The sequence below is a fragment of the Dyadobacter pollutisoli genome (assembly GCF_026625565.1).
Taxonomy (GTDB): domain Bacteria; phylum Bacteroidota; class Bacteroidia; order Cytophagales; family Spirosomataceae; genus Dyadobacter; species Dyadobacter pollutisoli.
This window is the reverse complement of sequence record NZ_CP112998.1, coordinates 2,886,075-2,943,745: the sequence shown is the minus strand read 5'-3', so window position 1 is coordinate 2,943,745 and position 57,671 is coordinate 2,886,075. Positions and strand designations below refer to the sequence as shown.

The 57,671-nt window shown below is 47.2% G+C and carries 41 protein-coding genes and 1 pseudogene (2 of these 42 cut by a window edge); 23 read left to right on the top strand and 19 right to left on the bottom strand.

Features of this window, described 5'->3' with window-relative positions; all coding sequences use genetic code 11:
- A protein-coding gene (locus ON006_RS12165; protein WP_244820059.1) for a Crp/Fnr family transcriptional regulator crosses the window boundary here: on the top strand, positions 1-556 show its 3' portion. Its footprint begins 35 nt before the window's first position; the window shows 556 of its 591 coding nt (coding positions 36-591); its start codon lies off the left edge, out of view; its stop codon occupies positions 554-556.
- A 92-nt stretch (positions 557-648) separates the two neighbouring features.
- Positions 649-1,134 carry a DUF4974 domain-containing protein gene (locus tag ON006_RS12160; RefSeq protein WP_244820058.1) on the top strand — a complete coding sequence of 162 codons (486 nt, stop codon included), beginning with the start codon at positions 649-651 and terminating at the stop codon, positions 1,132-1,134.
- 404 nt (positions 1,135-1,538) lie between these two features.
- Here the strand turns inward: ON006_RS12160 and ON006_RS12155 are convergent, their stop codons facing one another.
- Positions 1,539-2,264 (bottom strand): NUDIX hydrolase, encoded by a 726-nt coding sequence (locus tag ON006_RS12155; RefSeq protein ID WP_244820057.1) that lies wholly within the window; start codon positions 2,262-2,264, stop codon positions 1,539-1,541.
- Between the two features lie 223 nt (positions 2,265-2,487).
- Between ON006_RS12155 and ON006_RS12150 the strand changes: the two genes are divergently transcribed.
- From ON006_RS12150 to ON006_RS12135, 4 genes are all read left to right on the top strand, one after another.
- A complete protein-coding gene (locus ON006_RS12150; protein WP_244820056.1) occupies positions 2,488-5,940 on the top strand; it encodes a ThuA domain-containing protein in 3,453 nt (1,150 codons plus the stop codon).
- Between the two features lie 25 nt (positions 5,941-5,965).
- Entirely contained in the window at positions 5,966-9,274 is a 3,309-nt protein-coding gene (locus ON006_RS12145) for a glycosyl hydrolase (RefSeq protein ID WP_244820055.1), read from the top strand.
- 85 nt (positions 9,275-9,359) lie between these two features.
- A complete protein-coding gene (locus ON006_RS12140) occupies positions 9,360-9,743 on the top strand; it encodes a hypothetical protein (protein WP_244820054.1) in 384 nt (127 codons plus the stop codon).
- A gap of 224 nt (positions 9,744-9,967) precedes the next feature.
- On the top strand, positions 9,968-10,963 hold the full coding sequence (locus tag ON006_RS12135; RefSeq protein ID WP_244820053.1) for a bestrophin family protein: 996 nt from the start codon (positions 9,968-9,970) through the stop codon (positions 10,961-10,963).
- Here ON006_RS12135 and ON006_RS12130 read toward each other — a convergent pair.
- Positions 10,960-11,460 (bottom strand): DinB family protein, encoded by a 501-nt coding sequence (locus ON006_RS12130; protein WP_244820052.1) that lies wholly within the window; start codon positions 11,458-11,460, stop codon positions 10,960-10,962. The two genes, ON006_RS12135 and ON006_RS12130, sit on opposite strands and share 4 nt — an antisense overlap.
- A 350-nt stretch (positions 11,461-11,810) precedes the next feature.
- Between ON006_RS12130 and ON006_RS12125 the strand changes: the two genes are divergently transcribed.
- The 3 genes from ON006_RS12125 to ON006_RS12115 are packed head-to-tail and all read left to right on the top strand — an operon-like array spanning position 11,811 to position 16,290.
- Complete coding sequence (locus ON006_RS12125) at positions 11,811-15,671, top strand: hybrid sensor histidine kinase/response regulator (RefSeq protein WP_244820051.1); 3,861 nt, start codon at positions 11,811-11,813, stop codon at positions 15,669-15,671.
- A 47-nt stretch (positions 15,672-15,718) separates the two neighbouring features.
- Positions 15,719-15,967 carry an AbrB/MazE/SpoVT family DNA-binding domain-containing protein gene (locus tag ON006_RS12120; RefSeq protein WP_244820050.1) on the top strand — a complete coding sequence of 83 codons (249 nt, stop codon included), beginning with the start codon at positions 15,719-15,721 and terminating at the stop codon, positions 15,965-15,967.
- Positions 15,961-16,290 (top strand): type II toxin-antitoxin system PemK/MazF family toxin, encoded by a 330-nt coding sequence (locus tag ON006_RS12115; protein WP_244820049.1) that lies wholly within the window; start codon positions 15,961-15,963, stop codon positions 16,288-16,290. The genes ON006_RS12120 and ON006_RS12115 overlap by 7 nt, the downstream gene beginning before the upstream one ends.
- Here ON006_RS12115 and ON006_RS12110 read toward each other — a convergent pair.
- The 6 genes from ON006_RS12110 to ON006_RS12085 all read right to left on the bottom strand — a co-directional run bounded on the left by ON006_RS12110 (position 16,287) and on the right by ON006_RS12085 (position 21,467).
- Positions 16,287-17,381: an ATP-grasp domain-containing protein gene (locus ON006_RS12110; RefSeq protein ID WP_244820048.1), complete on the bottom strand. Its 1,095-nt coding sequence runs from the start codon at positions 17,379-17,381 to the stop codon at positions 16,287-16,289. The genes ON006_RS12115 and ON006_RS12110 overlap by 4 nt on opposite strands.
- Complete coding sequence (locus ON006_RS12105) at positions 17,368-18,087, bottom strand: NRDE family protein (RefSeq protein WP_244820047.1); 720 nt, start codon at positions 18,085-18,087, stop codon at positions 17,368-17,370. The genes ON006_RS12110 and ON006_RS12105 overlap by 14 nt, the downstream gene beginning before the upstream one ends.
- 140 nt (positions 18,088-18,227) lie before the next feature.
- Positions 18,228-19,703 carry a sigma-54-dependent transcriptional regulator gene (locus tag ON006_RS12100; RefSeq protein ID WP_244820046.1) on the bottom strand — a complete coding sequence of 492 codons (1,476 nt, stop codon included), beginning with the start codon at positions 19,701-19,703 and terminating at the stop codon, positions 18,228-18,230.
- Between the two features lie 85 nt (positions 19,704-19,788).
- On the bottom strand, positions 19,789-20,220 hold the full coding sequence (locus tag ON006_RS12095; protein ID WP_244820045.1) for a hypothetical protein: 432 nt from the start codon (positions 20,218-20,220) through the stop codon (positions 19,789-19,791).
- An 80-nt stretch (positions 20,221-20,300) separates the two neighbouring features.
- Complete coding sequence (locus ON006_RS12090) at positions 20,301-20,705, bottom strand: VOC family protein (RefSeq protein WP_244820044.1); 405 nt, start codon at positions 20,703-20,705, stop codon at positions 20,301-20,303.
- A 213-nt stretch (positions 20,706-20,918) separates the two neighbouring features.
- Positions 20,919-21,467 carry a hypothetical protein gene (locus ON006_RS12085; RefSeq protein ID WP_244820043.1) on the bottom strand — a complete coding sequence of 183 codons (549 nt, stop codon included), beginning with the start codon at positions 21,465-21,467 and terminating at the stop codon, positions 20,919-20,921.
- A gap of 183 nt (positions 21,468-21,650) precedes the next feature.
- On the opposite strand from ON006_RS12085, the gene ON006_RS12080 reads away from it, so the two are divergent.
- From ON006_RS12080 to ON006_RS12060, 5 genes are all read left to right on the top strand, one after another.
- Positions 21,651-22,346, top strand: coding sequence for a LytR/AlgR family response regulator transcription factor (locus tag ON006_RS12080; RefSeq protein ID WP_244820042.1), 696 nt, complete (start codon positions 21,651-21,653; stop codon positions 22,344-22,346).
- A gap of 131 nt (positions 22,347-22,477) precedes the next feature.
- Entirely contained in the window at positions 22,478-24,667 is a 2,190-nt protein-coding gene (locus ON006_RS12075) for a hybrid sensor histidine kinase/response regulator (RefSeq protein ID WP_244820041.1), read from the top strand.
- An 8-nt stretch (positions 24,668-24,675) separates the two neighbouring features.
- A complete protein-coding gene (locus ON006_RS12070) occupies positions 24,676-27,021 on the top strand; it encodes a phosphatidylglycerol lysyltransferase domain-containing protein (protein ID WP_244820040.1) in 2,346 nt (781 codons plus the stop codon).
- Between the two features lie 24 nt (positions 27,022-27,045).
- On the top strand, positions 27,046-28,476 hold the full coding sequence (locus tag ON006_RS12065) for an AcvB/VirJ family lysyl-phosphatidylglycerol hydrolase (RefSeq protein WP_244820039.1): 1,431 nt from the start codon (positions 27,046-27,048) through the stop codon (positions 28,474-28,476).
- A gap of 105 nt (positions 28,477-28,581) precedes the next feature.
- Entirely contained in the window at positions 28,582-29,160 is a 579-nt protein-coding gene (locus tag ON006_RS12060) for a GNAT family N-acetyltransferase (RefSeq protein WP_244820038.1), read from the top strand.
- 131 nt (positions 29,161-29,291) lie between these two features.
- On the opposite strand, the gene ON006_RS12055 is transcribed toward ON006_RS12060, so the two are convergent.
- The 4 genes from ON006_RS12055 to ON006_RS12040 all read right to left on the bottom strand — a co-directional run bounded on the left by ON006_RS12055 (position 29,292) and on the right by ON006_RS12040 (position 35,959).
- Positions 29,292-30,713 carry an efflux transporter outer membrane subunit gene (locus ON006_RS12055; RefSeq protein ID WP_244820037.1) on the bottom strand — a complete coding sequence of 474 codons (1,422 nt, stop codon included), beginning with the start codon at positions 30,711-30,713 and terminating at the stop codon, positions 29,292-29,294.
- A 56-nt stretch (positions 30,714-30,769) separates the two neighbouring features.
- The gene (locus ON006_RS12050; RefSeq protein ID WP_244820036.1) at positions 30,770-33,925 is read right to left on the bottom strand and encodes an efflux RND transporter permease subunit; all 3,156 of its coding nucleotides are present in this window, start codon (positions 33,923-33,925) and stop codon (positions 30,770-30,772) included.
- Between the two features lie 125 nt (positions 33,926-34,050).
- The gene (locus ON006_RS12045) at positions 34,051-35,232 is read right to left on the bottom strand and encodes an efflux RND transporter periplasmic adaptor subunit (RefSeq protein WP_244820035.1); all 1,182 of its coding nucleotides are present in this window, start codon (positions 35,230-35,232) and stop codon (positions 34,051-34,053) included.
- 94 nt (positions 35,233-35,326) lie between these two features.
- A complete protein-coding gene (locus ON006_RS12040; RefSeq protein WP_244820034.1) occupies positions 35,327-35,959 on the bottom strand; it encodes a TetR/AcrR family transcriptional regulator in 633 nt (210 codons plus the stop codon).
- Between the two features lie 95 nt (positions 35,960-36,054).
- Between ON006_RS12040 and ON006_RS12035 the strand changes: the two genes are divergently transcribed.
- Positions 36,055-36,927 (top strand): sugar phosphate isomerase/epimerase family protein, encoded by an 873-nt coding sequence (locus ON006_RS12035; RefSeq protein WP_244820526.1) that lies wholly within the window; start codon positions 36,055-36,057, stop codon positions 36,925-36,927.
- Here ON006_RS12035 and ON006_RS12030 read toward each other — a convergent pair.
- The 3 genes and pseudogenes from ON006_RS12030 to ON006_RS12025 all read right to left on the bottom strand — a co-directional run bounded on the left by ON006_RS12030 (position 36,924) and on the right by ON006_RS12025 (position 40,025).
- On the bottom strand, positions 36,924-38,210 hold the full coding sequence (locus ON006_RS12030; protein ID WP_244820033.1) for a glucuronyl esterase domain-containing protein: 1,287 nt from the start codon (positions 38,208-38,210) through the stop codon (positions 36,924-36,926). The genes ON006_RS12035 and ON006_RS12030 overlap by 4 nt on opposite strands.
- A 30-nt stretch (positions 38,211-38,240) precedes the next feature.
- Positions 38,241-38,477, bottom strand: a pseudogene (locus ON006_RS32330) (Lrp/AsnC ligand binding domain-containing protein); the annotation flags it as partial.
- A gap of 213 nt (positions 38,478-38,690) precedes the next feature.
- Complete coding sequence (locus tag ON006_RS12025; protein ID WP_244820032.1) at positions 38,691-40,025, bottom strand: ankyrin repeat domain-containing protein; 1,335 nt, start codon at positions 40,023-40,025, stop codon at positions 38,691-38,693.
- 230 nt (positions 40,026-40,255) lie between these two features.
- On the opposite strand from ON006_RS12025, the gene ON006_RS12020 reads away from it, so the two are divergent.
- The 3 genes from ON006_RS12020 to ON006_RS12010 are packed head-to-tail and all read left to right on the top strand — an operon-like array spanning position 40,256 to position 45,954.
- On the top strand, positions 40,256-40,594 hold the full coding sequence (locus tag ON006_RS12020) for a PadR family transcriptional regulator (RefSeq protein ID WP_244820031.1): 339 nt from the start codon (positions 40,256-40,258) through the stop codon (positions 40,592-40,594).
- Entirely contained in the window at positions 40,591-43,311 is a 2,721-nt protein-coding gene (locus tag ON006_RS12015; protein WP_244820030.1) for an ABC transporter permease, read from the top strand. The genes ON006_RS12020 and ON006_RS12015 overlap by 4 nt, the downstream gene beginning before the upstream one ends.
- 3 nt (positions 43,312-43,314) lie before the next feature.
- Positions 43,315-45,954, top strand: coding sequence for an ABC transporter permease (locus ON006_RS12010; protein ID WP_244820029.1), 2,640 nt, complete (start codon positions 43,315-43,317; stop codon positions 45,952-45,954).
- Positions 45,955-46,015: 61 nt separating this feature from the next.
- Here ON006_RS12010 and ON006_RS12005 read toward each other — a convergent pair whose 3' ends face one another.
- The 3 genes from ON006_RS12005 to ON006_RS11995 form a co-directional block, all read right to left on the bottom strand.
- A complete protein-coding gene (locus ON006_RS12005) occupies positions 46,016-46,891 on the bottom strand; it encodes a hypothetical protein (protein ID WP_244820028.1) in 876 nt (291 codons plus the stop codon).
- Positions 46,892-47,121: 230 nt separating this feature from the next.
- Positions 47,122-47,553 (bottom strand): globin domain-containing protein, encoded by a 432-nt coding sequence (locus tag ON006_RS12000; protein WP_244820027.1) that lies wholly within the window; start codon positions 47,551-47,553, stop codon positions 47,122-47,124.
- Positions 47,554-47,713: 160 nt separating this feature from the next.
- Positions 47,714-49,489, bottom strand: coding sequence for a tetratricopeptide repeat protein (locus ON006_RS11995; RefSeq protein WP_244820026.1), 1,776 nt, complete (start codon positions 49,487-49,489; stop codon positions 47,714-47,716).
- Positions 49,490-49,661: 172 nt separating this feature from the next.
- Here ON006_RS11995 and ON006_RS11990 point away from each other — a divergent pair, with 172 nt between their 5' ends.
- Together ON006_RS11990 and ON006_RS11985 are read left to right on the top strand one after the other, a co-directional pair.
- On the top strand, positions 49,662-49,997 hold the full coding sequence (locus ON006_RS11990) for a hypothetical protein (RefSeq protein ID WP_244820025.1): 336 nt from the start codon (positions 49,662-49,664) through the stop codon (positions 49,995-49,997).
- Positions 49,998-50,128: 131 nt separating this feature from the next.
- Positions 50,129-50,746: a DUF4468 domain-containing protein gene (locus ON006_RS11985; RefSeq protein ID WP_244820024.1), complete on the top strand. Its 618-nt coding sequence runs from the start codon at positions 50,129-50,131 to the stop codon at positions 50,744-50,746.
- 2 nt (positions 50,747-50,748) lie between these two features.
- On the opposite strand, the gene ON006_RS11980 is transcribed toward ON006_RS11985, so the two are convergent.
- The gene (locus ON006_RS11980) at positions 50,749-52,890 is read right to left on the bottom strand and encodes a molybdopterin cofactor-binding domain-containing protein (RefSeq protein WP_244820023.1); all 2,142 of its coding nucleotides are present in this window, start codon (positions 52,888-52,890) and stop codon (positions 50,749-50,751) included.
- Positions 52,891-53,082: 192 nt separating this feature from the next.
- On the opposite strand from ON006_RS11980, the gene ON006_RS11975 reads away from it, so the two are divergent.
- The 3 genes from ON006_RS11975 to ON006_RS11965 all read left to right on the top strand — a co-directional run.
- Positions 53,083-55,014: an LTA synthase family protein gene (locus tag ON006_RS11975; RefSeq protein WP_244820022.1), complete on the top strand. Its 1,932-nt coding sequence runs from the start codon at positions 53,083-53,085 to the stop codon at positions 55,012-55,014.
- Between the two features lie 25 nt (positions 55,015-55,039).
- Positions 55,040-56,674, top strand: a complete 1,635-nt coding sequence (locus ON006_RS11970) for a tannase/feruloyl esterase family alpha/beta hydrolase (RefSeq protein ID WP_244820021.1) — start codon at positions 55,040-55,042, stop codon at positions 56,672-56,674.
- Between the two features lie 107 nt (positions 56,675-56,781).
- Positions 56,782-57,671, top strand: partial view of a sensor histidine kinase gene (locus ON006_RS11965; RefSeq protein WP_244820020.1) — the 5' portion only. The gene runs 202 nt beyond the window's last position; 890 of the gene's 1,092 nt are visible here — the first part of the coding sequence; its start codon is at positions 56,782-56,784; the stop codon falls past the right edge of the window.

The window sequence follows — 57,671 nt, the reverse complement described above, 5'->3', positions numbered from 1 at the left end:
ACAATCTCCGCTGTTCGATGCTTTTGAGCGTAAAGCTGTTTCGTTGGACCTACGCGAAGGCGCCCCCGTTTTCTACCCTGATCAGATGCAGGATAGTCTGTATTTTGTAAAAAAAGGGGTTATGAGAAGCTACATTCGTCATAATGATATCGAAGTAACCAGATGGTTCTATTCGGCTGGTGATCTTGCTTACTCCGCGCTGAGCGTATTCCATGGCCTTCCTTCTGATATTTGCCTGGTGGCAGCATGTCCCTCGATCGTTATGCAAATCTATAAAGAAGATTACTGCAAATTATGCGATGGATTTCCTGAATTTAGGCAGACTATCAACGACTTACAAGGCAGCTTTTTATACAGATACGCTCATTATAACGATTCGGCCAGAACGCTTTTGCGTATAGAAAGGTACCGGAAGTTTCTGGATGAATTTCCGCTTGTAGGAGGACAAGTGCAAATAAGGCACCAGGCTAGTTTTCTTGGCATGACACCTGACACGCTTTCTAAAATCAGAAAGCAATTTCAAAACAAAGCTTCCCAGAGAATGACCTTAACATAAACAAGGGAGATAATGATTTTCCAGGTTCCGGACCGAAACCTGCTAGGATAGCCCGTATTAAAAGTCCAAATTTGCCCTCATACAGCCATTTGATGAGGTCGCAAGCATGGAGTTTTTTATTGGTATTGACATTGGGAGCATCATTTTTCCTTGCGCCGGGATGTCATGCGCAAAAATTACTGGATAAGAACGTTTCCGTGTCTGCTAAAAACCAATCCGTTTCTGCAATACTGAAATTGATTGAAAAGCAGGGTGGCTTTGCATTCGGTTACAACAGCGACATTATTTCCAGCGACAGCCTTGTTGCCAGTTTTGTGAAATCCGGCTCCGTTACCCAGGTTTTGGATGCATTGCTGACGGGGAGGTTTCATTATAAGGAAAAAGGAGATTATGTCATTATTCAAAGAGCGCAGAAAGAGAAGTATTACCAGATTTATGGTCGGGTATTGGATGGGGAAACGGGCAAGGAGGTGGATTATGCCAGCGTGTATTCCATGGAACAGCTGGTTTCCGCGTTGACGGACGATGGAGGTGTTTTTAAGCTTCGCCTGCGCGGCGCAGTTAGCCTTTGCAGGTAATGTCAGTCTTAGGAATATGAGCGGTTTACAGCTGGGCGGTGGAACACCGAGGCGACGTTTCAGAAAATTTACCTCGGTGCATGGAAAACCCGACCGATTCTTTATCGTTTTCAAGCCGGATTGGATCTTCAACTCAGTAAACGATTTACATTGAATGCAGGCCCGTCATTTTCCTTGTTTTCTTCCAAACAAAAAGAATATAAAACGGATTATCAGTCTTTTTCTGACAAAGGATTTTTTCGTTTTAATGTAAATAAGAACACAAATGCCTGGGTCGGCTATCACTTTGGCCTGAGTTGGAACTACAAAAGTTTTTCGCTGAGATAGGGGAGTAATGAGCCCTACCTGAATTTCTCCGTTTCTTTTCTTCTGTTCTGGAAGGGATTTAAGTTGTAACAAAGCATTTATTTCCGAAACCGGTACAGATACGGGGCCTTGTTGGCTGCGCCGGTGAACTTCTTTTCGAGACGTTCCAGCACATTCAGGTCCAGGATCATCTTTTGGAAATTATTACGTGCGAATGGTTTGTCAAAAATAGTTTCATAGAGTTCCTGGACTTCGCGCATGGTGAATGTCTCGGGAAGGAGGTTGAATGCGATCAGTTTTTCGTCCAGATTCTGACGAAGCGTTTCCAGGGCCTTGGCCACGATAGCGTTATGGTCGATAATCATTTCCGGCAGGTCATTGATATTGTACCATTCGATCGACTCATCCAGATCTGTTTTTTGAGGGACTACTTTGTTAATGTCCACCAGTGCATAATAACCGATCGAAACAAACCGTCTTGTAAACCAGTCATACTCTCTTCTATGATGTCCTTCGGAGGTCAATTTATCGGAATTAAGGTCAATAAGCCGATTGATAAATTCAAGGCTGTTTCTGGTCGCATTACCAAACGTGAAAAATTGTTCCAGGTATATTTCACTGATCCCGGTCCGCTGCTGAAGAATCCGGTGAGCAGCTATGTCAATGTCCTCTTCCTGATAAATAAAACCACCCGGCAACGCACAGAAATCCCCTTTGAAAACGAGCTTGGGTACCAGTACTTTAAGCTGTTTGTCATGATATCCGAAAATAACACAGTCAATGGAAAGCTGCTGAATGTAATTCTCTTCACTGGGACTACGCATAAAGAAGGGTTCTAGGGATGATGGTAATATACTTTCTCATGATACTGACAAAACTACAAAGGCGTCCGGTGGATTGTTAATACTCCCCTGAACCCCTCAAAACCGCTATCAGAGTAACTAGTACTATACAAATGTATAATAGAAAAATATTTATTGTCTAATTTTTAGACAATAAATAAAATAAGTATAGCTTTGTCCGACTGAATTAAACGTACTTATTCCGATGAAAGTAAAATCTTTGCTCATCAGTGTGCTGTCTTTGGGTTTGTGGCTGGTGTTCCATTCCTCTGAGGCTCAAACTCCTGCATTCAATGTGCTGGTATTTAGTAAAACGGCTGCTTTCAGGCACGCCTCGATCAAAGCAGGTAATGAAGCATTGCTCAAATTGTCAAAGGAGAAAGGCTTTGGTGTCAGTTTTACCGAAGACGCTGCGCAGTTCACTGAAAAGAACCTGAAAAAATTCAACACCGTCATTTTTCTGAATACGACGGGCGATATCCTTAATAATGAGCAGCAGACGGCTTTCGAGCGTTACATCCAGGCGGGTGGGGGATATGTAGGGATACACGCGGCTACGGATACGGAATACGACTGGCCGTGGTATGGAAAACTGGCCGGTGCGTATTTTCTCGACCATCCGATGACGCCTAGCAATGTGCAGAAAGGCAAGTTCATCGTTACTGAGAAAAACCATTGGGCTACAAAGGGAATGCCGGACGAATTTGAACGGACGGATGAGTTTTATAGCTTTAAAGACATTTCTCCCAAAATAAAGGTTGTCCTGAAAATTGATGAAAAGAGCTACATAGGCGGAAAAAACCCCGATTTTCATCCGATGGGCTGGTACCAGGAGTTCGAAGGTGGCCGCTCGTTTTATACAGCCATGGGCCATACCGACGAGACGTTCTCGGAACCGCTTTTCCTGAACCATCTGTTTGCGGGAATTAAATACACAGCAGGGGGTGATGCTCCGAAACCAGTTGATTTTACCAAAGCGAGACCGGAAGAAAATCGTTTTACAAAAGTCGTTTTAGAGGAAAAACTGGACGAGCCAATGGAACTGAGCGTTTTGAATGACGGCCGCATCCTTTTTATTCAGCGAAAAGGGCAGGTCAGGCTTTATAATACCAAAACAAAAGAACTGAAAACCATTGCTACCATTCCAGTAAGCACAAAGTACAAAAATAAAGAAGGAAAAGAATCGACTGGTGAGGATGGACTTTTGGGATTAAATAAAGATCCTAATTTCGCCCAAAATCACTGGATCTATCTTTACTATTCAATCCCTGAGGAGCCGAAAAATGTATTGGCTAGGTTTGAATTGAAGGGTGACGAACTCGATCTTCAATCCAAAAAGACAATTCTTGAAATACCAACCCAGCGTGAGGAATGCTGTCACACGGGCGGCTCCATCGCCTGGGACAAAGCGGGAAACCTGTATTTGTCAACCGGTGATAATACCAATCCGCATGGTTCCAACGGTTATAGCCCAAGCGATGAGCAGGAAGGCAGAATGGCCTGGGACGCACAAAAATCATCGGCTAACACCAATGACCTGCGCGGTAAGATCATCCGCATCACACCACAAGCTGATGGGTCGTACACGATTCCTGATGGAAACTTGTTTCCGAAAGGCACTCCATTGACCCGTCCGGAAATTTACACAATGGGCCATCGCAACCCGTTCCGCATTTCGGTTGACCAAAAAACGAGCTACGTATATTGGGGAGAGGTGGGTCCTGATGCAGCCAAACCGGATTCGAGCAGAGGGCCTGCAGGTCACGATGAAGTAGGGCAGGCGCGTAAGGCCGGGAACTTCGGCTGGCCGCATTTTGTAGGCGACAATAAGGCTTACAATAAGTACGATTTTGCCAATAAAAAATCACTGGAAAAGTGGGACGCGAATGCGCCCAGCAATACTTCTCCAAATAACACGGGGTTAAAAGTGCTTCCAGCGGCTCAGAAAGCCTTTATCTGGTATCCTTATGGGGCTTCACCAGAATTTCCGCTAACAGGTACCGGCGGCAGAAATGCAATGGCAGGGCCTGTTTTCTATACTGATGCATTTAAGAATGCGCCGCATGCTTTTCCAAATTACTACAATGGCAAAATCCTTACCTATGACTGGATGCGCGGCTGGATTATGTCGGTCACGATGGATCATGAGGGTAATTACGTTTCAATGGAGCGGTTTATGCCGAGCTACAAATTCTCTAATCCAATGGATATGGAATTTGCTGAAAATGGTGATCTGTACATGCTTGAATATGGTACTGGCTGGTTTTCGGCCAACGATGACGCCCGGCTGATCCGCATTGAATATAATGGGGGAAACCGCAAGCCACAGTTACAAATGGTCGCCAATAAAATGGGTGGGGCCGCACCAATGGCTCTCAGACTGAGTGCGAAAGGGACTGCTGACGCCGATAATGATGCGCTCAGCTATGCCTGGAAAATTACTTCCAAGAATGGTTTTACCAAATTGATCAATACCCAGGATGCCAATATTACACTTACCAAAGTGGGTATTTATAAGGCAACACTGACAGTCAACGATGGCAAAGGTGGTGTAAGTACGCAGGCAATGGAAATCACCGTAGGTAACGAGCCGCCGGTACTCAGCCTGGAAATGCCTGCTAGCAACAAATCGTTTTATTCGGCGAACAAATCTTTTAACTACGATATCAAAGTATCGGACAAGGAGGATGGTTCATTAGGTAAAGGGATTGATCCAGAGCGAGTTGCTGTCAATATTGACTACCTGGCCGAAGGTTATGACAAAGTGGCCATCGCTCAGGGACACCGGTCAGCTGATGCTAGTGCGGCATTTAACACAGGAAAAAAACTGATTGAGGCCAGTGATTGCAAAGCTTGCCACGCAATTGACAAAAAATCGATCGGGCCGGCATATAAGGAGGTATCGATGAAATATAAGGGAGATAATTCGGCGGTAGAAAAGCTGACGAAGAAGGTGATCTCTGGCGGAGGCGGCGTATGGGGTGAAACGGCTATGGCCGCGCACCCGCAATTATCAGCCGCCGATGCATCAGAAATGGTGAAATACATCCTGAACATTGCCAACGAAAAACCGAAGGAAAAATCACTGCCGGTGAAAGGCAGCTACACTGCAAAAGTGCCTTCGGGAGACAAGGGCAAAGGTATATTTATTGTGAGGGCAGCTTATGAAGACGGAGGAGCAGGCGTACTTCCTTCTTTAAAATCGGAGCAGTCATTTGTACTGAGAAATGCCAAGGTCGATGTGCATAATTATGATGCTTATGAAAACATCATGAAGGTTTCCAATAGCGGGATGAATTTGGCTATTGCCTCTAAATCAGGTGCTTATATGTTACTCAAACAGGTCGACTTGAATGCGATCAGCGCACTGAAATTGCAGGCAATGGCACCGAAGCCGCAGCTGAATGCTGCCGGCGGAAAGGTAGAGCTCCACATGGACAGCCCTACCGGCAAGCTGATCGGCGAGTCTGCCCCCCTGGAACCATCTGACAAGCTGGACTTTACACCAACGCTATTGACAGTCCCTTTCAAATTGACTGACAAGGCGGACGGTAAGCTCCATGATGTGTATGTCGTCTTTGTCAACCCAAAAGCCGAGGAACGTTCTCTGATGATCCTGATAGGGTCGGAATTTGTCCTTGGTTCTGATGCGAAGTGAGGGTTAACATTAAAACTGATCTCGAATGAAAAAAATCTTTATCCTGGCCTGGATGATTCCGGCTTTTGCCCTTGCACAACAACCCTCCTCTCTCGAAAGAGGTTTTCAAAGCCCCCCCAATGCCGCCAAACCACGTGTTTGGTGGCATTGGATGAACGGAAACATTACCAAAGAAGGAATTACCAAAGATCTTGAATGGATGGACCGCGTCGGGATCGGCGGGTTTCAGAACTTCGATGCGAGCCTTTTCACGCCGCAGGTCACCCCGAAAAAACTGGTGTTTATGACACCCGAATGGAAGGACGCATTTAAGCACACGACCGATCTTGCCAAAAAATTACAACTCGAAATGACCATCGCCGCGTCTCCCGGGTGGAGCGTAACAGGTGGTCCGTGGGTACCTGCGAGCGACGCGATGAAAAAGTATGTTTGGACAGAAACTAAGGTTGCCGGTGGGCAGGCGTTTTCGGGCAAACTTCCGCAGCCAGCGAATACTACCGGCAGTTTTCAGAATGTACCAATGGGCGGCAGTACGCTCGGCGGGCCGGTGGGGCCACTGCCTACCTACTATGCGGATGCCGCGGTGATTGCATACCGGGTACCAGCTGCGGAAAAGTCATTGGCTACATTGAACCCAAAAATCACATCCAGCGGCGGCACATTCGCCCTCGCCGACCTGACGGACGGTGATCTGGCGAAGACAGCTGCATTGCCACCAATGGAAATCGGGCAGGATATGTGGATCCAGTATGAGTTCGAAAGTCCGCAAACTGTGAAAGCATTTACCATTGTTGGAGCGAGCAGCGGAGGCGCACTGGCCGAGTTCAGAGGTAACCCGGACAACAGGACATTGAAGGTGAGCGATGACGGTGTAACATTCCGTGACGTGGTGATGATCAAAGGCAGTATTGTCCCTCAGAATACGATGAGCATTGTACCGACAACTGCGAAATATTTCCGGTTTGCATTCAAGACATTGGCGCCGCAGGGTAACCCGTTTGCCGAAATGTTTGGAGGCGGTGGAGGCACACCCAAGCCCGAGGGGGTTAATGTCGCTGAAATTGTGTTGTATAACACCGATCGCGTAGATCTTTTTGAAGAAAAAGCAGGTTTTGTGCCCTGGAAAGAAAGTACGCATACTTTGGTCAGGAAAGACGCCGATGCGATTCCGACCACGGATGTGATCGATCTGACTTCCAAAATGGAGGCTGACGGGACATTGAACTGGACAGCCCCCGCCGGGAATTGGGTGGTAATGCGCATGGGTTACTCCATTACGGGAAGGCAAAATCACCCGGCTTCTCCGGAAGCGACCGGGCTGGAAGTAGATAAGCTGGACAAAACAGCTGTCAGCAAATACATTGAAACCTACCTGGACATGTACAAGGATGCGACCGGCGGCCAGATGGGCGCGCAGGGCCTCAGCCACATGGTACTCGATAGTTACGAAGCAGGGCACATGACCTGGACGAAGGGTATGCCCGAAGAATTTAAGAAACGTCGGGGCTACGAGATCACGCCCTGGATTCCGGTGCTGACGGGGCGGGTAGTACAAAGTGCAGAAGCCAGTGAGCAATTCCTATGGGATTTTCGCAAAACGATTGGCGAGCTGATCGTTGAAAACCACTATGAAGTGATCGGTGATGCATTGCACAGACGCGGCATGAAACGCTATACGGAATCGCACGAGAATGGACGGATTTTTCTGGCCGACGGAATGGACGTGAAACGCAAGGCCGATATCCCTATGTCCGCGATGTGGACGCCGGGTAGCCTGGCGGGCGGCGCAGACGAAGAGGTAAGGAGCGAAGCAGACATTCGCGAAGCAGCATCGGTGGCGCATATTTATGGCCAAAATCTGGTGGCCGCCGAATCCATGACTTCTATCAGCAATGCATTCAGCTGGCATCCTGAAAAGCTGAAACGTACAGCGGACCTCGAAATGGCGTCGGGACTGAACCGGTTTGTAGTGCATACTTCTGTACATCAGCCGCTGGATGATAAGAAACCAGGCCTTTCGCTGGGCCCTTTCGGGCAGTATTTCACCCGTCAGGAAACCTGGGCCGAACAAGCCAAAGTATGGACGGACTACCTGGCTCGCAGCTGCTACCTTTTGCAGCAGGGCAAGCCGGTAGTGGACATTCTTTACTACTATGGCGAGAATAACAACATCACGCAGGTATTTGCTCAAAAATTACCCTCGGTACCAGGTTATGAATATGATTTTGCCAATGCGACAGTCATTAAGAACGCGATCAAAATAGAAGGTGGAAAAATAGTAGCAACGAGCGGTCAGCAGTACCGATTGCTGGTACTTGATTCTACGGCTAAAAACATGACATTGCCTGTCCTGACAAAACTGGGTGAGCTAGTGGCTGCGGGAATGAAAGTGACAGGTACAAGGCCCGAAGCGTCGCCCAGTATGAGCGACAATGCGGCGGAATTTACTGCTTTGGTCAACAAGATATGGAGTAATCCGAATGTTTCTACCAAACCGGTGGAAGCGGTACTGAGTGAAATGAACATTCAAAAGGATGTTGATATTTCTGGTGCCAAATCGAAGATCCTGTATGTACACCGCCAAACTGCGGATACTGATCTGTATTGGTTGGATAACCGCAGCGACAGTCCCAATGAGGCTACTGTCAGCTTTCGGATAACCGGTAAAGTGCCTCGGTTATGGCATCCGCAAACTGGTAAAATGGAGAAGGTTTCGTATCAGATCAAAGATGGCCGCACGATCATACCGGTCAAATTCGAGTCGTGGGAAGCATATTTTATCGTTTTTGAAGGTAAAACAACAATTACCTCATATACCAAGCCGACAATTTCCGAATCGGAAGTGGCTATGGTGAAAGGTGACTGGAAACTAACTTTTCAGGAAGGCAGGGGAGCCCCGGCGCAGGCCACATTAAATGCATTAGCGTCGCTTTCCGACAATGCCGATCCTGGAATCAAATATTTCTCAGGTACTGCCACCTATGAAAATACGATCACGCTGCCAGCTGTTGCTAAAAATGCCTCCTATGTCCTTGATCTGGGCGATGTGAAGAACATTGCTGAGGTTACCGTGAATGGAAAAGGTGTGGGTACATTATGGAAGAAGCCTTTCAGAATCGACATTACCAGTGCCGTGAAATCAGGAAGTAATGCCGTTTCGGTTAAAGTGACCAACCTTTGGGTGAACCGCCTGATTGGTGATGCACAGCCTGGGGTAACCAATAAAATTACTTTCACGACCATGCCTTTTTACAAACCGGATTCGCCACTGCTACCATCGGGATTAATCGGGCCGGTACGCGTGCTGGAAGTAAAACCAGCAGCGGCAAAATAAGGGAGTACACGGATGCTGACGTGAATAATGTCTTGTAAATCAAATTCGTAATCAAATAATGTTTCAGTTTATAAATCAAAAAGCAATGAAAAAAGCAGCTATTATTCTCGTCGTTTTTATTTCAGTAATGTCCTTCAAGGGACATGCTCAAACCGCCGCAACAAGCGATTTCTTCGCTGGGAAATGGGAGGTTTCGGTATTAGGGACCCCAAATGGTGACTCCAAGCTGGTGACCGAGCTGGTTAGAAAAGACGGCAAACTGACTGGCGAGTTGAAAGATCCGACGGGTGCAAATCCAGAGGCGCTTCCGATTACGAGCGTAGTAGAAGAAGGGGACAAAATGACATTGTACTTCACAGCGCAGGGAACAGATGTGAGCCTGGACCTGGCGAAAGTAGACGACGACCATTTGAAAGGTTCGGTCATGAGCGGCATGTTCGATGCGACGGCAGTGCGGATCAAGCAGTAGGTTTGTGGTGGTTTAAAAATAAGTGAATGTTGCAATTGAGCAGAAACGTTTTCTGTTTGGTTGCAACATTTCGTTTTCAGGGTTAACGATTATGTCGAGATCGGCAAGTTTAGGAAGAAATTGGTGAGGGGTAAAGTTTACAAGGCGTAGCATTTGTATGTTATCTTTAAATCCTTCATTGAAAATAGTTTCAACTAACAACTCACCAAACCTGAATTGAAATTATGTACGTAAATCGCTATCTATCACCGTTAATTGTCTACTACTATTCGTGGCGAATGGTCTTGTTTTCAATATTTACCGGCTCCGTGGCCATTTTTGTTTATAGTTATCTTGACTGGACGTGGGTTGCTATCCCGTGGTTGCCGGTGTCATTGGTCGGTACCGCTACTGCCTTTTTTGTTGGTTTTAAAAATAATCAGTCTTACGACCGAAGCTGGGAAGCGCGCAAGATCTGGGGCGCGATTACGAACCATAGCAGGTCGTTTGGTGCTGCGTTGCGAGCCTATACCGCCAGTGCGCCAGAGTCCATTGAAGCAAGCAACGATGTTAAAATCATCATCTACCGGCACATTGCCTGGCTTTATGCGCTGAAAAACGCAATGGCCCAGCGTACAGCCTGGGAGCATAAAGACCGCGCCAGCAAGCGGCAGCGCGACGCCCTGCATAAATCCCAGCCTGCCAGCGATGCAGAAATAGGGCGGCATTTGCCTGAACATGAACTCGACAGCCTGAAAGACAGGAAGAATTTGTCCACCCAATTGCTGGACCGGCAATCTCAGCATCTTGCAAAATTGAGAAAGGATGGACGGATCGACGCATTCCAGCACGTTGCTTTACAAAACCTGATTTCTAGTCTGTACGACGAGCAGGGCAAGAGTGAAAGGATCAAAAATACGCCGTTTCCACGTCAGTATGCGACGACTTCAAACCTCTTCATTTTTGTATTCATGACGCTCCTTCCATTCGGGTTGCTGCCGCAATTTGTCGAGCTGGGCGAAAAATACATGTTCCTGCTGATACCCTTCAACCTCATCGTTTCGTGGGTTTTTATGTTCATGGAATATGTTGGCGATATCAGTGAAAACCCATTCGAAGGCCTGTTAAACGACGTTCCGGTTGGTACCATCGTCCGAAACATCGAAATTGATCTCAAAGACATGCTGGAAGATGACGAGCGTCCAGAGAAATTGCAGCCATATCTCGGCGTACTATTCTAGGCTTGCTGGTACTTCACCGTCGAATAAGCGATGCCAAAATTCGGGGCCAGACGGATATGCCTGAAATCGACCTTCACCGCGATCGCCATGATCGCCATGTGGTGCACGGCGTGTTCGACATTGTACAGTAATTCACGGTAAAAAGTGGTCGTGATCTTGACGTCATTTCGTTCGTCGGCAGAGTAGGAGGCTTCTAGTTTCAGTACCATATCATCATTCAGGACGCGCATCAGAACGATGAGTTCTTTCATCTTGGCAACCGCCTGTTTGGGGTCATTTTCCAATGAAAGATCGCGTTCCCGCTTATCGTAGTTGAGTTTTCCGGTGCGATTTGCCCGCATAGCGAGATCGTAAAATTCGAGTATGTGCCGTAAATGACGGCCGACAGAATTGGCAGATAGCAGGTCCAATGGTCTCGTATATTCTTCCTGCGAAAATTGTTCCGTCATTTCAGAGAGTTGGCCCAGAATTTCGATGGAAACATCCTGTAATTTCATAGCTTGTTATTGTTTTGGCTGGCGTTCGTTTGATTTTTTACTTCAAACCCTATGCCAAAAGCGAAGAGTAAGCTTTGAAAGGCGCTTTTACGCTCACCAAAGCATAATCGGAGACTTTTTAATATGCCTGCCAAATACTTCGATTTTCGATATTTCGTAACCTTTCCGATGTGTCGGGATAAGCCTGATAAGCCGCGATATGTATTTAATGGTCAGGAGTATTAAAAAAATATCACAGCAGGCTATATTCAGCGATATTTGTAAACCTATGGCAGAAGCCAATGTCAGGAACGGATATTGAACATGTCACGTGTAGTTATTAGGAGCAACCGACCAGCACATTACCGGTTATGAGAAGGTTTACAAAGTTTTTCCTGGTATTGACTGGTCTCATTGTGAGCCTTAATGCAAGCATATCCGGCCAGGGCGTAGGAACTCCGCTGATCCAGCATTTTAGTCCGAAATCGTACCAGGCACACCCGGAAAACTGGACGATCGTACAGGACAAAAGAGGTATACTCTACATTGGCAACCAGAGTGGCGTGCTGCAATACGACGGCAGCACCTGGAAGCTGATAGAAGTCCCGGGTACCTCGGTGAAGGCGTTGGGCGTGAGCAACGATGGAGTTGTGTATGTTGGCAGCTCCACGGATTTTGGTTATTTGTCGCCCAAGCCCGGCGGACAATTGCAGTACATATCATTGAGCAAATTATTGCCTGCTGTTGAGCGGACTATTTTACCCGTCAATCGATTGTTTTGTGATTCAACAGGCGTTTATTTTCATACTGCGAAAAAGATCTACCGGTACCGAGGCAAGAATGATTTCAAAGTCTGGACAGCCACAGACCGCTTTCTGACGGCACATTATATTCGAAGCAGTTTATTTGTCCAGGATGGTGCAGGCCGGTTGATGCAACTGGTATCGAACGAATTCAAGCCAGTACCGAACGGGGAGCAGTTTATGGGTCTTCAAATACAATCGTTGCTCGAATACTCCGATAACCGCCTGCTGGCCGTAACCCAGAAAAACGGGCTGTTTATTTACTCGCCAAACGCGACTTTTTCAAAATTGCTGCCATTGAAAACCAGTTCCGACGTATGGTTGAAAGATTCCGGTATCAATGGTGCGATATGTTCATTCAACAAAGAGTCGGGTTCGTACCTTTTCTTTATTGCAAGTCAGAGGGGTGGCATACGGATACTGAATGAGCAGGGTGCCGAACAAATGCAGCTCGATGCATCCACCGGCTTTAACCAGAACAGTATTGCCTCGCTTTACCTGGACAAGCAGCTTTCCCTCTGGGCGATGACTGGCAGCGGAATTTGCCAGATCGGGTACAATCTGCCCGTCAGCAGGTTTGAACGAAGCCAGAATATCAATTCCACCGTGTGGAGTATTACCCGTCATGAAGGCAGGCTTTACGTCGGCACCGGCATAGGTCTTTCACGATGGAATCCCCGGTCATGGACATTTGAACCGGTTACCGCCGTGCAATCGGCTACGAGAACATTGCTGTCGGACGGTGCGGATTTGTATGCGGGCACATCGGAAAATATTTTCAGGATCAGGAACAACAATGTGGTGCAAACGTTGTCCACCGACGGAGAGTCTGTTTATGCGTTACTAAGGCCGAAATCGCACCGCGATCTATTATTCGCTGCCCTTTCAAATGGTGTCTTTATATATCAACAAGAAAACAATCAATGGCAGGAAATAGGGAAGGTCAAAGGGCTAAACGCCGATTGCCGCTCGCTGGCCGAGGATGTGGATGGTACAATTTGGGTTGGTACGAACAAAAACGGTTTTTTTAAACTCGATTTAAAAAATGGCGGAAAAGCAGACTTCGCCCACGCACGCATAGGCGCAGGGCTCAATGATTTTTCCTGGAACTATGTTTTTCCGACTTCCGGCACTCCAAAATTTACCTCTAAAAACCATGTTTACGAGTTTAACAGTACGCAAAAGAAATTTGTAGAAATTCCCCGGTTTCAGAATTTACTCAGGGACTCGGTCAATAGCGCACCGTATTTTGTAGAGGATAGCGCCCGTAACTGGTGGTTTGCAAATCCGCTGGGCATCCTCCGGCAAATGCCCGACGGCCATACCGAATGGGATAGCCTGAGCCTGATGCCTATCCAGCAGAAAGGCTATTGCATTTATCCTGAAAAAACAGGCATAGTGTGGGTCGGCAATGATGAAGGCTTGTACCGTTATGATGGGATTCAGATGGCGATGCACCCCTCATATCCTGTCCTGATCCGGGAGGTAAGACTTCTGCTAAATGACTCATTGTTAAATATTTCGGGTCAAAATATCAATCAGGCGAGCGTTCTCAAAACACCATTACCTTATAATTTGCGCGACCTTTCATTTCGGTTTGCAGCGACGAGCTATGTGGGTGAGACGGGTAACGAATTTCGGTACAAACTCATCGGGGACGGTGTCATGCCGACCGACCTTGAATGGTCGCGCTGGTCCAAGGAAAGCTGGAAAGATTATACCAATTTGCCTCCCGGGCATTATGTTTTTCATGTAATGGCCAGAAATCCTTACCGCGAACTGAGCCAGGAAAGCAGCTTCGCATTTGATATTCTTGATCCGTGGTTTCGAACAGTTTGGGCCTATCTATTTTATGTAATAGCCTCGGTTGTACTGGTTTGTCTGCTGATTTGGTTCTACACACGCCGACTGAGCAATGAAAAAGCCAAGCTCGAAAGCATTGTCGATAGTCGTACGGCAGAGGTGGTTATGCAAAAAGAAGAACTGGTGGAACAGGCTGCCCGGTTGCAATTGGCAAAAGACACCGCAGAGAAGGCTAACCATGCGAAAAGTGAATTTCTGGCCAATATGAGCCATGAATTGCGAACTCCTTTGAACGGAATACTTGGTTTTGCACAGGTACTTCAAAGAGAACCTGCATTGACGGCCAGTCAGGATCGGGGACTGAACATTATACGAAAGAGCGGGGAGCATTTGCTGAACCTGATCAACGAAGTACTGGATATTTCGAAAATAGAGGCGCAGCGACTGGAAATCCAGAATAACGCATTCAACCTTTCGTCCTTACTAAACGATACTACCAGCCTTTTTCAGTCCAGAGCTGAGGAAAAAGGGCTGTCTTTTGAAATGATTATATACAAGCCGGTCCCGGTTGTGGTGACTGGTGATGAAAAGCGGATCACTCAGATCCTGAATAATTTAATTGGCAATGCCGTCAAGTTCACGGAAAAAGGAGGGGTAACGTTCCGGGTTAGCGGTGAAAAACTGACCGGTAATTTTTTCAAAATGAAGTTTGAAGTCCAGGATACCGGGATAGGCATTTCGAAAGAGTACCTGAACGAAATATTCCTTCCTTTTCATCAGGTAAGAGACCGGCGGCTGTTTTCAGAAGGTACCGGCCTGGGGCTGGCCATCGCCAATAATCTGGTAAAACTGATGAATGGAACACTGGATGTGAAAAGTGAAGTAGGGAAGGGAAGCGTTTTTACATTGAGCCTGGTACTTAGCCAGGTGGCGGCAGAATCGGGCGCCGCACTGTCGGAACGAGATATTATGGGATACGCAGGGCCAAGGAAAACGGTTTTGATTGTCGACGACCACGCCGAAAACCGTATGGTGGTGCATGAGTTGCTGGCATCGCTGGGTTTCCTGGTGCTGGAAGCGGCCGACGGTCGGGAGGCTGTTGATCTGGCAGCCACTTCCGTCCCGGATCTTGTCATTATGGATTTGGTTATGCCACATTTGAATGGCTTTGAGGCTGTGGCAGAAATGAAGCGGAATGTAGTACTAGTGAATACGAAAATGATAGCGTTCTCGGCGAACGTTTTTGAACCTAATCAAAGGCGAAGTCTCCACGAAGGATTTAATGATTTTGTACCAAAACCAATAGATGTAGCCACATTATTGCGCTCAGTAGGCCGGTTGCTCGACCTGGAATGGACATATGCCAACCAACAGCAGACATCATTATTGCCATTACCTGACCCAGAAACCAATGCTGACCACATTGAGCAGCTCCCACCCGGTCCGGAGTTAGAAATTTTAATGCAAAACGCACTGGCAGGGGATATTCAGGGCATTCTGGATTGCCTTGATAAAATCGAAGCTACTTATCCCGAGACCAGTTCCTTCGTCAAGCAATTACGCAAATGGGCCGGAGAATTTAATACGAGGAAGATTAAGGAGTATTTGACTGAGCTGGTGTTATAACATTTATTGCTACATTTGTTAATAGGTCAAAATGGAGTTATAACATCATGAAAGCAAATATCATTAGTATTGGTAACAGCCAAGGGATAATTCTTCCGGCTAGTATTTTGCGACAGTTGAATTTGTCTTTCAAATCCACTGTCCAGGTCGAAGTCGATAATGGAGCAATAATAATTCGGCCGGAACCTCGCTTAGGCTGGGCGGAGGCAGCACAGCAAATGCAGGCAGAAAAGGACGATCAATTGCTGCTGGACGATTTGCCAAATGATTTCGAAAAAGAAGAGTGGACATGGTAAAAGAGATTCTGCAATACGAAGTTTATTGGATATCCCTCGATCCGACATTGGGTAGCGAAATTGCTAAAAAACGTCCCTGTGTTGTTGTAAGCCCTAATGAGTTAAATCAATTTTTGCGCACAGTAATCATTGTGCCGATCACATCCACAATCAAAACATATCCCTGGCGAGTGGATTGTCTGATCGCAGATCGTAAAGGTGCTATGGCCACCGATCAGATTAAAGTCGTAGATAAGGTTCGGATCGGATCGAAGATAAGTGCGTTGTCGAAAAGAGAAATCGCTGCATTGAAAGAAGTAATGCGAAAAATGCTGGTCGATTAAGATTGCATTTTAATCCGCTTCCAAATACCTCTGGCTTCCTGGAAACGCATATAAGGCACACCGTTTTGGTGATTCCTTGTGCTGATTTTGTAGAGTATGTGCCAATGGTGCAGCAGTACTTTCCATCCTTCCCAGATCGAAAATGAAGGATCGTATATGTGGGCTGGCTCGGCCCCGGCACCGTTCAACTCCATGATCTTAATGTTTTTGCCCTGATAAAAATCGTCCAGATTGGTGCATCTCAGATCATAGCGACCATAGTAAAATCCTTCAATACCCAGGCTGATACGATCAAAAATGGCTGTCAGCTCCGGCGTGATCAGGTGGTTCGCATTGAGAAACTTTGTTCCGAGGCAATGATTACCGATTGCCACGAGCGTCATTTTTTTTCCAAAGGGTAAAACTTTGTGAAGCGAATCGGCGTACTTGATTTTAAGCGATTCCCATTGAAGTATTGCACGGTCATTGGTCAAAATAAGCTCTCCAAGGCTGCTATGGCCGTTTCCCGTCACACTCAGAAACTCCTTTTGAACAATGGACGAGATTGTTCCCTTTTGCTGGTCAGGCATGCGATAGTAAAACACGCCGAATTCCAACGGATAGTCTACGTATTCCTGGACCAGAAAATCAACAGGACTTTTTCGAAGATATGCGAGCAAGGCGGACTCATTTTTTATCTTTTCTACGCCCCAGCCACGTTCTCCTGCGTCGGGTTTGGCAATAACCGGGAAGTCCAGGCCAGCGTTTAAGACGCTCGCAGCTAATGTGTCGGCATGCTCGTGGCGTTTGACGAAGAGCGTTACAGGTTTGAAAGCATCGTCGATCAGGTCCAGGATACCTATTTTTGATTCGCCCAATAATCCGCCAGACTCAATGGACGGATTGGAAGCGGAGAAAAAGAAGAATGACTTGGCCTTGATGGAGAGCCATAACCAGTACATAAAAACAGGGATGTAAACCACTGAAAACGGCCAGTACTCCCAGCTTTTCAGCCGGATCAGCCGGGCACTTTTTATTGGCTTGAATGTAAAAGGCTTGTCGGTATCGCGGATTTTGAACGCTTCGGTTTCGGCTGGGCTAGTTGGATACATAGTGGCGTGACAATGTTTTGTGAATTGTTTCGGAGTGAATGAGATCTTCGTAAATCATTTCCATCTGAGTGCCGGAACGTATGACGCTGGTCAGGCTGACGGTCGCGAATACATCACCGCGCCGCATCCGTATCGCGTTTTCGGGATCGTCTTCTCCTGCTCTTTTGTGAAATTCCCGAATGCCATCCAGTGAAATTTCCTTTAAAGAATCAAGCCACTCGCTGAACCACTTTTCTCGTTTTACGATCATTTCCGGTTCATAAAGTGTCGCCGATGACCAGATATGAGGTACTGCCGGGTCTTTTTCAACCACAAACAGCTGCCGTCCATTCCAGCGCAGCACTACCAGGGTTTCTTTTTCTACCAATAGCAATGTAAATGGTTCGAGACCACCAAAATCGTAATTCGCGATAAAGCTTTGTACCGTAAAATAGTCAAAGGCATTAAGGACCACCAGTCCCCGGCTGTGCCGGTAGGGTGGCGCAGGTGTATGTGCGGTGAAAGCGCCATTGAGCAGGCACACTGTGCGCGCATTTGAGCTCGCGATCCATGTTCCGTTGCCCTGCGGATCGCTCGGAAATGTCACTTCCTGTCCGTGAATGAGGATTGGCTCAGATAGTTTGGCGACCGGACGCGTGAGTTTCTCGTCCCGGCTGGAAGTGAGAATAAAACCGTTTTGGCCCGGTAGATAGCTTACTGTACACATATTGATTACCTTTTTTTAAAGTGTATCAAATGTTGTTCCAAAACTGAATATTGAGATAATGTGCTATTAGTCAATGAAATATGATATTGTCCGACACATTTCTATCGGGTATGAAGTTCCGATATTTCGTAAAGTTCTCTTTAAAGTGTGAAATGCTCCGGTCTTCTGATGCCTAGCTTGCGCATTCTGGAATCCAGGGTAGTGGGTACCATGTTGAGAATCTGGGCAGCGCCGTTTTTGCCGCTAACTTTCCAGTTGGTTTTGTTCAAAACAAACATAATGTGTTCGCGCTCACATTCTTCCATTGTCATTAAGGTTCCTTTTGAAACAGGAGCCGGTGACTTCCTCGGCGACCAGTCTTCCAGCAGCAATGTCCTGCCGGGAGACATAATGATGGACCTTTCGACTACATTTTCAAGTTCACGAATGTTCCCCGGCCAATGATATTCTTGGAGGGTATCGATTACTTTCTGAGGTACCTGATCGATCACCTTGCCCTGATCGGCACCGTGTTTCTGGCAAAAATGTTTGACAAGCAATGGTATATCTTCTTTGCGCTCACGTAGCGGGAGACTGAAAACCGGGAACACATTCAGCCGGTAGTAAAGGTCTTCACGGAAACGGTTCTCTGCGATTTCTTTTTCCAGATCGCGGTTGGTAGCAGCGATGATCCGGACGTTTACCTTTAATGTTTTGGTACTGCCTACACGTTCAAACTCGCCTTCCTGCAACACCCTGAGCAGTTTGGCTTGCAAATCCAGTGGCATTTCCCCGATCTCATCCAGAAACAATGTACCACCGTCCGCCAGTTCGAAACGTCCGTTTTTTTGATTGGTGGCGCCGGTGAACGCTCCTTTTTCGTGCCCAAATAATTCGCTTTCGATCAGGCTGGCAGGTAATGCCGCGCAATTCAGTTTGATAAGCGGACGGCCTTTGCGGTTGCTCAGGTTGTGCACTGCGCGCGCAAGAAGTTCTTTCCCGGTACCCGATTCGCCTGTGATCAGCACGGTGCTGTTGGTAGGTGCTACCTGCCTGATTTTATTAAGTACTTTTTCAAAGGGTTTACTCTGGCTGATGATATCGTCCGGATTTTTGGATTTGTTGATCTCCTCTTTCAGGTATACGTTTTCGGCCTGTAGCTGGTCTTTCAGCCGCTCCACTTCTGCCAGCGCCTTGTTGAGGTCGGCCGTGCGGTCGGTTACCAGTTGTTCCAGTTTCTGTCTCAGGTTGCCAAGTGCGAGGTGCGTAGCGATGCGCGATTGCACTTCGTGGATTTCGAATGGTTTGGTAATGTAATCCACCGCACCCATATTAAAGCCATTCACCTTATTGATCGTCTCAGTCAGCGCGGTCATGAAAATGACCGGGATAGATTGTGTGGAAGCATTATGTTTCAACAAACGGCAAGTTTCAAAGCCGCTCATCCCAGGCATCATCACATCGAGTAGAATAAGGTCGGGCAAAGCGTAACTTGCCTGCTCCAATGCACTTTTTCCGTCGGTGGCGACCAGTACCTTGTAACCCGCCCTGGTCAGCACATCAAACAGGATGCTGATGTTGTTAGGCGTGTCGTCTACGATCAGAATGGTGTTAAGGATCTGGTTGTCAGCAGGCATGGCGCGAGGTTTTTACTGTGAGATATCCGTGTGTTCCGAAATATCGTAAATCCGCGGCCCGCATGCAAGCGGAGCTAACAATAGCCTACTCCCTGACGTATTTGTATTTTGGGAATGTAGTACATGCTCCGACGATCATTTCGTCGCCGCTTTGCGTGATTTCCCAGGTAGGACAGGTCGCACAATCGACAAATGCGCAGCTGGGGTTAGCGGGCAAGTCAGCCTTAGGGACGATCTCGAACGGCACACCATTGATTTTCAAAGAATCGGGACCGCAGCAGTAGGGTAGCCCGTTGTTGTCCAGAATCACGCCGTCAAAACGGAAGGTGATGTAAACCGGCGAGTCATAGTACACAACTGGATACCAGGATGTTTTGCCATTCTCCGTTTTCTCCACTTCCGTCATTCGCCACTTACCAGCGATACTGGCGATTTCGGGCAGCGGATCATCATTGCGGTCCTTTTTGCACGCAGCCAACATCATTGCAATAACAAGTACACATAATATCTGTCTCATAATCCGGTCGTTTTTGAAATGATGCGTTAGCCGTAGAAATGGTTGTAACGCCCGACCAGATTTGATATGTGAACAATGGCTTATTCGGCTGCGCTGCCTTCGTCGGCTTCATCCGCCGGTTCCCAAAGCTCAATAATGTTTCCTTCCGGATCGAGTATATGGACGAATTTGCCATATTCATATTCAGCGATTTCGTCAATAATGGTCACGTTATCTTTTCTTAGTTCATCCACCATTTCTACCAGATTTTCTACCCGGTAATTAATCATAAATGGTTTGGTCGACGGTTTGAAGGATTCGGCATGCTGGGGAAAGGTACACCAGGTAGTGGATCCTTTTTTCGACGGGTCATCGTCCTGCCGCCATTCAAAAGTTGTTCCGTACTGACTGGTGGGTAATCCCAGGTTTTTAGCATACCATTCATTCATACTCTGCGGATTATCGCATTTGAAAAATACACCGCCAAGACCTGTAACTTTTTTCATATCAAATGTGCTGGTTTCTTTATGTATAAGCTTTCGAGAAATTTCTGTCAATTTTTGGACATTAGCAAATCTGCATTTGAATCTTCTTTTCAGCTTCTTCGCAGTTTATAGGGCTTGTTCCTGAGAACTGAAAAGGGTCTTTTTAATACAAAAAAATGGAGCGGCCCAAGTCAGTAATGACCTCGACCGCTCCGGCGCAAAGATGCGCGGGGTTTAGGAAAGCGTTCTGAAAAACGATACGTTTCCGTCTAAACTGATTTTTAATACGTCTTCATGTTTACCTTTTGAGATGGTCACAAAATAATGGTCCTCATCATCGAACTGGGTGCCGTACAGCATCATGTTAGTGTCATTTTTTTCATTATCCTTAAACTCAACGACCGCTCCGATGACATAATCTTTGTACTGTTTTTGAATTTCTTTCAGCGCTTTGGCAGGCAGGTCGGCGATTTTTTTGTTCGAAGTCGTTCCTACCAGTTGGGATTGATAGTCATAATATGCTATTAATGTGGTGCCATCTTTGGTAAAGGTAGCCTCATCAAATTGCGGAGTGGCAACCCATGTTACGTTACCAACATTACCAAAATCGCTCAGAAAGCTGTTTTTTGACTTGACACTTACGTTTTTGGGTGCATTGTGGCGTGCTTCTCTTTTCTCGGCTTTAATTTCTTTTTTAGTATTGCTGGCGACGTTTTGTGCCTGAACTTGTACGGTAGCGATAGCGAAAATGGCTACAAGGGCGGATGCGATTAGATTTTTCATTGGGATCATTTTTGAGTGATAAATAAAAGAATGGGTCAAAGCTAATTGGCGCCGCTAAGTCCCGAAATAGCAAATAGTCAGAAAGGCAAAAGCCATCGGCAAACGAAGGAAAAGTGTCTTTCTAATTTGTTTTCCTTACATTAAGAGTTATTTGTTCAACCCGGATTTTGTGTACCATTGGTTATGAATTGTCTGATCATCGATGATAATGTGGTGGCGCGTGGCGCTATGAAACAGCTCGTCCGGCAGGATAAGGATTTGGTACTGTTGGGTGAATGCGAAAATGCGGTGGAAGCCTATCAAAAAATCATGGCTGAGCCGGTCGATCTGTTGTTGCTGGACATTGAAATGGATGGAATGACAGGAATTGAACTGGCCAAGAGCCTGGGTACCAAAAACCCGATCATTATTTTCGTGACCGGGCACCGCGACTATGCGATCGAGGCATTTGAACTGAATGTGGCCGACTACATGACTAAACCCGTGACGCCGGTACGTTTTTTGCAGGCGATCGAAAAGGCGAAGGACATTTACAAAAGCAAAACGCAGGAGGTTAAATTGGATGACGAAAGTTTCGTTTTTATACGCGATTCCAATGTGGTCCGTCGCATTAAGATCGATGATATCCTGTTTGCCGAAGCGATGGGCGATTATGTGAGGATCTATACGGCGGATCATTCTTATTCCATCCATTCGTCGTTGCGGCAAGTGGAAAGCAAGCTGCCAGTTGCCAGATTTTTGCGTGTGCACCGGTCATTTATCATTCAGGTGGGTAAAATTGATACCATAGAAGGGGGAACACTGATCATTAACCGTAAAACTGTTCCCGTAGCCGATGCCTATCGTGCCGCGCTGAACAAGCGGCTCAACATTCTCTGATACCGTCGATACTTATTCCTTTTACACCGATATAAAAGGCCTTTCTGCCTTATCAGCATTGTATCCCGACACAACCGGGCCTACATTTAACATCAGAATCAAGCATTATTAATACGTTTTCAAGAGTCAGTATGAAAACAAGAGCACGCCTTTATTTTTATAGCATTGCAGGGTTTGTGACCGGTATTTTTGCGCTTATTGGCATTCAGTATACCACCAATGTCAATGTCGAAAACCTGATCAATGGTAACGAGGAGCTGGTAAAGCAATACAAAATGAGCAGCAGCCTGGCCGAGTTGGAGAGTGACCTTTTGTTTATTGAAAACCGGATCAAACTTGCCGTCATTACCGGAGATTCTACGTTGATTACCCGTTTTGGCCCGCGCATCGCCGAGATCAGAAAAGACGAAAACCTGCTGGAAAAATACAGCGACACCGTCAATTTAGCGGATGTAAGAAGGCTAAACCGGCTGGTTAACCAACGCATTGTGTTCAATAACAGACTGATAAACAGTTTTTATCATGCCGACCGGGCCACTACGCAACGATTAATGGCCGACGTTAGCGCAGGGAAGCTCGGAGATTCGATCAGTGCGTTGGTTGAAAAAATAGATACGTCCGGCAAAGTCGTGCTAGCCCAGAAAATCAGGTCTGTGGATAGCAACGGGCAGAAAGTGCAGCGCTGGAACCAGTTCCTCGCCGGACTCGTGATCCTTTTAATGGCCGGTATTTTCGTGTTGATCATTAATAGAATGAAAAAGCAAACGAGCCTGATCGATAAGCTGAATGAGAGCGAAAAGCGACTGAAAGCGGCTGCACTAGTGAAGGAGAATTTCCTGGCTAATATGAGCCACGAGATTCGGACACCGCTGAATGCGATCCTCGGATACACCCAACTCCTGCAAAAAAAGCAGCTCGACGCCGATACTGGTTTTCAGATTAAAACCATCAGGCAGTCAGGAGAAACATTGCTTTCAGTGGTGAATGATATTCTGGACCTTTCCAAAATCGAGTCAGGTATGATCAGGATCGAGGATGCACCATTCAGTTTGAGCGAATTGGTGCATTCCATTACTGCTATGTTCGATCAAAAAGTTGAAGAAAAAGGATTGTTGCTGACCACTACATTGGCCGCCAACATTCCCGATATCCTGGACGGTGACGCGGCCCGGCTTACGCAAATACTGGTCAATCTGATCGGTAATGCTGTTAAATTTACCGACACCGGCGAAATCGTACTGGGTATTACCGGCCAGCAGCTGGATACGAACCATATCAAAGTCAGTTTTCAGGTAACGGATACGGGCATTGGCATCGACGAAGAAAAGCTTGAAACGATATTTGAAAGATTTCGGCAAGCCGAGGATTCTACCACGCGTAAATTCGGCGGTACTGGGTTGGGACTATCCATTGCCCGCGACCTCGTTCATCTGCAGCATGGCAGCATTGCGATCAAAAGTAAATATGATGCGGGGACCACGGTAACGGTCAGCATTCCCTACCGCATTTCCGAAAACCAAAATGATCCCGCCCGGCCGGATACCGCAGGTGAAGTGTCAGATTTTAAATCGCGGCTGCGGGTACTGATCGTAGAGGATAATGTGATCAACCAGGGCCTGATGTCACGATTGATGAACGAACTGGAAGTTGAAAGTAAATTAGCTGGCAATGGAAAAGAGGCCGTCGAAATTTTGCAGCATGAAAATTTCGACCTGGTATTTATGGACATTCAAATGCCGGAAATGGACGGTTACCAGGCTACCCGGGAAATCAGAAATACATTGAAACTGAATGTGCCCATCATTGCCATGACGGCCCACGCAATGGCGGGGCAGCGGGAGAAATGTATCAGTTCCGGAATGAATGAACACCTCGCAAAGCCAGTCATGGAAAGTGACCTGCAAAATGTTTTCGAGACATTTACAGGAAGGAAAGTGTCTTTGAAAACGCAGGTTCTGGAAGCGGAACCAGATGACTATAAGGTGATTGATCTTAAATATGTGCGGGAGATCAGCCATGGTGATCAGGATTATGAGCGAATGGCGGCGGGCCAGTTTCTGGATCTTGTCCCCGACGAACTGGCATCGCTTCAAAAGGCATTTGATGAGCAAAATACAGTACTGCTAAAACGCATTGCCCACAATTTAAAGTCGACAGTGTCCGTCATGGGCCTGGACCCAGTCCTGCGTAAGGACCTGGACACGCTCGTATACGAGGATGCTGACCGGGAGCGACAGCAGGAAATGATCAACCGCGTTACCACCGTTTGCCGGGAGGCGCTCGAAGAAACGCAGGCGTTTTTTGATCACATTCAAGATTGACTTTCACTATGATGTATTTTATTAAAAGATCGCTAGCCTCGTTCAGGCAAATGGGCGGAGCCTACGTTCGCGGGAATAGAAAACTGATTTGGCAGACTGTTTTCGCGGTATTTTTTATTGCGGTGGGCATCTGGTTTGTCAGGCATGAGCAAACTGAGCTGAATCAGGTAAGGCAGATCCTGGTCACTTCCAGCTGGCAGTGGCTAGCGACCGGTGTGCTGCTCACGGCTATTTATATCGCGTTGCAGGGGCTGATGTATGTCGCTTCTTTCGCGGCTGTTGGCAACAGGATTTCCATTGGCGACGCGGTTACGCTTTTTCTGAAAAGGAATTTTATCAGCGTTTTCCTGCCTGCCGGGGGCATTTCTTCACTCGTTTTCTTCACCGGAAACATTGAGGCAAAGGGCATCAGCAAAACGCAGATTCACCTTGCTTCTTCCATTTACGCCTTTGTCGGCATTCTTTCGGCGGTGTTGGTCGCTATTCCTGCGTTCCTTTTTGCCTTGGTCAATGGTGGGGTAGGGTCGGGAGAATGGCTTGCGCTGGCGGGTGTTGCCGGTATCATTGCTGCGGGTTATTTGTGCTATCGATCGGTCGTTTCAAAAGGATATTTTTACCAAAAGATCATTCAGTACCGGCCGTCAGCTGAGGTGTATCTGGACGACCTGAGCACTAACAGGATAGACCGGACAGATTTTGCACTGACGGTGATGTATAGTGTATTTATTGAGCTTGTGGGCATTGCGCATTTGTACATTGCCATGATCGCCCTGCATCTGGAACCGTCACTGGCAGCGGCCATTGTCAGTTACATTGTCGCGATCATTTTTCTGATCATTTCGCCATTTCTGCGCGGTATCGGGGCCATTGAAGTGTCGATGACGTTTATTTTGATGCGTTTCGGATATAATGATGCCGCGGCAATTTCCATTACTTTTTTCTATCGTTTTCTGGAATTCTGGCTGCCACTTTTTGCCGGTGCAATGAGTTTTTTACTCAAAGTCAACAAGCTGTTAATGCGGGTTTTTCCTGCGCTGCTCCTTTTATTGCTTGGAGTGGTCAACATTGTGTCAGTAGTAACGCCGGCGATAGGGGAGCGGCTTCATTTTTTGAAAGAATTTCTGCCCACCGGCGTCATTACGGCCTCTAATATTTTCGTGCTCGTCACCGGATTGTTTCTTTTGGTAACCGCCGCATTTATGCTCAAAGGGCTGCGGGTGGCCTGGTATTTTGCATTGGTGTTGTGCCTGCTGTCCATTGTTGGTCATCTTACCAAAGCCATCGACTATGAAGAATCGTCTTTTGCATTGCTGGTGGCTGTCATTCTTTTTGTTTCAAGAAAAGAATATTATATCAGAAATGGCCGGAAACGTGGATTGAAGAAAATGATGGGCACGAAAGAGGATCTCGAATGGGCCAAAATACAGATCAGTAAATATGGTAATTCGGGTATAGATTATTTCAAAGCATACCCCGATAAAATGATTTTCCGAGCGCCAAATGCTAATGGTTTTGTGGCCTTCCGTGTCTCGGGAGACTTTGCTGTCGCGCTAGGCTCCCCGGTCACCGATAGCGTTTCGCTGAAATCCTGCGCCGAATCCTTTGACAAATACTGTTTTAAAAATGGATTGAGGAGCATTTATTTCAGGGTTCCCGAAGATCACCTGGACGCGTTTCCCGGCAAGAAAAAGCTGTTTCTGGGTCAGGAAGGCATTATGGATTTGACCACATTCAGTCTCGACGGCGGTGCCAGGAAATCCATTCGGAACGCTTTGAAAAAAGTGACGGATAAGGGTTATCACAGCAGAATATACACAGCACCGGTGAGCGACGAACTGCTGGGTAAACTCAAAGCGGTTTCGGACGAATGGCTGGCCGATACCAAAAGGTCGGAAATCGTTTTTTCGCAGGGAATGTTCCTGTGGGATGAACTAAAACAGCAGACCATTATTACCGTAGAAAGTCCCGATGACGATGTCGTCGCATTCCTGAACATCATTCCGGATTTTGCCAAAGGTGAAGGTACCTACGACCTGATCCGAAAAACGAAAGACGCTCCGAATGGTACCATCGATTTCATCACAGTTGAAATGTTTCATTTTTTGAAAAAGGAAGGTTACAGCACCGTTAATTTAGGATTTGCACCATTGTCAGGTATCGCCGATCCGAGAAATTTCCCAGAGCATTCTATGAAATTTGCTTACGAAAAGATCAGGGCGTTTTCACATTATCAAGGACTTAGGGCTTTCAAGGAAAAATTTTCGCCGGTCTGGCACAACAGGTATCTTGTTTACGATCAGGACTATGATCTTTTCAAAGTGCCTGGCGAATTGACGAATGTGATCAAACCTTAATATCCTCCTCAAAATTGGTTGGTTATGAAAAAAACAGCTTTGTGTTTGGTAGTAATGTTATGGATCATTCAAATAGCGCAGGCTGGCACTATTGATTCGGTCAATTATGGCGCATTTGGAAAAATCATGTTGTATCATCCTGCGGGAAAACCAACATCTGTTGCATTGTTTGTGTCGGGTGACGGCGGATGGAACCTGGGCGTGCATGACATGGCAAAAAACATGGTAAGTCAGGGAGCGCTGGTACTGGGTATCGATGCCAAACACTATAAAAAAGAACTCGCAAAACAACCTGGTGAATGTGTTTATCCGGCTGCGGATTTTGAACAGCTGAGTTTGATGATACAGCGAAAATATGCGTTTTCAGCTTATTTGAAGCCTATATTGGTTGGCTACTCTTACGGTGCCTCCCTGGTTTACGGAGTTCTGGCACAGGCTCCTGCCAATACTTTCAAGGGCGCCATTGCCCTTGGATTTTGCCCGGATATCGACATTAATAAGCCACTTTGCAAAGGTACCGCCCTGCTCGTTCACGCCATTAAAGCAAATCATTCCTACTATCTTGATCGTACGCCGGGACTGACAGCACCTTTCGTTGTTTTGAATGGTATCAATGATCAAACATGCCCATACGCAGCCACCAGTGCCTTTTTGAAAGGTTTGCCCAATGCACAACTTGTTGGTTTGAACAAGGTAGGACACGGTTTTTCGGTCAATGCGAACTGGCTGCCACAGTTTAAAGCAGCTTACTCCAAAATATTATCTGCTCCTTCTTTCAATCCGGTCAAAGGAGCTCAGCAGAAAAGTACAAAGGCCGATCTTGCCAAAACAAATTTACCGTTGACATTGCTTCCATCGCCTGCAAAGAATGATCTGCCGCTTGTATTCTTTATTTCCGGTGATGGCGGCTGGACGAGTTTTGACCAGTCGGTTTCCGAATCAATGGTGAAGGAAGGCATGCCCGTGGTTGGTTTAGACGTTCAGAAATACTTTTGGAACAAAAAAACACCGGAGCGAACTGCTGCTGATGTGAGTCGCGCACTGGCTATTTATATGCAGAAATGGCATAAGACAACCTTCGTGTTGGCTGGTTATTCCTTCGGGGCTTCCGTGATTCCGTTTGTAGCCAATCGTTTACCTGCCGATTTGAAGCTGAGAATGGACGGCCTATGCTGCTTTTCACCCGACGAGTGGGCTGACTTTGAAATTCACATTCTCGATATGTTGCATTTAAGCGGTGATCAGGGTGATTATGATGTGGTAGCCGAAATGAACAAGGTAAAAACCGTGAGGCCAGTTTGTATTTTCGGGGGGGATGAGGACAGCGCTGCGCGGAAGAAACTGCAAAAAGACGGTATCAAAGTGGTCACGCTACCTGGTGGTCATCATTATAACAACAACTATACGGTTTTGGCCAAAGACCTTTTGGATAATATTACAGTAAACCACCGGTAGGTTTTGATATGAATTTTGGCTTAAAAGACCCTGATAATGTCTTTTAAGCACCCTTTTTGATCATGTTTTGTTGCTTAATTTTGAGTGTCATTTTAAGCTATTTTCATGATTTCTGTGGAAGTAAAGATCGAAACGCCAAGATTATTGATCAGAGAGTACCAGGCGGGGGATTTGTCGTCGATACATGAGTATGCTAGCCAGCCTTCGGTAGTGCGATATGAAACCTGGGGGCCAAACGCCTACCACGACACAGAGGGGTTTCTGAGGGATGCACAAAATTCAAGAAATGAACAGCCGCGTGTCACTTTTGAATTGGGAATTGAGCGAAAAGAGGATGGCCGTCAGATCGGAGGATGCGAACTGGATATCAGCAGCCTGGATGGTTGCGCCGCGATTATGGGGTACATCATCAATCCATTGTTCTGGAATAATGGGTATGCGACCGAGGTTGCCAAGGCGCTTCTGAACTACGGCTTTGAAGAACATAACCTGGTCGTGATCCGCGGTACCTGCGACAGCAAAAATCTCGCTTCGCAACGGGTATTGGAAAAATCAGGCTTCATCCTTGAAAAAGTAATCCGCCACCATTTCGTGCAAAAAGGAGTTCTGAGAGACACCTGCCAGTATATGATGGTAAGGTCGAGGTATATGCAGTACAAAAAAGAGGGTCAGGGATTGTCATGAAAGTCAGGAATTGTCATGAAGGTCAGGAATTGTCAATCTCTGACAATTCCTGACTATCCTTGACAATGTTCGACAATTCATGACAATGTCTGACTATCCCTGACAACATCTGACAATTCCTGACATTAATTTCACTTCCAACCACCCCCCAAACTCCTGTACAAATCCACCCTTGCTACCAGTGACTGGCTACGGATGAAAGCGAGGTTCAGTTCGGCTTGTAATGCATTGCCCTGGGCTGTGATCACTTCCAGGTAATTGGCCATGTCACTTTTGTAAAGCAGCTGCGCATTGGTAATGGCCTGTTGCAGGATATTTACCTGGTTATTTGCGATCACTTCCTGCTCTTTCAGTTTCTGCGTTTGAACCAATGAATTGGAAACTTCGCCAATCGCATTCAGTACCGACTGGCGGAACTGGATTACCGATTGCTCACGCTGGATTTTGGCAACCTCGTAGTTGGTTTTCAATTGTCTTCTTGCAAAAATCGGGCGCGCAATTGTTCCTGCCGCGATTCCGAACAAAGAACCCGGAATGTTGAACCAATTGCTCGATTTGAAGGATTCGATACCACCGCTCGCGGAAATGACCAGGGACGGGTACATGCTCGCATGAGCCACACCCAGCGCGGCGTTCGCGATCAGCACCGACATTTCTGCCTCGCGGACATCAGGGCGGCGGCTTACCAGCGCAGCCGGTACGCCGGTTGCAAGGCTGTCGTCCGATTCAAAATCAGACAAACTGACTTTTCGTGCGATACTATTGGGCATCTGGCCGGTGAGTATCTGCAATGCATTTTCCTGAATGATAATGTCTTGTTCCAACTGCGGGATTAGTAATGCAATGGATTCACGTTGCGCCTCGGACTGCTGAATGGATAGCGAGGTTGCTTCGCCGGCATCTTTCAGTAACCGCGTAAGCTTCAATGTGTTATTGCTCAATTCGAGATTGCTTTTCGCTATTTCAAGCTGCTTATCCAGCATCAGCAGGTTAAAAAAACCTTTCGCGATATCGGCTACCAGTTTCGTTTTCACGGCTTTACTCGCTTCATAGGTTTGCAGGTACTGGCCCAGTGTTGCCTGCTGCTGCCTGCGGATCTTACCCCAAATATCTGCTTCCCAACTTAGGTTTACACCGGCAATGTAGTTTTCAATGTGTTTGGAACCCAAGAAATTACTGGCGCTGATACCATTCAAACTGTTGCTGGACGGGCGGTTATAAGTTCCGGCTATCTGCAAGTCCAGTCTCGGAAATTGTAAAAATCTCGCCTGCTTTACTTGTTGCTGGGCAATGTCAATGCGTTTTAAAGCCAGTTGCAGGTCGTAGTTGTAAGTCATCCCGGTTTCGATCAACCTTTGCAGCGTCGTGTCCGGGAAGAAATTTTTCCACTCAATGTCAGCCACCGTCGCCGTATCGGCGAAGGTAGCATTGCGGTACTGCGTCGGCAGGCTGAGTTCCGGTCGCTGGTAGTCTTTGGTTACTTTGCAAGATGAAATAACCATTGTCAACAGCAGAAAACCCAGGAAATGTTGAAGATCTATTTTGTTTTTCATGAATATGTTTCTAGAATTTTTGAGTCGTCGTTTTAACTTGGATGAGGTGCCGGTTTTTATTTTGCCACCGCTTCATTAGCCAGTTCCTTAGGCTTTCCGCCGACTTTTTCTTGTAAATATTGAAAAATAACGTAGAGCACAGGGATCACGAAAATCCCGAAGATCACACCCGTCAACATACCGCCGACAGCACCTGTACCGATGGAGCGGTTACCCAATGCTGAACCGCCCGTGGCGCGCATCAAGGGTATCAAGCCTACGATAAATGCAAATGAGGTCATCAGGATTGGTCTCAAACGAAGCCGCGAAGCTTCCAGGGCTGAATCCACAATGCTCATTCCCGCACGGCGACGTTGCACGGCGTATTCAATGATCAGGATCGCGTTTTTGGCCAACAGACCGATCAACATGATAAGACCAACCTGAACGTAAATGTTGTTTTCAATGCCCGAGAGATTGATAAACAGCATCACCCCAAAAACACCCAGTGGGATGGTGAAGATCACCGCGAAAGGCAGGATGTAACTCTCATACTGCGCCGCCAGCAGGAAATACACGAATACAAGGCTCAGTACAAAAATCAACAGGATCTGTGAACCTGCATTGATCTCCTCCCGCGTCATACCGGTCCATTCGGTACGGTAGTTATTGGGAAGTACCTCTGCAGCAGTTTCTTTCACGGCGCGGATCGCGTCTCCCGTACTGTAACCAGGTTTTGGCGTTCCGTTGATCGCCACGGCATTGTACAAGTTGTTTCTCGTAACGGTTTCAGGCCCAAACACGCGTTTCAGTGTTACCAGCAAGTTGGCCGGCACCATTTCGCCCTCTTTGTTTTTAACATATATATTGTTCAGCGACGCCGGATCTGCACGGTAGGAAGCGTCAGCCTGGGCCATTACGCGGTAATATTTACCAAACCGGTTAAAATCGGAAACAAAACTGCTACCATAGTAAATCTGCAACGTTTGCAGCAAGTCATTTACAGGCACATTCAGCTGCTTCGCTTTCGCATTGTCGATTTCAATCAGGTACTGCGGATTCGCGGTGGCAAAGGTGGTAAATGCATACGCGATCTCTTTTTTCTGCATCAGCGCACCCAAAAACTGGTTGGTAGTCGCGCTCAGTTTTTCGAGAGAACCATTACCGCGGTCTTGCAACATAAATTCAAAGCCACTGACATTACCAAAACCATCCACCGTCGGGAATGTGAAAAAGAATGCATTCGCATCATTCACCGCCCGTACTTTTTGGGACATCATGCCCACGATCTGGTCAAAATCCTTCACATCGCCACGTTCTGCCTTGGGTTTCATTCTGATAAAACCTACACCATACGGCGACGCATTAGAATTGGAAATAATGTTCATCCCTTCCACCACATAGCGCTGGTCGGCGATGGGAGAGCTTTTTACAATGCTGTCCACCTGCGCCATCGCCTTACTCGTACGGTCGAGCGAGCTGCCCGGAGGCGTGTTGAGCGCATACAGGAGAAAGCCCTGGTCTTCGGTTGGAATAAAGCCGGTAGGTGTTTTTTGAGTAAGCCAAAGAGTTGAGCCAGTGATGATTACCAGGCCGACAATGGTTACCCATTTGGCACGGATCAAGAATTGCAGGCTTTTAATGTACTTATCAGTCATCGTTTGAAAGCCTGTATTGAACGCGGCAAAGAACCTTGCTCCGAACCCTTTGCGTTGATGTTGACCATTTTCATCCGCGTGCGGGTTTTTTAGGAACAATGCACACAATGCGGGACTGAGCGTCAAGGCGTTCAATGCTGAGATCAGGATCGCGATGGCGAGTGTGAATGCGAACTGCCGGTAAAATACCCCCGCAGGGCCTTGCATAAACCCGACCGGTACGAATACCGCCGCCATTACCAGCGTAATGGAGATAATTGCGCCGGAAATTTCATTCATAGATTCCGTGGTAGCAGGCCGCGCTGCCAGGTGTGTGAGCTCCATTTTGGAGTGCACCGCCTCGACGACGACAATGGCATCATCGACGACAATCCCGATGGCTAGTACCAATGCAAAAAGGGTCAGGAAGTTGATGGTAAAACCAAACAACTGCATGAAGAAAAACGTACCGATAATGGCCACAGGCACTGCAATCGCAGGAATAAGCGTAGATCGGAAATCCTGCAAGAAGATGAACACGACAATGAACACCAATATAAACGCTTCGATCAATGTAGTACGAACCTGACCGATGGACTCATCCAAAAAGTCTTTGGAGTTGTACATAATGGTCGTTTTCACACCTTTTGGCAATGATTTGGAAAAATCGTCGAGCAAAGCCTCAGCCTGGATCAGAATGTCGTTCGCATTGGTTCCGGCAGTCTGGAAAACGGCCACACCGGATGATGGATGGCCATTCAGTTTACCATTGGAAGAGTAAGTGTAGGATCCGAACTCCACCCGCGCCAGGTCTTTCAGGCGGATTACCGAACCGTCGCTGTTGGCTTTAATAATGATATCTTCATATTCTTTATTCTGGGTCAGCTTGCCTTTGTATTTCAACACATATTCGAAAACCTCTTTGCTGCTCTCTCCCAGACGGCCGGGTGCGGCTTCAAGGCTTTGCTCACGAATCGCGTCTGTAACTTCCTGAGGTGATAATCCGTAGGCTGCCAAACGGTCCGGTTTGAGCCAGATACGCATCGAATAATCGCGCGTTCCGAAAGGTTGCGCCTGTCCGACCCCGGGTATACGCTGTAACTGCGGTACGAGGTTGATCTTGATATAGTTTAATAAGAAGGTCTCATCATAAGTGCTGTCTTCGCTCGACAATGCCACGAACATAATGATACTGTTCTGTTGTTTTTGTGTTGAGATCCCAGCTTGTACTACTTCCTGCGGGATCTGGCTTACTGCCTTTGAAACGCGGTTTTGAACGTTTACAGCTGCAATATCAGGATCGGTACCTTGTTTGAAATAAACATTCAGGGCCATTGTACCGTCATTATTGGACGAGGAAGTCATGTAAGTCATGTTTTCCACCCCATTCACAGCTTCTTCGATCGGCGTCGCGACCGCACGGGCCACTACCTCGGCATTAGCACCCGGATATACGGCCGTTACCTGCACGGTAGGAGGCGCGATGTCGGGGAATTTTGTAATCGGCAAAGTTGTCAGCGCGATACCTCCCAGCAGTAATATCAGTATGGAGATAACCGTCGAAAGGACAGGCCTTTCTATAAATTTTTGAAACATAAAAGTTGCGTTTTGCCCCGGCTGGCAGGGCATTGGTGTTGAGTTTTATTGTGAAAACGGATAACAAGCCATAGCATTTTTCAATGCTATGTTGCTTAATCCTAATCAAATAGTTGCGTTCCTTGTCAGATGGGGTTCGCCAACAGCAGGCTATCCATTGACATCTTCTGCGGAGCGATGGCCATGCCGTCTCTCAGCCTGTCCAGGCCATTGTACACGATCTTTTCGCCGGGCTTCAATCCTTTGGAAATCAGGTAGTAGCGGCCACTTCTGTCGGACACCGTTACCGGGCGGCCCTCTACCTTGTTGCTATCCAGAAGCGTGTAAACGAACACTTTGTCCTGCAATTCGAAAGTAGATTCCTGCGGAATGAGCACCGATTTCACCAGCTCACGAGGTATCCTGATCTTACCGGTGTTGCCTGAACGCAACAGTCCGTTCAAATTCGGGAATGTCGCGCGGAAGTTGATGGCGCCCATGGTTTTGTCAAACTGGCCTTCTACAATTTCAACTTTACCTTTTTGCGGGTAAATGCTGTTATCAGCCAACAGAAGCTCGACAGGAGGAATCTGTTTGATCTTTTGCTCAACCGTGTTGCCGGGGAACTGATCTTTAAATTGCAGAAAATCCAGCTCGCTCATCGAGAAATAGACGTGGATCTCTTTCGTTTCGGAAAGAACTGTCAGTGCTTCCATCGTGCCTTTTCCAACCAAGCTGCCGCTTTTGAAAGGGATAGTACCAATGTAACCATCCGCAGGGGCTTTAATGGAAGTATAGCCCATGTTGATCTTGGCAGCATCCACAGCGGCTTGTGCCTGGGATACATTGGCCTTGGCAGCATCTTGAGCGGCTTTTGCAGATTTCAGCTGCACATCTGAAACTACATTGTTGGCTACCAGCGGCGTAAGCTTATCGATATTGATAGAAGCACTTTCCAATGCAGCTTTCGCTGACTGTAGGACGGCCGTAGCGTTATTGAGTTGTTCAAGATAGGGACGCGCGTCGATATGGAACAAAACCTGTCCCTTATGTACGTAAGCGCCCTCGTCTACGGAAATCCTGTCCAGGTAACCGTCTACCTGCGGCCGGATTTCGATATCGCGGCTGCCTTCAATGGAGGCGGTGAACTCTCTGTGAGCCGTTACCTGGTGATCGCTCACGGTCAGGACGGGTAAAGATTGTGCTGGCATTTCGGCAGCAGGCGCATTGGCAGTGGATGAGCCGCAGCTGTAAATGACAGCGGGCACTGAGGCAAGTAAAAGAAATACAAGAAGCCTTTGGACTGAGGTTAAATGAGTGTTTTTCATGGATGTTGAAGGTCCTTTTGCGGTGATAAATAGATAATTAAGAGTAGATAGCGTGGTTATTATTACTAACAGTGTTAGCTTATATTTAAAAAAATTATAAATTTTTGATGAATGCCTCTACGGTATCATCCATTACCTTTTTGTTCATAGTGGAGTCATCAATATCGGAGCAGCGCATCATTACGATGGAAATCAAACCGTGCAGTACCGACCAGAACGCGTAAATCTTAAAGCAGGTTTCATCGTCGGTCGATTTTTTATTTTTAACTATTCCTTCAATAGCTTCTCCGATAAAATCACGGAAACAGTTGAATTCCGGTTTGATCTTTCCGGCTCCTGAACAAGGCATTCCGAGGCCATACATGAGCTGGTAATATTCGGGATTTTTGAAGGCAAAATTCCAATACGCCTCCGCATGGGCCTTTAATCGCTCCGCTGGGTCAGGGTATTTTTTCTTGTTTTTTTCCAGCGTTCTTTCGAGTAACCTGAAACCGTCCAAAGAAAGTTCAAAAAGAATGGCTTCTTTATTTTCAAAATGATCATAAATAACCGGAACGCTGTACTCAATAGCATCCGCTATTTTGCGGATCGACAGGGATTGCCAGCCTTCATCCTTCACCAGCTGCAATGCAACTGACAGAATGTTAGTCCGCATATTTTCTTTCTGCCTGATTCTTCGTTCCAGAATGCCCATATCAAATCCAAGTTTACCTAACGGTGTTAGCAAAGGTACGGGTGTATTTTTGTTTTGTCAAGAAATTGTCCGGTGATATTTCAGCGGATGTCGTCTTTCCATTAATATTGATCATTAAACCGGAAATAATCATGCTCATAGATAGAAAAACGTTTTTAAAAGAAATATCCCTGATGGCAGGCGTTGCGGCCGTTCCTGCTGATCTACTGGCAGCTTCATTTGCGAAAAAGCCGCAAATGAAGCTGGGTTTTGTGACTTATTTGTGGGGTAAAGATTGGGACGTGCCGACGATCATTAAAAATTGTACTGATACCAGAATTCACGGCGTTGAACTACGTGTGGAGCATGCACATAAGGTAATGCCTGAACTCACAGCCTCAGAAAGGACGGAAGTGAAAAAGAAATTTGCGGATAGTCCGGTGAAAATTGTCGGGTTGGGGACTAACCAGCAATTCGATTATCCTGATCAGGCGAAACTGGCTGCTTCCATTGATCGGGCAAAGGAATTTATCCGGCTGAGCGCGGATGTGGGTGGCTCGGGGGTGAAAGTTAAGCCGAACGCATTGCACAAGGATGTGCCTGTTGAACAGACACTTGAACAAATAGGCAAGTCGCTGCATACACTGGCTGCCTATGCCGCTGATTTTGGCCAGCAGTTGCGGCTTGAAGTACACGGGGCGGAGACACAGGAGTTGCCGAACATTAAGAAGATCATGGAATACGCCGATCACAAGAATGCCAAAATCTGCTGGAACTGTAATCCCCAGGACTTAAATGGCGCGGGTTTTCAGTCCAATTTTGATCTGGTAAGACAGTATTTCGGTGATACGATTCACGTCCGGGAACTTAACAGGACTGATTATCCTTATCCCGAACTGATCGCCAATCTGATCAAAATGAATTACAAAGGCTGGGTACTGCTGGAATGCCACACCAATCCAGACGATAAAGTGAAAGCAATGGCAGAGCAGCGTGCGGTTTTTGATAGAATGGTGGTTTAGAGATACTTTTTCATATAAGAAATGATATGCGTCCAGTCGGTGGGCAGTACGGTATGCCCACCTTCATGCATATAATAACCCAGCTCATTCATCAAAAGCGATGTATCTCCGGCCGCCGGCATGTCGGTTGTCTCCGGGCCTTTTTCATTGAAAAGCTTGTAAACGGGAGCCGCTGCAACTGCTGACAAAAACTCACCTTTTGGGTCGGACCAATAATCTGTGCTGCCAGTTTGTAGCAGTAGCGGTCTGGGGGCCATTAATGCTACCAGCATATGCGCGTCCACAGGCATGCTAGCCACATTATCCGCGTAGGAATGGTAGTTGGGTGCAAACTGGTACAAATAGCGCGAAGGATCGCTGATGTGACGGATCGTTTCACCATAATTACGCCTGCTCAATGCTGCGCCGCCTTCGCCGGAAATACTGGCGATGACCATTTTATACCTCGTATCTTTCACGCCCGCCCAAAGTGCTGTCTTGCCTAGCCGCGAAGCTCCCTGCAATGCAACACGTTTGCTATCAATCTGTTTGTCGGTTTCAAAGTAGTCCATTGCCCGTGCCAGTCCCCACGACCAGGCTGCAATGGCTCCCCATTCATTGGCTGCTGTTTCGGTTTGCCCCGGTTTCAGGTAATGTTGTCTGATTCCGTATTTGATACCGTCTTTAAAATCCGGTTCAATGTCCCCATAGTACACCGTCGCAAATCCGATACCCGCATCCAGGAACTGCTCTACATTCATTTTTCCAAACACCGTCGGCTGGTCCGCTTTGATCCTCTTGCCGTCTTTCCAGATATAGTTTACCAGCAACCCGGTGTCCTCGATGGTTTGATTATAGGCCGCAAACGAAATGTTCATTAGCAACGGAACAGGTTTCTTTGCTGATGCCGGAATGTAAATGAGCAAGTTCATTTTATGGTCCGAGGTGTCTTTGGTAAAATAAACGGTGACCTGTTTACGGATCGCCTTGCCGTTGAATGCGGAAGTACCTTTGTCGAACACCTTAAAAGTCATTTCCTGCGGCCGGGAAGGCATTTTGCCAAATTGATTTTCTTCAAACAGCTTCACTAACTCCGGTCTTCTTTGCTGTGTCCATTGTTTTGCGGTGGATATCGTCTTGCCATCAAGGGACTTGAGTAATTCGGGAAGTGTATAGGTACCCACCGAATCTTCCTGGTAATTGACAGGAAAGCCTGCCACTACGGTGGGGCGGTTCGCCGCTGGTTGTGCCAGGCCTGCAAAGCTTAGAGCAACAAAAAGGCCAAGTAATAATGTTCTGGTCATGGTTCAGGAATGTTTCTATCATCCAAAAGATCAGCGCCTGCCAGACTTACTACCTGTTTGCAGGATCTTGTTTAATGCCCCACAACCTGCAAATACTGGTTTGACTTTTCCAAAGGTTATTACAATGCGACGCCATAACTCACTTTTACTTTGTCCATCACTATGTGAGTGTAAGTGTTTGAGATTGGGGTTGTCCATGAGGTGTTTTTTGAAGAAATCTTCAAAATGGGGCATATCCCTGGCGTGGGCGATTACTACAAAATCATAGGTGCCGGTAACATATTAGCATTGCAACACTTGCTTGCATTGCTGCATCGCTTCCATTTATTTTGATGAAAAAAGTGTGAAATGCGCGATCCGGCGTCACCGCACTATAATACTTTGGATGAGGTAGAGGCATTCATTGAAAGTATCGACGAGATTATCCGCTCGCCATCAAACAATGCTTGTGGCTGGCGACTCAGTGTGCCAGCTGAATTTTTAAGACGGCAGCAGCAAATGATCTATCGCCTTATAGCCTGTCGGCAGGGAGATCTGGGCTGAGTTAGCTCCGGCTTTTAGCAATATTTCAACGGATTCAGGAGAGCGCCGGTCTGTCCAGTAGGAATCGACACAGGCGCGGACTGCCAGTTGCAATGGTGTGCGGCCGTTTTGGTCTGGCGTGTCGACGGGCGATCCGTGATCCACAAGAAGCTGTACGATTTCGTGGCGTCCGCGCCAGGCAGCTACGTGGATAGCGAAGCTGTTTTTTGGAATTTCGAAATAGCCGTCACCTTCATGAAAAACGGCATCGACTTTAACACCCGAATCCAGCAATTGCCTTACGCCTGCCACATTACCGGTACCGGCAAACTTGGCCAGTAGCGTGCCGCTTACGGCCAGCATTTGATCCAGAAACGTAGGTTCCTGCTTCAAAATGGTTGTTACCAGCTCATTATTTCCCAAGGCACAAGCCTCGATCAACCGGTCTACGCCTTCCAATGTGTAGGGTAGGCCCCGCTTTTTGAATATCGCCAATACGTCACCACGACCTTCCCGCGCCGCCCGTGCAGCCACTGTCATGCCATGTGTGATAGCTTGCGGATCGCCGCCATGGTCGAGGAGGAGGGTAATGATGGCCGAATCATTATCGCGCATCAATGCATGATGAAACGGAGACGCCGTTCCCCAATGACCATTCGGGTCAACACCCAGTTCGAGCAGGTATTTTACGCCATCATAATCGTGGAAGTCGTGTTTTCGGATGAGCATCAGCACCAATCCTTCCTGCGTCACTTTCCCGGTTTCAACCAATGCGCTCATCGCGCCGTTTTCGTAGGTTTCGGGCGAATGGTACACGGCCTCCCCGTCGTTGGGATCGGCGCCGTATTCCAGCAAAAGTTTCGTTAATTCGGCGTGGTGGGCGATACCGGCCGCGCCATATAATGCAGTTTCAAACTCTGGATAATCGCCTTTCGTCCAAAAGCCCGAGTTGGCGTCAACGCCTGCTTCGAGGAGCAGGCGGGCCGTCCGTAAAAAGTCATTGTTCCTGCTTTTATCCAGCCGCAGGTATTTTGACATACATAAATAAACCAATGCATTGCCGCCATAGGGGGCCGCTGTGGCCGTAGCAAGAGCTGGATCAGCATCCAAAAAACCACGAACAACTTCCAAATTACCCAATATGGCAGCAGTATGAATGCTTTGTGTAGCCAGCTCGGGATACAGTGCCAGCATTGAGTTGGCCTCCGTTAATTCCCCATGCCAGATCGCTTCCCGGATAAATGCAGTCTGCATATCTTCCGGCTCTGCTGAGTTTATAAGGTTTTCAGTCATCGCTCTTATTTTTCAGCTGTAAGTTAACAAATTTAAAAATCGGTGATACGAAGAGCATGAACAACTATGACAAGGATTTGCTGAATGTTCAATACCGGACAGTTTACGTCCTTTTGTGAACAAAAAATGCATTGAAAAATAGCCAGATAGAGCAAATAGGGCGTATTAGGGCACTTTTTGAAAATTGGCACGGATTTGTACGATAAAATAGAAACTAATAACATCAGCTTATGCGCCGGACTTATTTGGGAGAGTTTGAGGAAATGGTTTTACTCATGGTAGCAATCCTGAATGGCGAGGGCTACGGGGTCACGATCAGTCAGGCGCTGGAAGAGCATACCGGTCGCAGCGTCACTTTCGGGACGGTCCATAACACATTGATACGGCTGGAAGAAAAGGGTTTTGTGAAATCGGAACTCGGCGGCGCCAGCACCGAGCGGGGAGGAAGGCGGAAGCGAATTTTTAAAGTGACCGCACTGGGCAGCCGCGCTTTACACGACATTCAGGAACTACGGAAGGATTTGTGGCAAATGATCCCTTTCAATTCCTTAAAATTGAGCGGGTTATGAATGCAGAGGAGAAGCCCCGCCGTCACGCGCCACCGGTCTGGATACATTGGCTTTTGGCTTTGATGCATCCAGCCAATACGTTGGAGGAAGTAGAAGGCGATCTGGACGAGTTGTATCATGACTGGCATGAAAAATCAGGAGAATGGTCAGCTAATCTCAAATATCTACTCAATGTGACATCTGTACTGCCGCCATTTGTGCGCCGCAGAAAGCAGGAATATCAGTACGAAAAACCTTCAATCCTACATACAGCCATGATCAGAGAATACATTAAAATTGCTTTTCGCAACCTCGCCAAGTACAAGGCTAATGCTGCAATCAACATTGTGGGGCTGACCTTTGGGATGACCTGTTTCTTTCTGATCTCGCTCTATTTGTTTGATGAATGGACCTTCGATGCGTTTCATTCTCAGGCAGACCGGATTTACAGGATCACCCAGCAAAAAACTTCGGAAAACGGCAAGCAATCGCATGTCGCGTCGGTTGGTTATCAGGTTGGGAAGTATGCTCAAACGGAACTGCCGGAGGTGGAAAATGTGGTGCGGGTAACAGCTTTGGGGCGAACGAACGTCTCGGACACTGCGGGCCGCAATGTTTTTCTAAGAGAAATAACCCTGGCCGACCGTAGCTTCTTTCAGGTATTTGACTATAAAATGATTGCCGGTGATCGCGCCACAGCTTTGCAGCAGCCATACTCGACGGTAATCACCCGTCAAATGGCTCAAAATATGTTTGGTACCGACGACGCATTAGGTAAGATCATCGATACCGATGGTTTCGACACGCCTTTTACTGTCACGGGCATTTGTGAAGATGTGCCGAAGAATTCCAGTTTTCAGTTCGACATACTGTTTTCAGAAAGCACGATCCACAGCGATAAATGGTATAGAGAGCAGTCGGGGAGTGACTGGTCGTCCAATATGTTTGTGACCTACCTTTTGTTGAAAGCCAATGCCCCGAATGCATCTATTGCCACGAAAATTAAAAATGCGGTGGCGGCTCATTTGCCTCCTGACAAAAAAGTTGGCACATTCTCGTTGCAGCCGCTGCGTGACATTCACTTCTACTCCGAAGACATTGATAATAGCGCTGAGCGAAACAATAGCTCGGGCCGGATGGGCGACATTGCCTATGTGTATGTTTTTGCGGTGATAGGCGTATTTGTCCTGCTGATCGCCTGCATTAACTACATTAACCTGACCACCGCACGCGCCGCCCGTCGTGCCAAGGAAATCGGTGTGCGTAAGGTAGCGGGTGCGCACAGGGGAAGTCTCACCTTCCAGTTCCTCATGGAATCGCTGGTGATTACCTTCATCGCTTTGCTCATCGCATTGTTAGCCGTGCAGCTCGCTTTGCCGAAGTTCAATGCTTTTACGGAAAAGGCGCTGGCCATCAATTTCTCGTCTGATTACCGGATCTGGCTGATTGTTATTTTGGCCACATTGTTTACCGGTTTATTGTCAGGAAGCTATCCTGCATTGCTGCTTTCGCGTTTTCAACCCTTGTTGCTCATCAAAGGAGGTACTACCACGCCGGGTACGAGCAAAACGCAGTTGCGGCAAGGACTGGTGGTCTTCCAGTTTACATTGTCGGTTGTAATGATCGTGGCAACACTGGTGGTTTATTTGCAAATGCGGTTTATCCGAACTAAAAACCTGGGTTTTAATAAAGAGCAGCTAGTGGTGGTCGATATCAACAGCGGTAAAGTGCGCAAGAGTTTTCAGGCGATCAAATCGGAGTATAGCAAGCTGGCTGGTGTCAGTCAGGTTTCGGTTTCAACGCGTGTGCCTGGGGAGTGGAAAAATCTGGCGCAAGTGGAGGTACATACGCCTAATGAACGTGCCGGTGTGAATTCGATGATGACATTCATTGGGGCTGACGAAGACTTTTTGAAAACATTTGATATGAAATTGCTGGCGGGCCGGAATTTCGGAAGCAATACCCCGGCCGATTCTTCCGCCGTCCTGATCAATGAAACGGCTGCGAAGGCATTGAATATTCAAACTCCGGGGGGACAATGGATAGAAATTCCGAGGGAGGGGAGTAACGGAAACCTCACGCCTTTGGACGAGCCATTGAAGGTACGTGTAGTGGGTATCGTTAAGGATTTCAACTTTCGATCATTACGGGAAACAATCGCGCCGCTGGTGATCGGGTACCGCAATAATCCAATCCAGTACATTGATTATTTCACGGTGAGGTTATCTGGTGAAAATGCGCAGGAAACCGTGAGCCAGATGAAATACATTCTGCAAAAAATTGACCCGGACGATCTGTTTGAATATCATTTTCTGGATCAGCAGCTGGCATTATTTTACCGCGAGGATGCCAAACGTCAAACCATTTTTATGAGCATGGTGCTCGCGACGGTGTTCATTGCCTGCCTGGGATTGTTTGGTTTGTCGGCATTCACAGCCGAGCAGCGGGCGAAAGAGATTGGTGTCCGAAAAGTGTTGGGAGCCAGCATTGGCAGCATTGTTACGTTGTTGTCAAGAGACTTTTTGAAACCTGTTCTGATCGGAATTCTGCTGGCTACGCCTGTTGCCTGGTACGCTATGCACCGCTGGTTGCAGGATTTTGCCTACAAGATCGATGTGGAATGGTGGATGTTTGTGCTGGCAGGGGTTGTGGCTATCAGCGTAGCATTGCTCACGGTTTGTTTTCAGTCTGTTAAGGCCGCCCTGATGAATCCTGTCAAAACCCTGCGAAGCGAATAAGCTATGAAACGCAACGAAAATCTACCCATAACGCCTCCCCGCTGGATCCGCCGGTTACTGACCTGGTTTCACCCTGAGAATACCGTGGAGGAAGTCTCGGGAGACCTCGACGAACTGTACGACCATTGGCACGAAAAGCATGGCAAAGCCACAGCTGACCTTAAATACGCACTGAATGTAATCTCGGTACTGCCGCCGTTTGTCCGTAAACGGAAGCAGTCTGCCGCCTATCAACAAAAATTCCGGACCACACCCAATTTTCAACCAGCCATGATCCTTAATTATTTCAAAATTGCCTGGCGTAATATCGCCCACAACAAGTCATTTTCAAGCATTAACATTCTGGGACTTGCGCTCGGAATGGCTTGCAGCTTGCTCATTATGCTCTGGATTCAGGACGAATTCAGTATGGACAGTTATCATGCCAACGGGCCTCAGTTGTACCATGTGATGGAGCGTCAATTTTTCGATGGCAAGGTAGAGGCAACTCCCGGGACACCTGGTTTGCTGGCAGACGAACTGAAAAAGGAATTTCCTGAAATTGCCTATTCCGCTGGTCTTTCCTGGCAGGAGGAGCGCACATTCTCGGTCGGCGAAAAGGTGAATAAGGAGAAGGGGCGATGGGCTGGCGAGGATTGGTTCAAAATGTACAGCATTCCCTTGCTGACCGGTACCGCAGAGGATGTATTGAGCAGCCCGACAAACATTGCGATATCCCGGAAACTCGCGGAAAACTACTTTGGAAACGCCCAGGCCGCTATGGGAAAAAGCATTCGCATGAGTAACCAGGAAGACTATCAGGTCAGTGCGGTGTTTGAAATGCCGGAAAACAGCTCGGTCAAATACGATTATCTGCTCAGCTGGAAAGATTTGCTGGCGCATAATGAATGGCTGAAAGACTGGGGGAACAGTGTGACCGAAACCCATATTCAGCTGCATACGGACGGTAAGGGCCTTTCGGCTGACCCTGGCAAGCTGGAAGCGAAGATAAAGTCATTTCTGAAAACCCGCAATCCAAATATGGGTTCCAAAGGTTTTGATATCCAGCTTTTTCTGCAACCTTCCAGTGAGGCTTATTTGTATTCCAATTTCAAAAATGGCTACCTCGATGGGGGGCGGATCGAATACGTTCGGTTGTTTGGAATTGTAGCCATATTTATCCTGCTAATCGCCTGTATCAATTTCATGAACCTCGCCACGGCGCGGTCCGTCAAGCGGGCACGCGAGGTAGGTGTACGCAAGGTGGTAGGCGCAGGGAGAGGCTGGCTCATCGGGCAGTTTGTCGGAGAGGCACTGGTACTGACCTTCATTGCGCTGCTCGTCGCAGTCGTTTTTGTATGGGGCCTGCTTCCTACCTTTAATACATTGACTGAAAAACACATTACATTTCAGTTTGCAGATGCGTCGTTCTGGTTGACATTGCTGGCTATGACGCTCCTTACCGGCCTCATTGCCGGAAGTTACCCTGCATTGTTTTTATCGTCCCTGAACCCGATCCGGGTTTTGAAGGGTTCGATCCGATTTGGCTCGGGAGCACGGTTTTTTCGCCAGGGGCTGGTGGTTTTTCAGTTTGCGCTTTCTATGCTGCTCATCATCGGAACCGTTGTCGTGTACCGTCAAATGGATTTTATCCAAACCAAAAATCTGGGTTTCGACCGCCAGGGAATGGTTTATATTCCTTCCGAGGGAGAGCTGCTGAACAAGTACGATCTATTCAAGGAAGAGCTGCTGCAAATGCCCGGGATTGAAGCCGTAACCAAGATGGAGGGGACACCAACCAATGGATTTGGCACAACAGGCAATGTACAATGGCCCGGCAAAGATCCTTCGACGAACATTCAGTTCCAGTTTTCACAGATAGATTACGATTTCACGAAGACCTTAAAAGTGAAAGTGAAAGGGCGTGATTTTTCAAGAGCTTTTGGGGCAGATTCAATGAATTATATCATTAATGAAACTGCCGCCAAGCGCATCGGATATCAGGACCCGGTCGGTAAGCCGCTGACCATGTGGGGTAAAACAGGTACCATCGTCGGTGTTGTTGACGACTATCACCAAAGCTCAATGCATACTGCCATTGAACCGTTTATCGCAAGGTTAGGTCAGGGCAAGATGATCATTGTGCGCATCAGACCGGGGCAGACGAAGCAGGCCATGGCAAGCCTGGAAAGCCTTTGCAGGGAAATAAACCCTAAGTTTCCATTTGCGTATATGTTTGCCGACGAAGCATTCCAGTCGCTGTACCGAAGCGAAACGGTGGTGGGAACGCTGGCTAATTACTTTGCTTTTCTGGCTATTTTTATCTGCTGTCTGGGGTTGTTCGGGTTGGCGGCTTTCACGGCCGAGCAGCGTACGAAGGAAATTGGCGTTCGTAAAGTGCTGGGTGCCAGCGTTACCGGTATTGTTGCCTTGCTGTCCAAAGACTTTTTGAAATTGGTACTGATCGCCATCGTGATCGCCTCGCCGATTGCCTGGTATGCGATGAACCAGTGGCTGCGCGACTTCGTGTACCGAATCGATATGGAATGGTGGGTGTTTGTGCTGGCGGGGCTGCTGGCGGTGACCATTGCATTGCTGACGGTCAGTTTTCAGAGCGTTAAAGCTGCGCTGATGAATCCTGTTAAAACATTACGCAGTGAATAAAAAGAAAACGCTGACTGATCCACATGGTTCAGTCAGCGTTTTCTTTTTGATTTTTCAGAGCTTATAAGTTAAATCCGAGGTCCGAGATCAGGTATTCATATAAAGTTGATTCGATCAGCTTTGCGTCTGTTACCGTATACCAGTCTCTTTTAGTAACATATCCTTCCGCATCCAGCGCGTAAGCGTAGTAGTTGCCGCCCAGTGACGTGTTTTCAGTAACCATTTTCACCAAATGTCTGCTCGATTTGCCAAATACCATCAGGTATGGATCAGGCAAGTTAGCGGCTTCGCTATTGATCGGTGCCAGGTCTGCCAGGATGGGGTCACCGGTAGGCTGGTCATAATAAAGCGTTGTTTCTGACTGTACAGGTTCGTATGCCTGCCCGCTGCGGAAATTGTACCCCGTCATTTTAACCAGGTCACCGGCGGCATTCCAGATAAACACAGTTTTTTGGGTAGGTACTTTTTTGTTGATACGGCTGTCTAGCTGGCCTTTGCTGTTATAGTTGTAATGGAAATTACTTTCTTTCACCTGATAAGCATTAGGTCCCATCGGAATGTAGTCCTTTTGGATGGACTCGTAGCAGCGGAGGTAATTGTCGAGCAGGTAAGTGGTTTCCTGGGCTACTTTATTGTTGTAGTAAACCGTCGCGATAATGTAGTTGGCGTTGTATTTATAGGTTGCAAACGTGGCTGGGGAAGTCCGCGTAGCTGCTACGTAGGTCACCTTTTGCAACTTCCCGTCCGGGTAGTAAGCCAGCTTGACATTTCCGTGTTTAATAAGCTGGTGTTTTTGGGGAACCGTTGGCAGCATGTTTTCACGAAGGCTGCTGGCGGTAGCCTCTGCTTTGTCGGCAGGCGTTACAAAGTTGTCGTCTTGCTGGCAGGAAGCGATGCCAATGGATAGTACGAGGGCGAATTTGAAGATATTTTTCATGGTAACAGATAAGTGATTTGGATAAAAATGTTTGAATTTGTTTTGCCTGAACTTTTGAAATGTTCGTTTCTCAGAAGGCGATGCAAACCTAGTGCGGATCAGAGGGGCAGGCAATTTTGACGGGTATACAAAGCGTTGATCCGGGATCAAAATGGTGTGTACAAAAGGTGTATTACCAAAAAGAGGCCTGCACAAATGGTGTACAGGCCTCTTTTTGGATGGTAAATGAGCTACTCGGGCGATTTTTCCGGGCTCATTTCGCTGCTCGCCCCGATCATGGAAGATGACCAGAGTTGGTACAACCTTGTCCAGGCCTCTTCGGTTTCGGAGTTCCACAAATCTCCCAAGCTGCTTTTTAATGTGCTGATCAGCACCGACCCCACGAGTTCGTAATGTTCGGCGGTGACACCGTAATGAGCATGCCGCTGACCAAGCAGCTCAATTTCATATTGGATGTCTTCCATGTTCTGCAGGTTGGTCACCATGTACGTAATCATATCGGTAAATTTGGCTTGCTGGCCCTCCATGTCCGACTTGAACATAGGCACCAGGCACGGCACGGCGGCGAAGAGCTGCTGATAGAAAAGTACACCCGGATTATCAGGCTGGGCGATCACGTGACTCCACGAGTTTTTAATTATGAGCATATTACGAATATCCATGGCGTGATTATTTTTAGATTGAATGGTGATAAGATCTGATGATAAACTTAGGGGGACAAAAGCGGTCTTCCTATTTCGGGTGGTATACAAAAAGTAAACATTCCCTCTTCTATGCGAAAATGGAATGTTTTTAGGATAAAAAGCCCGTTTCGAGTGTATTTTAAACCGTCATCAAATAATCCGCCAGGTTACTGTCTTCCGGTAAATTGAGTTTTTTGCGAAGCCGGTGCCTGGCGGTTTTAACGCTGTCGGGGGCAATGTTGAGCAAAGTCGCCGCTTCTTTGAGATTGAGGTTGAGCCGGATCAATGCGCAAAGACGCAGTTCACCGCTGCTCAGGTCGGGGTATCCTTTTTTTAGTTTGGTAAAAAAATCTTTGTGAACGCCTTCGAAGTACATTTTAAATTCGTCCCAGTCTTTGTCGAGGTTAAAACTGTAATCGATGAGGTTTATGAGCCGTCCGAAAAGGGTAGAATGTTCTTCGACCTGCCTGGTTTTGAGTGTAAGTGAAACCGTCTGCCGGATTTCTTCGAGGATACTGTTTTTCTGAATGAGGTTTAATGTATGCGTCGTCAATGCTTTGTTCCGGAATTCCAGTTCCGTGGTGAGCTGCTGCTCTCTTTCCTGGCGGTTACGGATTTCGTTTTCTGCCAGCGCCTGCTGTGCAATGTGTATTTCCCGGTCTTTTCGGACTTTAAGCCGCTGCCTGTTAAATGCCAGGCCCAGCACGATCAGTCCGCCGATCAGCCCTAGCGCGAGCATATTCCGGTGCGCATAACCAAGATCCTTCTCTTTTTGAAGCAGTTTTATTTCATTCTGCTTTTTCTCGCTTTCATAATGTACCCGCAGATTGGCGATCTTATTGGTGTTTTCAGCATTGAAGATCGAGTCTTTCAGCGTATTGGAAAGCTGCTGGAAGTGATAAGCGTTAGCGTAGTCTTTCATATCGCCGTAAACCGTCGCCAGTCCCTGGTATGACAGCTGCAATGCGGGCCTTATACCAGAGCCTTGCGCTAACAATTGCGCGTGACGGTAATTTTCAATGGCCTTTCCGGTGTTATGTTGTTTGGTATAGACCTGGCCCAGCCCATTATAAGAGGTGATCATTAACCGCTTGCTCTGAAACTGCTGATTGATTTCCAGTGAAAGTTCGTATTTCAGCAGCGCCTGCGGGTAATCTTCTTTTTGCAAATAAATTTCGCCGAGGTTATTAAGACATATTATTTGCCCATTGCTGTCTTTGAAACTTTCAAACAATTCAAAAGCCTTATTGGCACTGGCAATGGCTGCGTCGTATTTCTTTTGTTTGGTATAAATGCTGGCTATGTTAATGTAAGAGCCAGCCGTCGATTTTTTGTCTCCCGCCTTGATCCAGATATCCATTGCCTGTTTGTAGGAAATCAGGGCTTCATCAAAATTCTTCTGATTTTTATGGACATTGCCAATGCTGTTGATAGCCGACGCCATTCTCTTGTCGTCGTGCAATTCCTGAAAAATGATCAGCGATTGCTGGTAGTTGTCCAGCGCGACATCGTAGTTTCCCTGCTCTCCATAAACCATCCCGATATTGGTAAGAGACCTGCCATAACCAAGCTGGTCTCCCAGTTCTTTATATATGTTTTTACCAAGCTCATAGTTGGCCAGTGACTTGACGTAATCATTTTTCTGCCAATAATAGATCCCGATCCCCTGATAACTTTTCGCTTCTCCGCGGCGATATTTTATTTTTTTTGCAATATCCAGCGCGTTTCGGGTGTAGAGAATTGTTTTTTCAGGATCCGATGCCCAGTACTCGACGCCAATGTCGACCATGAGGTTCACTTTCGTTGTGTCCACAGCGGTGTTTGCGAGCACATTCGTCAGGCTGTCAATTTTGGAGGACTGGGCAAAGAGAGAAAATGTAATGAGGGAGAGCAATAAAACACTGCTGATTTTCATAGAGGCGGTCCGGTCGAGATTAGGTACCGCCAAAATTATAGCAATTAAACAGGTATCTACTTACCGTTAACTTAGAAAGAGAACAAAATCGAATTGGGTATAAAGCGTCGAATATTGGAATTCATGGTTATATTTGTTCTAAATTAGTTACATATCCTCAACGTTAATACTTGTGAAAAAATCCAATGTTTTTGCCTTCATAGAATTGTCCAAATTTGTCGAAACATTACAAAATGATTCACGGCATCCCAATCTTAAGGAAAAACTAAAATCACAGTCCTCCTACTTTAATATTATCGATGCAAAGTATTTTTCTGACGCATTGATGGAAGAATGGATAGACCTGCAAAAGACCGCGACCAGTTCGGGTACTATGAGAGATGAAAATGGATTCGTGATCATGAATGCCGTGCGCCATACCATTGAAAATATGACAGAAGATGAATGTTTTCTGCTCGCGAAAAGAATATATTCGATTGCCGATAAAGTTAAAAAAGAGTTCGAATAAAAGTCACCACTATAGTCTTCAGGAAAATATTATGAAATGACTCCTTTGTAAATAAGCGAGGATTTTGTAGTATTACTTTTATGTTCGTCGCACCCAAGGCATGAATGTATATAACCTCCATCAATAGTTAAATGAAGACCCTGTTGCCCCTGCTGAGCATGATGCTTTTGACCTCTTTGATCGGAACGGCGCAAAAGCCAGAGCTCACCTACAACAAATTCACAGGCGAGATCTCCCAAACCAGAGTCGTGGACATGGGTAGGGCACCTGCCGTCGCATTCAGGAACGTCCGGGCCTGGCTTACCCAGAAATATTCAAATTATTGGGAAGTCATCAAAGTCTCCGATCCGGATCGTGGAAAGATCGTTTACCACGGTTCCGAGCCCGTGTATACGCAAGGCTTCGAAGCGTTTTCTTATCGTGTTATCGTCGACCTTAAGGATAACAAGTATTCCTGCACCATCGATCAGGTGAAAGCCCGGCCGACCGGAAGCAAAGTCTTCGTTTCGTCCGATATGGATTTTTCGACCATTTACACTTACCAGAAGCGTATTGCTGATATCGACGTTGCGAAAACGCTGAGGAAGGGTAAAGCCGAACAGACCCGCCTAAACCAGGAACGCTCGGCCAAAGTAACATATCTGGAAAATCTTGCCAAAATGCACGACATCATGGCATATCATTTCAACAGGATCCAGTGGGAACTGAGGAATGCAGCGCTGAAAGGCGAGCCTGTGGCCAGAAGATAACTTTACAATTTTACGGGCAACTTTCTGATCCTCTTTCCGGTAGCGGCAAAGAGCGCATTGGCTAATGCAGGCGCGATAGGAGGGACTCCTGGCTCACCTGCACCTCCCATTTTGGCAGTACTAGGTGCAATGTGCACCTCTATCACAGGCATTTCGTTCATGCGTAGCATCGGGTAATCGTGAAAATTACTTTGTTGCACCTGGCCTTTTTCAAGTGATATTTCTCCATAAAGTGCGGCGGTGAGTCCATACACAATGCCCCCTTCCATTTGAGCGACCACACCGTCGGGATTAACCGCCATACCGCAGTCAATGACACAAACAACCCGGCGCAGGCGAATGGCTTGATTTTCAATTGATAATTCCACGATCTGGCACACGCAGCTACCCATCGCTTCATGAATGGCAATACCCCGAAACTGCCCTGCGGGTAATGGTTGGGCCCATTGTGCTTTCTCCGCGGCAAGGTTAAGTACAGCCAGGTACCTCGGGTGTTTCTTAAGCATGGCGCGGCGGTAATCAATAGGGTCCGTTTTGGCCCTGGACGCGAGCTCATCGATCAGCGATTCCACTACAAATGCCGTGTGCGTACTCCCCACCGACCGCCATGCCAGCACTGGTACTCCGTATAATGTAGTGTGCAGCTCAAAAGAATAGTCTGCCACATACTCGGAATACGGTGCGCCGGTGGTTACCGAGCTGTAATCGATGCCATTGGGAGCAATGGCATCTTCCAGAATAGTACCTGTAAAAAGCGACTGGCCGACGATCCGGTGCTCCCATGCATTTGGAAAACCGTCAGCACCGATCCCCATTTTGACCTGATGCAAATAAACAGGTCTGTAATATCCTCCGCGTATATCATCCTCGCGCGACCATACCAGCTTGATAAACTTGCCGGTTATTTTGGCTATATGCACCGCCTCCATGACCCAGTCTCCCTGGAACGAGCCGCGCCGACCGAAGCTGCCTCCCATATGTGGCGTATGCAGCGCGACGCGTTCGGGCGGGAGACCCAGAAACGCCGCTATCTCAGCCTGATGCAGTATTGGAGACTGCGTTCCCGTCCATACTTCGCAATCATCTTCCGAAATTTTTACCGTGCAGTTCAATGGTTCCATCGGCGCGTGCGCGAGGTAAGGAAATGTGAATTCGGCCTCGAAAGTCGTTGCTGCTTTTTCCAAAGCATCCTTTACAGCTCCTTTTTGCGAGACATTTTTACCTTTCGTCTGAGCCAGTTTGCGATAGTCTTCCAGCTGCTGATGGCTATCCATACTTTCGTTAGCACCGTGTTCCCATTCAATTTTCAATGCATCCCTCCCTTTTTTGGCCGCCCAGAAATTGTCCGCAATGACGGCGACGCCGGAGGGAATCCCGATCACTTCGCGAACGCCGACGATCTTTTTTGTCTCCGATGCGTCAAACGATTTTACTTTACCGCCGAACACGGGCGCGTGGGCTACCACAGCCGTGAGCAGTCCTGGAAAGTGAATATCCATTCCGTAAATGGCTTTTCCCGTGATTTTTTCTGGACTATCAAGTCGTTTTTTTGATTTTCCAATGATCTTCCAATCCTTCGGCTCACGCAACGTGACAGTTGGTTGGGGCAAAGTGGAAGCCTCAGTAGCAAGTTCTCCATAACTCAGTCGCTTATCGCCAGCGACTACAAAACCATTGTCGGTGGTGCAGGCTTCGGGTGCCACGCCAAGCCTCCTGGACGCGATGGTGACAAGCATAACCCGGGCCATCGCGCCGGCTTGCCTGCACCGGTCAAACTCGGAACGGGTGGAGTCAGAACCGCCTGTGGAAGTAATAAAGATGGATTTTTTGAAATCATCACCTTTGCCCGGAGGGCTATGCTCCGCCTTTATTTTATTCCAGTCACAATCCAGTTCTTCGGCGATCAGCATCGGAATGGTCGTCCACATACCCTGGCCCATTTCGATTTTGGGCAGGATAATATGTATCGTATTGTCTTCATCAATGCGCAGCTTACCATTCAGGGAGGCCGTTTTGGGAAGATCTGGCGCAACGGGTAAATGTTCACCGCGTACTGGCAGGGCAAATGCGATCAAAAGCCCACCGCTGGCTGCCGCGCTGGTTTTAAGAAAATTTCTCCGGCTAATAGTATCGTGATTTTTCATTTCAAGTTTTAGGATTTTGATCGGGCACTTTTTGTACAAAGAAATCAGTATCCGGTCCGGCGTAAACGGGAATTTGATGAAACGCTGGGAAAACTTGACGATATGCAGAGATTGCCTTAAAATCTGCTAACATAGTAGTCCGTGCCAATGGTTAGCTTTTCACTTATATTTGAGTGACCCTAGTTTTTTAAAATGATACCTGACAAAAGATTTCCAGCGAAAAAAGCTGAACAGAACTCCCTCTACCTCGTCGCTATCATGGCGGCAGTCCTCATTTCTCTATCCGTTTTAACCCGAATAATCCTGCTTTTGAAGTCGGCAGGCGGCGTGGATTTTACATTCCTCAATTTGCTGGGACTCTTCGTGATCGGGTTATTTTACGATCTGGTCAATGCGGCCTATTTTACATTGCCGCTTGTGCTGTACATTTGGCTTACACCACGCAAATGGTGGCAAAAGCGCTGGCACCGGTTTGTCGTTTACGGGATCTTTGCATTCTTCATTTTTGGGCTGCTTTTCAATGCAGTTTCCGAGTGGGTATTTTGGGATGAATTCAGTTCCCGGTTCAATTTTATAGCCGTCGATTACCTGGTCTATACCAACGAAGTGATCGGCAATATCCAGCAGTCCTACCCGGTAGGTATCATTGTCACTGCCTTGCTAGCGGCCACTGCTGCTTTGGTTTATGTATTGAAACCTGCCATTAAAAACGCTGCTGTTCAGGCCTATTCCTTCAAGCAACGATCATTTCGTATGCTGGCCTATGTTGCGGTTTTGCTGTTATGTTTTTTTCTGGTCAATAATAAAATCAGGCAGTTTAGCGACAATACCTACGTCAATGAGCTGGCAGGGAATGGTTTGTATGAGCTGTTTGCTGCTTACCGGAACAATGAGCTGGACTACGCCCAGTTTTATCAAAAAATCCCTGATCAGACCGCATTCAAAAAAATCCGCGAAATGATCAAAACTCCCGAAAGCAGTTTTGTCGATAATAATCCATTCAGTATCGAGCGGAAGATCGTTAATGCGGGAAAGGAAAAAAGGATGAATGTGGTACTCATCAGTGTCGAGAGTTTGAGCGCGGACTTCCTGGGAACATTTGGAAATACACAGCACATTACGCCCAATTTGGATTCTCTGGCCGGGCAGAGCCTTCTTTTTACCAATCTTTATGCGACCGGGACCAGAACGGTACGAGGACTGGAAGCATTGTCGATCTGTACGCCGCCAACGCCAGGGCAGTCCATTGTGCGCAGGCCGCAAAATGAAGGGCTATTCTCTTTGGGAAGGGTTTTTGACCAAAAAGGTTACGAAAGTAAATTTATCTATGGCGGCTACGGCTATTTTGACAATATGGGTTACTTTTTTGCAAACAATGGATACAAACTGGTAGACCGGACAGAAATCAAAAAGAAGGATATTGACTATGAAAATATCTGGGGAGTAGCCGACGAAAACCTCTTTACACTGGCGACAAAGGAGATTGAAAAAACGGTAAAATCGGGCAAGCCGGTCTTCGCGCACATCATGACCACTTCCAATCACCGGCCATTTACCTACCCCGAAAAACGGATCGATATTCCATCCCATACCAACCGTGAAGGTGCCGTAAAGTATACTGACTATGCCATCGGCCGGTTTATCAAGGAAGCTCAAAATAAGCCCTGGTTCAAAAATACCTTGTTTGTCATTGTGGCGGACCATTGTGCGTCCAGCGCCGGAAAGGCTGATCTACCGGTGAACAAGTACAAGATCCCGCTTTTGATTTTTGCTCCCAATGTGATTAAACCAGCCAGAATGGAACGGCTTATGAGCCAGATTGACCTGGGGCCGACGATTCTGGGGCTTCTCAATTTCTCCTATCAAAGCAAATTCTTTGGCTATGATATCTTCAAGCTGGAACCCGGCCGCGAACGGGCATTTGTGAGTACATACCAGAGCCTCGGCTACATTAGAAAAGACACATTGATTATTTTGAGGCCGCAACGCATTTCGGATTCATTCGTACCCAATTTTACCGACGGCTCAGCAAAGTTGATCCAGCCGGACAACCAGCTAACCGAGGAGGCGATCACGTGGTATCAGACGGCGAGTTATCAATTTAAAAACAAGCTGATGAAGTGATTAACAATCATTCTATTTCAAACAAATGACTGGCAGGCGACCTACTTTCTTCTTCTTATTTTTTTGCATTGGAATAAATATCATTGGTACAGGCTCCGAAACGGCATTCGGACAGGTGACGGCAGGTGGCACTCTTGCAACTGAAAGAGATTGTCAATGCGGAATGCTGGCAAAAGCTGCCTTCCCCGGAGCGGCGATCACGACCGCGGAATGCGTCCCCGCAGGATCATTCACACCACCTGGTAGCAAAGTTACGATCAATAACCTGCCAGCTTTTTGCCGTGTTGCGGCTACATTAACACCCACACCGGATTCCCGGATCCGCATCGAAGTATGGCTGCCGGAAAGCAATTGGAATGAAAGGTTTTTGGGCACGGGAAATGGTGGAGGGGCCGGTAACATTCATTTCGGTGCATTGGCCAATGGATTAAGAAAAGGGTTCGCCACGGCCAACACGGATATGGGAACATCACCCGGCCCGAATGAGCTGGCCGGACACCCCGACAAATGGGCAGACTTTGGTTACCGCGCCACGCATGAGATGACTGTGACTGGCAAGGCGATCATGCAGCATTACTACCAGAAGCCAGCCCGGTACGCTTATTTTTCGGGCTGCTCGACGGGTGGTCAGCAGGCATTGATGGAGGCCCAGCGATACCCGGAAGACTATAACGGCATTCTGGCGGGCGCTCCGGCGAACAACCGGACCCATTTGCATACCGGCTTCGTCTGGAACTTGCGGGTAACCAATGACATTGCAGGAAGTGCATTTATTCCGAAAGAAAAAATAGCGTTGATCACCCAGGCAGTTGTGAAGGCTTGTGCCGGAAAGGACGGCGGCGCACCGGGGGATAATTTTCTCACCGATCCCGGGGCATGTCAGTTTGACCCGGAAACACTTCCCAAATGTCCGGACGGAACCGACGACGGGAGCTGCCTGACACAGGCACAGATCAATGCGCTCAAAAAGATATACGCAGGCCCGGTGAATCCTCGCACGGGCGAAAGAATATATACGCCACTGCCGTTGGGAAGTGAAAACTCAGGAGCTGGCCTGGACATGCAACAAAATCCGCAGCAGTCGCCGGGCGCATTTTTTTATCAATACAAATGGGCATTCGGGCCGGAATTTGATTATCGTACCTTCGATTTCGATCACGATCAGGACAAGCTGGACTCTGTTCTGGGGCCGCTCCTGAATGCTAATAACCCGGATCTGTCAGCATTGAAGAAACGGGGATGTAAGATTCTGATGTACTCAGGAACTGCCGATCCGCTGGTACCCTATCAGGACGCCGTCAACTATTATGAGAGGGTGGCGGAAGCACAGGGTGGGGTGATACAGACACAGGAATTCTTTCGCTTTTTTCTGGTACCGGGTATGGCACATTGCAGCGGCGGGCCGGGCGTGAATGACTGCGGCGATATGCTCGGCGCACTGATCAAATGGGAAGAGGAAGGTAAAGCTCCCGAGCGATTGATGGGCACGGCATATTATCAGGCGGACCCTAAAAACGGTGTCCGTTTCAAGCGGCCGCTTTATCCTTACCCGCAATTACCCGCATATGTTGGCGGCGATGTAAGCTTGCCTGAGAGCTTCAAACCAGTGGTGTATCCGGAGCGGAAGGTTTTGCAGCCTGCGATGCGATATCTCAACTGAATGTAGTAGTAAATGTTAACTAGTTTTAGCATAAAAATCTTATAACTTCGGAAGTTCTGCTAATTTTTCTTGTTTTAATTCATAAAGTAAGTACATTAAGCGGCAATATGAAGATCGAATCTGTGTCGGCTAACTCAACTGATAAATTGAATAAGGAGCTATTCTTTGAGATATCTCAGGACATACTTTGTGTTGCTGGATATGATGGGTACTTCCGAATGGTAAATCCTGCATTTACCAAACTCATGGGATATTCTCATGAGGAATTGCTCGCCAAGCCCATTGATGAGTTTATCTATTTTGAAGACAGGGAGCTTACTTCACAGTATCGGGAAGAATTGAAAAAGAGCATACCGCTTTTGAATTACGAAAACCGGTACGTGACTAAGAATGGCGAGATCGTGTGGCTTGCGTGGACTTCAATGCCCAGGGACGCTGATCGGTTGGTTTTTGCTATTGCCAAGAATATCACCCATAAAAAGATCATTGAACAAGACCGGAATGCGCTTCTTGCTAACCTTACCCGGATCAATCAGGATCTTAAACAATTGACCTATACGACATCTCATGACCTCAGGTCGCCGGTCAACAACCTGCTGTCTGTGTTTGGCCTTCTGGATACTTCCAAAATTCAGGATGCGGAGACTTTACAGTTTATCGATATTTTAAAGTCGGCGACCGAAAGCCTGAAAGATTCGCTGAACCATTATGTTGATATTCTGGTACAAAAGGATCTCCTGACCGTCAAAAGAGGTGAAATAAGTCTGAGTGCGTCGCTGGACACTGTAATGCTGTCACTAAAAACACTTCTTGAAAACTCCAAAACCAGGATCACGGCAGACTTTTCGGAATTTGACGACATTAAATTCAATGCGAGCTACATGGAGAGCATTTTTCTCAACCTGATCACGAATTCGATCAAGTACGTTATTCCGCATAATACGCCTGTCATCGGTATTTCGACAAAAAGGTCAGGGAATGTTAAACAGCTGATATT

Excerpts from the sequence above, each read along its gene's own strand:
- ON006_RS12160 (WP_244820058.1), top strand. The coding sequence starts at position 649 with ATGAGGTCGCAAGCATGGAGTTTTTTATTGGTATTGACATTGGGAGCA.
- ON006_RS12155 (WP_244820057.1), bottom strand. The coding sequence starts at position 2,264 with ATGCGTAGTCCCAGTGAAGAGAATTACATTCAGCAGCTTTCCATTGAC.
- ON006_RS12150 (WP_244820056.1), top strand. The coding sequence starts at position 2,488 with ATGAAAGTAAAATCTTTGCTCATCAGTGTGCTGTCTTTGGGTTTGTGG.
- ON006_RS12145 (WP_244820055.1), top strand. The coding sequence starts at position 5,966 with ATGAAAAAAATCTTTATCCTGGCCTGGATGATTCCGGCTTTTGCCCTT.
- ON006_RS12140 (WP_244820054.1), top strand. The coding sequence starts at position 9,360 with ATGAAAAAAGCAGCTATTATTCTCGTCGTTTTTATTTCAGTAATGTCC.
- ON006_RS12135 (WP_244820053.1), top strand. The coding sequence starts at position 9,968 with ATGTACGTAAATCGCTATCTATCACCGTTAATTGTCTACTACTATTCG.
- ON006_RS12130 (WP_244820052.1), bottom strand. The coding sequence starts at position 11,460 with ATGAAATTACAGGATGTTTCCATCGAAATTCTGGGCCAACTCTCTGAA.
- ON006_RS12125 (WP_244820051.1), top strand. The coding sequence starts at position 11,811 with ATGAGAAGGTTTACAAAGTTTTTCCTGGTATTGACTGGTCTCATTGTG.
- ON006_RS12120 (WP_244820050.1), top strand. The coding sequence starts at position 15,719 with ATGAAAGCAAATATCATTAGTATTGGTAACAGCCAAGGGATAATTCTT.
- ON006_RS12115 (WP_244820049.1), top strand. The coding sequence starts at position 15,961 with ATGGTAAAAGAGATTCTGCAATACGAAGTTTATTGGATATCCCTCGAT.
- ON006_RS12110 (WP_244820048.1), bottom strand. The coding sequence starts at position 17,381 with ATGTATCCAACTAGCCCAGCCGAAACCGAAGCGTTCAAAATCCGCGAT.
- ON006_RS12105 (WP_244820047.1), bottom strand. The coding sequence starts at position 18,087 with ATGTGTACAGTAAGCTATCTACCGGGCCAAAACGGTTTTATTCTCACT.
- ON006_RS12100 (WP_244820046.1), bottom strand. The coding sequence starts at position 19,703 with ATGCCTGCTGACAACCAGATCCTTAACACCATTCTGATCGTAGACGAC.
- ON006_RS12095 (WP_244820045.1), bottom strand. The coding sequence starts at position 20,220 with ATGAGACAGATATTATGTGTACTTGTTATTGCAATGATGTTGGCTGCG.
- ON006_RS12090 (WP_244820044.1), bottom strand. The coding sequence starts at position 20,705 with ATGAAAAAAGTTACAGGTCTTGGCGGTGTATTTTTCAAATGCGATAAT.
- ON006_RS12085 (WP_244820043.1), bottom strand. The coding sequence starts at position 21,467 with ATGAAAAATCTAATCGCATCCGCCCTTGTAGCCATTTTCGCTATCGCT.
- ON006_RS12080 (WP_244820042.1), top strand. The coding sequence starts at position 21,651 with ATGAATTGTCTGATCATCGATGATAATGTGGTGGCGCGTGGCGCTATG.
- ON006_RS12075 (WP_244820041.1), top strand. The coding sequence starts at position 22,478 with ATGAAAACAAGAGCACGCCTTTATTTTTATAGCATTGCAGGGTTTGTG.
- ON006_RS12070 (WP_244820040.1), top strand. The coding sequence starts at position 24,676 with ATGATGTATTTTATTAAAAGATCGCTAGCCTCGTTCAGGCAAATGGGC.
- ON006_RS12065 (WP_244820039.1), top strand. The coding sequence starts at position 27,046 with ATGAAAAAAACAGCTTTGTGTTTGGTAGTAATGTTATGGATCATTCAA.
- ON006_RS12060 (WP_244820038.1), top strand. The coding sequence starts at position 28,582 with ATGATTTCTGTGGAAGTAAAGATCGAAACGCCAAGATTATTGATCAGA.
- ON006_RS12055 (WP_244820037.1), bottom strand. The coding sequence starts at position 30,713 with ATGAAAAACAAAATAGATCTTCAACATTTCCTGGGTTTTCTGCTGTTG.
- ON006_RS12050 (WP_244820036.1), bottom strand. The coding sequence starts at position 33,925 with ATGTTTCAAAAATTTATAGAAAGGCCTGTCCTTTCGACGGTTATCTCC.
- ON006_RS12045 (WP_244820035.1), bottom strand. The coding sequence starts at position 35,232 with ATGAAAAACACTCATTTAACCTCAGTCCAAAGGCTTCTTGTATTTCTT.
- ON006_RS12030 (WP_244820033.1), bottom strand. The coding sequence starts at position 38,210 with ATGACCAGAACATTATTACTTGGCCTTTTTGTTGCTCTAAGCTTTGCA.
- ON006_RS12025 (WP_244820032.1), bottom strand. The coding sequence starts at position 40,025 with ATGACTGAAAACCTTATAAACTCAGCAGAGCCGGAAGATATGCAGACT.
- ON006_RS12020 (WP_244820031.1), top strand. The coding sequence starts at position 40,256 with ATGCGCCGGACTTATTTGGGAGAGTTTGAGGAAATGGTTTTACTCATG.
- ON006_RS12015 (WP_244820030.1), top strand. The coding sequence starts at position 40,591 with ATGAATGCAGAGGAGAAGCCCCGCCGTCACGCGCCACCGGTCTGGATA.
- ON006_RS12010 (WP_244820029.1), top strand. The coding sequence starts at position 43,315 with ATGAAACGCAACGAAAATCTACCCATAACGCCTCCCCGCTGGATCCGC.
- ON006_RS12005 (WP_244820028.1), bottom strand. The coding sequence starts at position 46,891 with ATGAAAAATATCTTCAAATTCGCCCTCGTACTATCCATTGGCATCGCT.
- ON006_RS12000 (WP_244820027.1), bottom strand. The coding sequence starts at position 47,553 with ATGGATATTCGTAATATGCTCATAATTAAAAACTCGTGGAGTCACGTG.
- ON006_RS11995 (WP_244820026.1), bottom strand. The coding sequence starts at position 49,489 with ATGAAAATCAGCAGTGTTTTATTGCTCTCCCTCATTACATTTTCTCTC.
- ON006_RS11985 (WP_244820024.1), top strand. The coding sequence starts at position 50,129 with ATGAAGACCCTGTTGCCCCTGCTGAGCATGATGCTTTTGACCTCTTTG.
- ON006_RS11980 (WP_244820023.1), bottom strand. The coding sequence starts at position 52,890 with ATGAAAAATCACGATACTATTAGCCGGAGAAATTTTCTTAAAACCAGC.
- ON006_RS11975 (WP_244820022.1), top strand. The coding sequence starts at position 53,083 with ATGATACCTGACAAAAGATTTCCAGCGAAAAAAGCTGAACAGAACTCC.
- ON006_RS11970 (WP_244820021.1), top strand. The coding sequence starts at position 55,040 with ATGACTGGCAGGCGACCTACTTTCTTCTTCTTATTTTTTTGCATTGGA.